Here is a 56222-nt window from a genome sequence, read left to right as displayed (position 1 = left end):
CACCGTTCCTATGGGGAAACGTACTCTTCGTGGTGCACGTTCACCACAGGAGAGCGGCCCCGGACGGCGGCCGCCGGGGGAGGCGACAGTGCTGCTGAAGGAGCTGCGGGCGGACGCGAGGCTGGCCGAGTGGCTGAAGGACCTGGAAGGTGAGGGCCCGCCCCCGGAGGCGGCGCCGCTCCCGGACGCCGACGAGCTGCCCGACGTCCTGCTCGACCTGTCCGTGCCGCACGAACACATCAACGAACTCGTCTCCTTGCGGCGGCAGTTGGCCGCCGACCCGGAGGCGATGACGCTCCTCGCGCGGTGCGTCACGCGGTTCGTCCGCGACATGGGGGAGATCGGCACGGCCTGGGAGCCGCCTGTTCTCCCGGCGTCGACCGGGGCCCTCGGCCGCTGCTTCCCCCTGTTCGTCTTCGTCGCGGCTCTCCCGTACGTCCGCGCCCACCACCGGGAACGCGGTATCCCGGAGGACGTGTCCCGGCGCACCCTCGCCGACCTGGGCCGGCACGTCTCCGTGCACCACAGGCGCGCGGGCGGCCCCGGACTGCTGTTCCCCTGGTGGATAGCCCTGCACTTCCACGGCGAGCTGTTCCAGCTGGGCCGGCTCCAGTTCCAGCGGGCGGTGCTGGGACAGCGCACCGGCCGTGCCGTCGCCGCGGCGGGCCTTCGAGCGGGCTCAGGCGACCCCTGTCTCAGCCTGCACATCACCGACTTCCGCGGCCCGCTCTCCCCGGCCGCCTGTGACCGCTCGCTCACGCTGGCCCGCGCGTTCTTCGCCCGCCACTACCCCGACGAGCGCCACGAGATCGCCATCTGCCACTCCTGGCTGCTCGACCCGCAGCTCAAGAGGTATCTGGCGGCCGACTCCAACATCATCCGCTTCCAGGACCGCTTCGCCGTCGAGTCCGCGGAGACCGGCCCGGACGACGGGGTGCCGGTCGGGTTCGTCTTCGGCGACCCGGATCTGCCCGTCGACCGGCTGCCGCGACGCAACAGCGTCGAGCGCGCGGTGGGAGACCACCTGCGCGCGGGCGGCCACTGGTACGGGGGGAGCGGCTGGTTCGCGCTGTAAGGGGGAGCGCGAGAATGACTCGAACGAGTGATGGGGGAGGGGAACGGCCGTGCGCATGCCGTCCGTTGGACGGACATGAGGATCGAGAAGCGTCAGGGATACGAGGGCACGGGACCCGGGGCCATCACTCCGGACGGCTGCGCGGTCGAGCTCTACGCCCGGCTGCCCGTCGGGAGCGAGCCGGACATCATCACCGCCGCGGTGTCACCGGCCGCGCACATCCTCGAACTGGGCTGTGGCGTCGGGCGGATGACCCACCCGCTGCTGGAGCTCGGGTTCGCGGTCACGGCGGTGGACGAGTCCGCCGAGATGCTGGAGCACGTCCGCGGCGCGCGCACGGTGCGCAACACCATCGAGGACCTCGACCTCGGTGAGACGTTCGACGTGGTCGTGCTGGCGTCGTTCCTCGTCCATGCCGGGGACGTCCGGGTGCGGCGGGCCCTGCTGGACACCTGCGCCCGTCATGTCACCGGCGAAGGCTGCGTGTTGATCCAGCGCGAGGGCCCGGACTGGCACAGTGACGTCCCCCGCGAGCGCGTCGACCCGGCCGGCTTCGTCGCCCGCATCCTGTCCGCCGACCCGGTCGGCGACGGAGTGGACTCGGTGCGCGCGGAGTACACGTTCCCGGACGCCACCTGGACCCAGACCTTCCTGTCCCGGCCGTTGACCCGGGCCGAGTTCGAGGAGGCGCTGGGCGAGGCCGGCCTGAGAGTCGACCGGTACCTGACGGACGACGGGATGTGGGTGAGGGCAGTGAAGGGGTGAGGGCCCCGACGGGGTGTGGCGCGTGAAAGCGGTGGAAAGGTCAGACGCGCGGAGGGGTCGGACGCGCGGTGGGGTGGGAGCGGTGGGGTGGGAGCGGTGCAACAGCGAGAGCGGTGACGGGGTGAGCGGGGCGCGGTGACGCGAGGCCCGGGGCCTGTGTGGTGCCGAAAAAAGGGTGCCGAAACAGACCCCGCTCCGCACCGATGAGTTCCCGGCACCCCCACGGTCTATCTCCTCGAAAGCAGCAACCACCGCTTCCTCACAGGAGACCACCGTGTCCGAGACCACCCTCCCCGCCGCCACCTCCGCCCAGGCCGCCGCCACCCCGCGCTCCCGCCGCGCCCGGATCGGCCTGACCGCCCTGCAGATCGTGCTCGGTCTCTTCTACGCGATCGCCAGCGCCATGCCCAAGCTGATCGCCCACCCCTCGGCGGTCGAGTCGTTCGACAAGCTCGGCTGGGGACACACGGGTATGTACATCATCGGAGCGCTCGAACTCGCCGGTGGCATCGCCCTCATGATCCCGCTCCTGGACTCGGTGGCGGCGGTGGCGCTCATCGCGCTGATGGCCGGCGCCTTCATCGTCAACATCGTCACCCACGGCCCGTACCCGGCGACCCCGCTCATCCTGATGCTGCCGCTCGCGCTGATCGCCTGGGCCCGGCGCGGTCACACGACCGAGCTGCTCCACCAGGTCCGACGCCGGGTGGGACAGCGCGCGTGACGACGGTCCGCAGACGGAGGGCTCCCCTTGACCAGGGGGAGCCCTCGTCGGTGTGCGGTGACAGAGCTGTGTGAACGAGGCGGCGCGGCCCCCGGGCCTACGAGTCGGAGGAGCGGCGGCCGGAGGAGCGGCGGCCGGGGGAGCGGCGGGACGGGTCCGCGGAATCCGTGGGCCCACCTGCTCCCGCCGTACCCGCGGCGGGGCCGGAGGACTTGACCGGGCCGGACGAGCCGGCCTGCATGCCCCGCAGGCGTTCCATGTCCCGGCGGTCCCGCTTGGTCGGGCGGCCCGCTCCCCGGTCCCTGATGCCGGCCGGGGCCACGGCCTCGCGCGGCGGAGGCGGCGGGCTGTTGTCGACGTAGCACTCGACGGCGACGGGCGGTCCGACCCGCTTGCGGATCACACGCTTCACGACCACGACCCGCTCACGGCCCTCGTGCCGCATCCGGACCTCGTCGCCGACGCGCACGCCGTACGCCGGTTTGACGCGTTCACCATTGACCCGCACATGCCCGCCGCGGCAGGCCGTGGCGGCCACCGAGCGCGTCTTGACGAGACGGACGGACCAGATCCAGACGTCGATCCGCACGCTCTGGCCCGCGGCGGGACCGGCACCCGCGGCGGCGATCACGGCGGCGGCCTTCGCGGCGGCAGCGGAATCGGCTGGGGGGCCGGCCGGGGAACCGGCGTCGGAATCCGCCCCGGCGGTGTCCCCGACACGTGCGTCGTCGTAGGTGGGGGGGCGCCCGCCCGCGTCCCCCGCCCTCTCTGCACCGGCGTCGCGCGCGCCCCGCGCACCGGCCGTGCCCGCGTTCCCCGCGCCCCGCGCACCGGCGGCCCGCCCGCCCGTTCTCCGTGCGTCGCCACCGCCGGCGTGGTCGCCCGGGTCACCGCCGTGTGCGCCGCGCGCGGAGCGGGCACCGGCGTCGCGTCCCCCGCTGTCGTCCGCGCCCGAGTCGGCGGCCCCACGTCCTGTTCGCGTGGCGGCTGCGCCGTCCATCTCCCCGTCAGCGTCCTGAGAAGCCATGTTCCGACTCTAACGCCCGTCGTCCGGGGCACCGCACGGCTTTTCCGTCGCACGGGCCACCCCGGATGCGGCGGCCCCGGAGTGCGCCGAGGCTGACGGGTGAGGCCGTCCGGAGAACGACAGAGGGGACCGCGGTGGACACAGCAGCGAAGGTCGACGCGTTGATGGACGGCCTCCGCGCCGATCTGGAACGGCTCGCGGCGATCCCCTCCGTCGCGTTCCCCGGATTCCCCGCCGAGCCGGTGCGGGAGGCCCACGACCTCCTCGTAGGGATGCTGCGCGACGTCGGGGTGGAGCGCGTCGAGCGGATCGACCTCCCCGACACGGCTCCCGTGATCTTCGCGGAGATCCCGCCGCCGAGCCCGGACGCGCCGACGGTCCTCCTCTACTCGCACTACGACGTGCAGCCGCCCGGCGACGAGAAGCTGTGGCTGTCGGCGCCCTTCGAGCCGACGCCCGTCGAGGGCGGTCTGCGGGCGCGCGGTATCGCCGACGACAAGTCGAACGTGATCGCCCACCTGGGCATGCTGCGGGCCTACGAGGGGCGGCCACCGGTCGGAGTGAAGATCGTCTTCGAGGGCCAGGAGGAGTACGGCAGCCCCTTCGACGACTATCCGCCGAGCGACCCCGAACGGTTCGCGTGCGACGCGATGGTCATCGCCGACCTGGGCAATCTCCGCCCCGGCACTCCCACCCTCACCACCGGACTGCGGGGCGCGTCCGAGGTCGTCGTCGAAGTGCGCACCCTCCAGGAGCCTCGGCACAGCGGGGAGTTCGGGGGAGCGGCACCGGACGCCCTGCTCGTGCTGCTGAACGCGCTGTCCACGCTGCACGACGTGCACGGCGACGTGGCCGTGGCGGGGCTGCGGCGCGAGGAGTGGAGCGGGACGACGTACACCGAGGACGAGTTCCGCGACCTCGCGGGGGTGCGCGACGGCGTGCCGCTGATCGGCAGCGGAAGCCTCGGGGAGCGGCTGTGGAGCGGCCCCGCGATCACGGTGATCGGGTTGGACGCGCCGAGCGTCGAACACGCGGCGTCGGCCGTCGTGCCGTACGCCCGCGCCAAGCTCAACCTCCGCTTCCACCCGCGCCAGGACGCGAAGGAGGCACAGGGACTGCTGGTCGATCATCTGCGCGCGCTGCGGCCGTTCGGCGTCCCGCTCACCGTCACACCGGGCGACACCGGGCCGGGCTACGAGGCGTCGAGGGGCGGCCCCGCCTACCGGGCGGCGCTCACCGCGCTGCGCGAGGCCTGGGGCGAGGACGCGTCGTACGTGGCGACCGGCGGGTCCATCCCGCTGGTCAACGGGCTCGCGCGGGCCGCTCCCGACGCCGAGGTGCTGCTGTTCGGTGCCCAGGACAGCATGTGCAACCTGCACGCCCCCAACGAACGCGTCCTCTTCTCGGAGCTGCGCAACACGGTGGTGGCGATGTGCGCGTTCGTACGGGAGTACGCGGCCGGCTTCCGGCCGGGAGCCGCCTCATGACCGCCGGTGCGCCCCGCTCGGTCACGGGCGGCCCCACCGTGACCGCCGCGTCGGGGGAGGTCGCCGCGCGATGAGCACCCCCACCGAGACCAAGCCGTCGGACACCCAAGAGCCGCCGCACAGGCGCAGGTTCACCTTCCCGAGCGCGCTGACCGTCCTCGCGATCGTCACGATCGCCGTGTGGGCGCTGGCGTTCCTGATCCCCGCCGGACAGTACGACCGCACGTCCGAGGGCAGGCCGATCCAGGGCACCTACCACCGCGTCGACTCCGGCCAGAGCTTCGTCGACCGCCTCAACGACCTTTTCCTGTCACCCGTCAACGGCCTCTACGGCATCCTGGACGAGAAGACGGCGCAGGTCGGGCCCGACTTCGCCGGTGAACTGTACGGCAGCGCGGGCGTGTTCCTCTTCGTGCTCGCCATCGGAGCGTTCATCACCGTGGTGTTCGCCACCGGGGCGCTCGACCGGGGCATCGGTCTGCTCGCCCACCGGCTGCGTACGCGAGGGGCGTTGCTCATCGCGGGCATCATGGTGGTGTTCTCGGTGCTCGGCACGGTCGAGGGATTCGCCGAGGAGACCCTCGGGTTCTACGGCCTGATCGTGCCGTTGATGCTGGCGCTCGGCTACGACCGGATGGTGGCGGTCGGCACGATCATCCTCGGCGCGGGCATCGGGGTGCTGTGCTCGACGGTGAACCCCTTCGCGACGGGCGTGGCCTCGTCCGCCGCCGACATCTCGCTCGGTGACGGCATCGTGCTCCGGTTCGTGATGTGGGTCGTGCTGACGGCGGTCACCGTCGCGTACGTGATCCGGTACGCGCGGCGGGTGCAGAAGCGGCCGGAGCGGTCGATCACCGGCTTCCTGCCGGGGGACCGCGAGCACGCGCGGGACGCGGCCGGTGAGGTGCCCGAACTGACCGGCCTGCACAAGGCGGTCCTCGCCACCACGGTGCTGGTCTTCGCCTTCATGATCTTCTCGGTCGTCCCGTGGTCCAGCGCGCTCACCGGCAAGGCGGACGCGCGGCCCTACGGATTCGAGCTCGGCTGGTCCTTCCCCGAGCTGGCCGCGCTGTTCCTGTGCGCGGCCGTGCTGGTCGGGGTGGTGGCGCGGATGGGCGAGCAGAAGCTGAGCGCGACGATCATCCAGGGCGCCGCGGACTTCATCTCGCCCGCGCTGGTGATCGTGCTGGCCCGCGGGGTCACCGTGATCATGAACAACTCGAAGATCACGGACACGGTGCTGCACTCCATCGAGGGTGTCGTGCAGGGCACCTCCTCCAGCCTGTTCGCGATCATCGTCTTCGTCGTGAACCTGCCGCTCGCCTTCCTCATCCCCTCGACCTCCGGCCACGCGACCCTCGCCATGCCGATCCTCGCCCCGCTCGCCGACTTCGCGGGCGTCTCCCGCGCCGTCGTCGTCACCGCCTGGCAGTCCGCCAGCGGCTGGATGAACCTCTGGGTCCCCACCACCGCCGTCACCATCGGCGGCGTCGCCCTCGCCAAGGTCGGCTACGACAAGTACCTGCGCTTCGTCTGGCCCCTTCTCGCCATCCTCTTCCTGCTGATCTGCGGCTTCCTCGCCGTCGGGGCGGCGATGACCTAGGCCGCGAGGAGGCCCGGTGCGGTCGTACGGTGGAGGCATGGTGATCGGTGATCCCGGGCCGGACGGGGCTGTCGGACTGGAGCGGCTGGACGCGCGGATAGCGGGCTGCCGGGCCTGCCCGCGGCTCGTCGCCTGGCGCGAGGAGGTGGCCGCGACCAAGCGGGCCGCCTTCGCCGACGAGACGTACTGGGGGCGCCCGGTGCCCGGCTTCGGCCCGGCCGACGCCTCCCTCCTCGTCATCGGGCTCGCGCCCGCGGCGCACGGCGGGAACCGCACCGGCCGGATGTTCACGGGGGACCGGTCCGGCGATGTGCTCTACGCGGCACTGCACGACATCGGCCTGGCCTCCCAGGGCACCTCGGTCCGCGCGGACGACGGCCTGGAGCTGTACGGCGTCCGCATCACCTCACCCGTGCACTGCGCACCGCCCGCCAACAAGCCCACGCCCGAGGAGCGCGACACCTGCCGCCCCTGGCTCGTCCAGGAGCTGGAGCTGATGCGGCCCACGCTGCGGGCCGTGGTCGTCCTCGGTGCCTTCGGCTGGCAGGCCGCGCTGCCCGCCTTCGCCGCGTCCGGGTGGGAAGTCCCCCGTCCCCGGCCGGTGTTCGGCCACGGGGCACACGTCACGCTGGAGCGGCCGCCGGACCCGGACGGCGCCGGCCCCCTCGAACTCTTCGGGTGCTTCCACGTGAGCCAGCGGAACACCTTCACCGGAAAGCTCACTCCCGCGATGCTCCGGGACGTTCTGCGCACGGCGGCCCGCACCGCGGGGCTGCCGACCCTGCCGGACCCGGGTTAGCCTCGCGCGATGGCCCTGTATCCGGAGATCGAACCGTACGACCACGGCATGCTCGACGTCGGTGACGGCAACCGCGTGTACTGGGAGGTCTGCGGCAACCCCCACGGCAAGCCCGCGCTCATGCTGCACGGCGGCCCGGGGTCGGGCTGCACTCCGTACTTCCGGCGCTTCTGCGATCCGGCGAAGTACCGCATCGTCCTGCTCGACCAGCGTGGCAGCGGTCGTTCCACCCCGCACGCGAGCGATCCCGCCACCGACATGTCCGTCAACACGACCGCGCACCTGATCGGCGACCTGGAGGCGCTCCGTGCCCACCTCGGGGTCGGTCGCTGGCTGGTGTGGGGGGTGTCGTGGGGCTCGGCGCTGGGGCTGCGGTACGCGCAGACGCATCCGCACGCCGTGTCAGAGCTGGTGCTGACCGGGGTGACGACCGGCTCCAACGCCGAAGTGGGCCTGCTGACCCGGGGACTTGGGCGGATCTTTCCCGAGGACTTCGCGAGGTTCCTCGCCGGGCTGCCGGAGCACGAACGCGCCGGGAACCTCGCCGCCGCCTACGGCAGGTTGATCGAGTCGCCCGACCCCGGGGTGCGGGAGCGGGCCGCCCGGGCCTGGACCGACTGGGAGACGGCGATCGTCCCCGCGCCGCCGCGCTCGGTGGAGCGCTACGAGGACCCCGTCTTCCGGATGGCCTTCGCCCGCACCGTCACGCACTACTGGGGCAACGACCACTTCCTCGGGGGCGGCAACGACGAGGGTGTCGTCCTGCGGGACGCGCCCCTGCTCGACGGCGTTCCCGGCACGCTGGTGCAGGGGAGCCTGGACCTCGGGAACCTGCTCGGCATCGTGTGGCGGCTCCATCAGGCGTGGCACGGCAGCGAGTTGGTGGTCGTCGACGACGCCGGGCACAACGCGGGAGCCGCCGGGATCGTGGAGGCGCTGGTCGCGGCCACGGACCGGTACGCGGTGGGATGACGCCGCCGCGGGGCGGACTCATCGACGGCACCTACACGGAGATCCAGACGAGCCCCGCGGGCACGTGCGGGGCGAGGGCAGCCGGGCTCAGGGGCGAGCGCGGCACGCGGCAGGCACAGCCACGACGCGCCGGCCGGCGGCCTCGGCGGCCGCGCCGGGCGTCCGCGTCTGTCGGACGCGCGCCGCGTCTGCGCGGTACACCGGCCGGGCTCCCGAAGGCGGCGCCGCAGACGTCCGTACGTGACCGCGTCAGGTCTCGCCGAACAGATGGCGCACCGTCGAGCGGTAGTTGGCCTGGACGTGGGTGAGGGCTTGGGCGCGGGCCCGCTCGGGGTCGCCGGACGCGACGGCCTTGTACAGCTCGCGGTGTTCGGTGAGGAGTTGGGGCCACTCCTCGTTCTGCCGGGTGAGCCAGCGCAGCCGGCCGTCCACCGGTTCCATGACGGAGATCAGCAGGCTGTTGCCGGCCATCGCGAGAATCCGGTCGTGGAACGCGGTGTTGATGTCGGTGATGGCCTCCGCGTCGTCGGCGTGGGTCGCGACGGCCGCGCGGTCGAGCAGGGCGGCGAGTTCTGCCAGCGCCTCCGGGGTGGCCCGTGACGCCGCGAGACCGGCCGCGTAGACCTCCAACGCCTCGCGCAGTTCGAAGAGTTCGGCGACATCCGTCGGGGTGAGCCGGCGTACGACGGTGCGGCGCGGGGTCTCGAAGAGGACGAAGCCCTCGGCGACCAGGGCGCGGATCGCCTCACGGACCGGGACCCGGGAGACCCCGAACCGCTCGGCCAGTTCGCGCTCGACCAGCCGGTCGCCCGGGCGCAGCCGCCCGGCGATGATCTCCTGCCGCAGGGTCGCCAGGACCCGCTCGCGCACGGCTCCGAGCGGCTCCCGCTCCCCGCCCGCGGGCACCCGCGCCTCGCCGGGACGCCGGGGCGCCTCGCCGGAGCGGTCCGGGTCCGTGCCCAGGGGGTCGATCTTCGTCATGGGCCCATCTTCGCCGACTCCGGGGGTGTTTTACGGAGCCGTAACCGCGAGGACATCGGTCGGAACGGTTGACGGCGGGACCATGTCGGCAGTTTGGTATACCAAACACGCCTCGCTCGGATGCCCGCACACGCAAAGCCACCCTCCGTCCCCTCGTCCATGGAGGCCCCGTGTCCCTCGCCGATCGCGCCGAAGCCACCGGCGCACCAGCGTTCGTCCCCGACCCTCGGCTCACGAACGAAGACCTCGCACCCGCCGAGAAGCGGAACTGGAAGGTCTTCGACCTCTTCGCCATGTGGATGTCCGACGTCCACAACCTCGGCAACTACACGTTCGCGGCGGGCCTGTTGGTCCTTGGCATGAACGTCTGGCAGATCTTCACCTCCCTGCTCGTGGGCTTCGTGATCATCTACGCCGGGATGAACCTGATGGGCCGCGTCGGACAGCGCACCGGCGTCCCCTTCCCGGTCGTCAGCCGCATCAGCTTCGGCGTCTGGGGCGCCAACATCCCCGCGCTGATCAGGGCCGTCATCGCCATCATGTGGTACGGCATCCAGACCTACCTGGCGTCCGTCGCCGTCAACGTCATGCTGCTCGCGGCCTGGCCCGGTCTGGAGTCCTGGACCCACCACTCCTTCCTCGGCCTGGACGCGCTCGGCTGGACGTCCTTCGTCTCCCTGTGGCTGGTCCAGGCGCTGATCATCAGTCAGGGCATGGAGTCGGTCCGCAAGTTCCAGGACTTCTGCGGACCCGCGATCTGGCTCGTGATGATCGCGCTCGCGATCTGGGTTCTGGCGAAGGCCGGCTGGAGCATCTCGCTCACCGCGACCCCGCACCCGGTGCCGGTCGGCGAGCAGTGGCGGCAGTGGTTCGGCGCGGTCGGGCTGATCCTCGCCACCTACGGCACGCTGATGCTCAACTTCTGCGACTTCTCCCGCTTCGCGCCCAGCTACAAGACCGTGCGGCGCGGCAACTTCTGGGGCCTGCCCATCAACTCCACGGCCTTCGTGATCGTGTCCGTCATCGTCACGGCGGGCTCCATCGAGGCGTTCGGCGAGGCCATCACCGACCCGGCGCTCCTCGTCGCCAAGGTCGGCAACACCTGGGTCCTCGTCCTCGGCGCCCTGACCTTCGCCATCGCCACCATGGGCGTCAACATCGTCGCCAACTTCGTCTCCCCGGCGTACGACCTCGCCAACGTCTGGCCGCAGAAGATCACCTTCAAGGTCGGCGGCATGATCAGCACCGTCGCCGCCCTGGTCGTCACCCCCTGGAACCTCTTCTCCAACCCCACCGTCGTCAACTACTTCCTCGGCGGCCTCGGCGCCTTCCTGGGACCGCTGTTCGGGGTGATCATGCTCGACTACTACTGGGTCAAGCGCGGCAACGTCGACGTGGAGCAGCTCTTCAACGCCCGGCCCGGCAGCCGTTATTACTACCGCCGGGGCGTCAACCCCAAGGCCCTGTGGGCGTTCCTGCCCTCGGCGGCGGTGGCCGCGGTCCTCGCCCTGGTGAAGGACTTCAGCGACGTGGCCCCGTACTCCTGGTTCATCGGCACGGCGATGGCGGCCGGGCTGTACGCGCTGCTGTGCCGCGCCGAGCGGGCCGCCACCGAACCGGCTCCCGCCTCCGACACCGTTCCCGTGGAGGGCTGAGCGTGCGGATCGTCGTCACCAACTGCAACACGACGCAGGAGATGACCGAGGAGATCGTACGAGGTGCCCAGGCCGCCGCAGGCCCGGGCACCACCGTGCTCGGCCTCACCCCCGCCTGGGGGCCCGAGTCCGCGGAGGGCTGGCTCGACAGCTACCTCTCGGCGGCGGCCGTCCTCGACACCCTGCGCACCTACGAGGGCCCGTACGACGCCGTCGTGCTGGCCGGTTTCGGAGAGCACGGCCGGGAGGGGGCCCGCGAACTCCTCGACGTCCCGGTCGTGGACATCACGGAGGCGGCGGCCCACCTCGCCTGTCTCCTCGGCCGCCGCTACGGCGTCGTCACCACCCTGGAACGCTCCCGCGGCCAGATCGAGGACAGCCTGCACGCGGCCGGAGTCGCCCAGAACTGCGCCGCCGTCGTCGGCACCGGACTCGGCGTCCTCGACCTGGGCGACACCCAGCGCACCCAGGACGCCTTCGTGACCGCGGCGGAACGGGCCCGGGAGGCCGGTGCCGAAGTCCTCGTCCTGGGCTGCGCAGGGATGACCGGGCTGCAACAGGCGGTCGGCGAGAAACTCGGGATCCCCGTGGTCGACGGCGTCGCGGCGGCGGTCAAGCTCGCCGAGTCGCTGGTGTCCCTCGGGCTGACCACGAGCCGGACGGGCGGCTACGCGCGACCGCTGTCCAAACGCCGCACCTGGGGCCGACCGGCGCCCGGAGACCCCCCTCCGACGGGGTGATCCCGCGGCGACCCGGACGGCGCCGGGCCACCGGCGGAGGACGCCGGCCGCAGACTCGCCGGAGGACCGGCCACCGGTCCGACGGCCGGACCGGTGGCCCGCACCGGCGCCACCGAACGGAGCCGCTCGTGCCGCTGGTCAGAGCGTTGGTCGCCGCCGCCGTGCTGGCGGCGGTGTGCGGCACGGGGGCGGCCTGCGCGACCGGCGCCGGCCACGACACCGCCGGGCCGACGGGTACCGGGACCGGCCACGACGCTGCCGGACCCACCGGCCGGAGCGGCGCCCCCGACGACGAACCCTTCTTCGTCGAACCGGGATCGCCCGCGGCACGGCAGGCCGTCGCATGGCGCGCCGCCGGTCTCACGGCCGACGCCCACCTGATGGACCGCATCGCCGCCCGCCCCCAGGCGGAGTGGCTCACCGGTCCGGACCCCGCGGCGGCCGTCCGGGACCGCACGACGGCCGCCGCGCGCCAGAAGCGCACGGCCGTCCTCGTCGCGTACTACATCCCGCACCGCGACTGCGGCGCCCACTCCGCCGGGGGAGCCCCGAGCGCGGCTGCCTACCGCTCCTGGATCGACGCCTTCGCCGCGGGCCTCGGCGACCGGGGCGCGTACGTCGTCGTCGAACCGGACGCCGTACCCCACACCGTGGCCGGCTGCGCCCAGGTCGTCCCGGCGGAGCGGTACGCGCTGCTGGCGTACGCCGTCGACCGCCTGGGGCGGCAGCCCGGCACCCACGTCTACCTCGACGCGGGCAACCCCGGCTGGATCCCGGACCCCGCCGAACTCGTCGGCCCGCTGCGGTCCTCGGGCGTCGCGCGCGCGGACGGCGTCGCCCTGAACGTCTCCAACTTCCATACGGATCAAGCCACGTCGGCCTACGGGAGACGACTCTCGGGCCTGCTCGGTGGCACCCGCCTCGTCATCGACACCAGCCGCAACGGCAACGGCCCGCACCCCGGGCCCGGGACCGACCTCTGGTGCAACCCACCGGGCCGTGCCCTCGGCCGGCCACCGACCCGGCGCACCGGAGACGCGCTGATCGACGCCTACCTGTGGATCAAGCGGCCGGGCGAGTCCGACGGCACCTGCCGCGGCGGCCCGGCCGCGGGCCGGTGGTGGCCGTCCTACGCGCTGGAACTGGCCGCCAACTCGCGCGGCTGACGGCGCTACAGGGTGTCCGGTACGACCGCGGTCGCCGTGATCTCCACCAGCTGTCCGGCGTACCCGAGGCAGGCGACGCCCAGCAGGGTCGAGGAGTGCGGGCCGACACTGAGCCCGGACTCCTGGACGACCTCCCAGACGGCGGACAGCGCCGCCGCCTCGCCGCTCACGACGTAGACGTCGGTCGACACGACGTGCGCCATGTCGCTCCCGACGGCGCGCAGTTGCTCGTCCAGGTTGGCCAGCACCTGCACGGCCTGCCGCACGGGATCGCCCGGCCCGACCAGCTTCCCGTCGACGTCGAGCGGCACGGACCCGGCGAGAAAGGCCAGCCGTGTCCCGGCCTCGACGACGGAGGCGTGCGCGTAGACGGGCGGCGCGAAGAGGGTGGGGACGGTGACGCGCTGGATCATGGAGGCTCCGGTCGAGGAGATGAGGGCGACGGACGGATGCGGGAGCGGCGGGCAACCCGCCGATGATGCGCCACGGACCGGGGATCCCGCAGCCGGTTTCCCGGGGAAATCCACTCGACGCCCGAGGCCGGCGGTGCGCATCCTCTCTGCCATGCACACCGAGAACGGGAGGCCGGATCGGCCGACCACGGATGACGACGCGTTCCTCGACCGGGTCGCCGACCGGCTCCTCGCCCTCCCCGGCGTCCGGTCCGTCGCGCTCGGGGGGTCGCGCGCGCAGGGCACGCATCGGCCGGACAGCGACTGGGACCTCGCGGTCTACTACCGGGAGGCGTTCGACCCCGAGGACCTCAGGGCCGTCGGCTGGCCGGGGGAGGTCTCCGAGATCGGCGGCTGGGGCGGCGGCGTGTTCAACGGCGGTGCCTGGCTCACCGTCGACGGGCGCCGGATCGACGTCCACTACCGTGATCTCGACGTCGTGGAGCGCGCGTCGGCCGAAGCGGAGGCGGGCCGGTTCGAGATCGAACCGCTCCTCTTCCACCTCGCGGGCATCCCCACGTACCTGATCGTCGCCGAACTCGCCGTCAACCGTGTCCTGCGCGGTGACGACATCCCGCGCCCCCGCGGCTACCCGCCCGCACTCCGCGCGCACGCCTCGGCGCGCTGGTTCGGCAGTGCGCGCGCCAATCTCTCCTACGCGCTGGCCAACCACGCCCCCGCCGGCCGCCTCACGGAGGCGCTGGGCGCCCTGGCGACGGCCGCCGCGCAGACCGGTCACGGAGTGCTCGCGGCGCGCGGCGAGTGGGTGACGAACGAGAAGCGACTGCTGGAGCGGGCCGGGCTCAGAGGGGTCGACGACCTGGCCGAGCGCGCGCGGCGGGACCCCGAGGTGCTCGCCGCCACCCTCGCCGCCGCCGAGAGACTGTTCGCCGCCGCCGAACAGGCCGCGCCGCACCCTCCGTACGAATAATGCGTCGAACAAGCCCCGTTGGCGCTGCTACGGTCACCGACGTGGCGAAACTCAATCAGATCATCGCAGTCGAGAAGGGCATCAAGTCCAAGTCCCACCAGGACCTGACGGCTGCTCATCACGGGCTCCAGAAGCCGGCGTTGCTCGCCGGCATCTCGCGGACCTACCAGCCGAAGGACGAGGAGGGCGAGCAGCTCCCGCCCGAGTCCACCCGGGTGCAGGTGCAGGCCGAGGACGTACTGCGGGACACCGCGGCGACCCTGACCCGGCTGTTCGACGTGACCGCCACCAAGGACTGGGCCAACTGCACCGCGCGGGCCGACGTGAAGGTCGACGGACGCGTGCTCGTCCCCGGCGTACCGGTGTCGTACCTCCTCTTCCTGGAGAAGCAGCTCACCGACCTCAACACGTTCGTACGCAAGCTGCCCGTCCTCGACGCCTCCGAGTCCTGGGTGCGCGACCCGTCCACCGACGCCTGGAAGACGGAGCCGGTGCGGACCCTGCGCACGAAGAAGGTCCCCCGCAACCACGTCAAGGCCGAGGCCACCGAGAAGCACCCGGCCCAGGTCGAGGTGTACTACGAGGACATCCCCGTCGGCTACTGGACCACCGTCAAGTTCTCCGGCGCCCTGCCCGCCCGCCGGGTGAACCAACTCCTCGACCGGGTCGAGAAGTTGCAGCAGGCCGTCAAGTTCGCCCGCGAGGAGGCCAACGGCGAGGACGTCGTCGACCAGCGGGTGGGAGATGCGGTGTTCGGCTACCTGTTCGCACAGGAGTAGCCTCTGAAACTCCCCGGCCAAAGCATCACGGCCGGGGTGCGCGAGGAGCGCAAGCTGAACCTGAAGCTTGTCGTGAATGCACGGTTCCAGTGGAGGTTCGAGCCCTCCCCGCGGCACCAGCGGCACTCCACCGAGTGCCCACGAGCCGCGGTAGCCCAATCCGGCAGAGGCAGACCGTGATCAATCTCAGACTCTTGCTCCAGACTCAGCATTCGCCGCCGATCGCCGGATCGACCGGGCCCGGGCCCCAGACGTCGAAATGCTGGTTCAAGTCCAGCCCGCGCAGCTCGATGCGTGGTGGTCCAAAGGCAGGACGCGGCGACATAACGACTGACCTGGGTCCTCAAGCGTGCCGGCGTGCGACATGGTGGCACTTCCAGGGTCCGGGGGCCGGCTACGCCCTCGGACCCGCTCCTCCTCCGTCTTCTTCTCCGGCCCTCCCGTGAACTGTCACACCGCGGACATGTACGCGATCACTTTCCACCGGCAACGCGCAGTACCGTAGGAAGCGCACCAGCCCGGCCGACGTCGCCCGAAGGCACCCGCCTCGTCCGACAGGAGCCCCGTGCGCCCTACCCGCGTCGCCGTACCGCCCTGGCTCGCCCACACCCTGCGCGCACAGCGCGGACCCGTGCCCTGGAGCGCGGTCGTGCGCGGTGCGCTCACCGCCGGACCGCTGCTGCTCGCGGCCGTCCTGAGCGGCCGTACCTCCCTCGGAGTCGTCGCCGCCCTCGGCGCCATGTTCGCCGGGATCAACGACCGGCCGGGAAGCCGGCGCGTCGCCGTCGAACGGCTCGGCGTGCCCGCCCTCGCCGGAGCCGCGGGGCTGCTCGTCGGCTCGTACACCGGTCAGCACACCGGCGCCGTCACCCTCACCCTCGTCCTCACCGCGCTCGGGCTGCTGGCCGGAGCCGTCAGCGCGATCGGACCCGTCGCCTCCGGTGCCGGGACCCAGCTGCTCGTCGCCTCGGCCATCGGCGCAGGCATGCCGCTGCCCGAACCGGGATGGCAGCGCGCGCTCCTCTATCTCGGGGGCGCGGCCTGGCTCCTCGGCCTGCGCCTCGCCCTGCCGACGACGGCCGTGAGCGCCGGCGACTACCGCTTCGACGGCGAGCGGCACGCCGTCGCGGGCGTGTACGACGCCGTCGCCCGGCTGCTGCTCACGGCCGGCGGCCCGGACGCGCCCCGGGCCCGCATGGCGCTCACCGCCGCCCTCGACCAGGCCCAGGACGCCCTCACCGGACCCCGGCTGCGGCGGTACGCGAGTTCCGCCGCCGAACGGCGACTGCACGCGCAGTACGCCGCAGCACTGCCCCTCGCCGAGGCCGCCACCGCCCTCGCCTGGGCGGGCGAACCCCTGCCCGAACGGGCCGCGGAAGGATCCCGGCGGCTCGCCGACGCCGTCCGCACCGGTGCCCCCACCGGGCCGCTGCCCGCCCCCGCCGTCCCCGGCAGCCGCTCCCGCCCGCGGTACGACACCTCCGTCGCCCCCGCGCTGCGCGCCCTCCACGACGCGCTGCTGCACGCCGCCGACACCTTCGACCGGGGCTCCGGGGACGCCCTGCACGCCCGGCGCCGCACGGCCGTCTCCCATCTGCGCACCGCCCTCGGCTCCGGCGGACGCGAGTACGGGATCCGGGTCGCCCTCAGCTTCGGGGCCGCCGTCGCCGTCGCCCAGGCGCTCCACCACGCCCGCTGGTACGGCAACCACCCGCACTGGTACTGGCTCCCCGCGACCGCCGTCTTCCTCGTCAAGCCGGACCTCGGACCGCTCGCCTCCCGCGTGCTGTGCCGGGCGGCGGGCACCGTGCTCGGCGCGGTCGCGTTCGCGGGCCTCGCGGTCGTGCTGCCCCGGCCCGGGGGGCTCGTCGCCCTCGTCGCGCTCAGCGGCGCCCTCATCCCCGTCGCCACCCGGCACTTCGCCGCCCAGACCGCCGTCGTCACCGTCCTGGTCCTCGCCCTCGTGATGGTCGGCGGGGAACCGCAGGCCTCCTGGAACCGCCTCGGCGAGACACTGCTGGCCTGCGCGATCGTGCTGGTCGTCGGGCACCTGCCGACCCTCGGGCAGCGCGGCGGCACCGTACGGGCCCGGCTCACCCGGGCCACCCAGGCAGCCGACGACTACCTCGCCCACGTCCTCGACCAGGGAACGGCCGACGACCGCACCGGCCGCTGGGTGCTGCGCCGGGAGGCCTATCGCGCCCTGGCCGAGGCCCGGACCGCCATCGAGCTGGCCGCAGCCGAACTCCCCTCCCTGGCTCGGCACTCCGCGGGCACGGACGACGTAGCCGTCACCCTGGAACGCCTCGTCGACACCGCCACCGCGTGCGCCGTACAGCTCGACGACACCGGCCGGCTCGCTCCCCACCACACCGAGCGCGTCACCCAGCTCCTCGGTGAACTGGCCGAGCACCGCGAGCGCGTGGGCCTGCGCCCGGCCCCCGCACGGCCGGCCCCGGTGACCGCCGGAGGCTGACCTCTTCGGAGAACGGCCTCGCAGAACCGCGAAAAAAGAAATCCACGGAACGCCGATGAGTTCCGGTCCTCCCGCCGGTCACCACGGAGCAGGCACCGTTCCGTTGGAGGGGCACATGACGCTTCCGGAGATCGTCTCGCGCGAGGAGTGGCGCGCCGCACGCGAGGAACTGCTGGTCAGAGAGAAGGCGGCCACACGCGCCCGGGACGCGCTGAACGCGGCGCGGCGCGGCCTGCCGATGGTCGAGATCGACAAGGAGTACGTCTTCGAGACGGGCGACGGCAAGGCGACCCTGATCGACCTCTTCCGCGGACGGGAGCAACTCGTCGTCCAGCACTTCATGTTCGCCCCCGACTGGGACGCCGGCTGCCGCAGCTGCTCGGGCTTCCTCGACCAGATCGGTCACCTCGCCCATCTGCGGGCCCGCGGCACCGAGTTCGCCGTCGTGTCCCGGGCGCCGTACACGAAGATCCTGCCGTTCAAGGCGCGCATGGGCTGGACGGTGCCCTGGTACTCGTCGTACGAGAGCGACTTCAACCACGACTTCCAGGTCTCGTTCGGCGGCGACGAGCCTTCCGAGCGGCCGGGGGTGAGCTGCTTCCTGCGGGACCGGGACCGGGTCTTCCACACGTACTCCACGTACGAGCGCGGTCTCGACGGGCTCGGGTCCACGACCTCCCTCCTCGACCTCACCGCGCTGGGGCGTCGGGAGGAGTGGGAGGAGCCCAGGGGGCGCGCGTCCGCACTGGGGGCGCCCGCAGGGAGTGAACGCATCCGGTACCACGACGAGTACGACGACTGAAGTCACCGGCTCCGCCCTGCGGACGAGGCTGCTCCACCCAGCTGACCTGCTGGTTTCGCCCTTTCGGTGCTGTGTCGCAGGCCACATCGGGCTCCGTGACCCGGTGTCGGCTTCGTCTCAGTACTGTCACTTCCCGAGTCGTTCACCCTCTGGCAGGCGTTTAACTCTTGAAGAGCAGCGCGACATGGAGGTACAGGGTGAACGGGCGAATGGTGCTTGAGCGCTTTCCGGCCGGCGGACCGCGCGGGTCGTGGCCCGCGGAGGAGTTCGCGCAGGCGCGCCGCAAGGAGGGCCAGACCGTCGAGGTCGTCATGGACCTCACCTCCGACACGTTTCTCGTCGTCGTCGGCGGCGGGAGCGACCTGGGCGAGTGAGGCGGACCGACGTGAGCGAGGCGAGCGGGGCGCGGAACGCGCGCGGGACCGGCCGGGACCGTGACGCTCAGCCGCGTTTGAGGGCGGGCAGCCTCACCGTGAACTGGTCGGCCTGCAACGCGTACAGCTCCGCGTAGACCCCGCCCGTGGCCGGCAGCTCGTCCGGGGTCCCGGACTCCACGAGCCGGCCCTGGTCCAGGACGTGCACGAGATCGGCACGGCGTACGGACGCCAGCCGGTGCGTGATGAGGACGACCGTCTGTCCCGTTCCCGCCAGAGCCCTGATCTTCTCGAAGACCTCCAGCTCGGCCTTCGGCTCCAGCCGGCCCGTGGCGTACGTCGAGGCAGCGCGCAGCAGCGTGCCGACCAGCATCACGGCGGCCATCGTGATCAGGGCCGGAACCGCTCCCCGCAGCCGGTCGTCGACCGGGCCGCTCGCCATCCGCCGCCCCAGCACGCTGTTGACGGCGAGCAGACCGACGGCCTGGGTGCCGCCCCGCGCCACCTCGGCCGTCACCACCGCCCGTGCCGCGCGCGGATCCGCCGTCCAGGCGAGGCGAAAGCTGGACGCGAGCAGCGACGGAAGCCGCGCCACCATCGCCCGGAGGTTCAACTCCAGGAAGGCGTCGGCGTGTTGGGGCCAGCCCATGTCGTAGCGGAGCGGTCCGCCGAACAGCAGGCGCTCGGAGTCCGACGACGGAGGTCCCTCGTCACTGCGCTTCCGCTTCCGCGGTGACCTCTTCCTCCGCCTGCTGCGCTGGGGTGCGGGATTCTCCACCAGTGGCCTCCCCCGGGGGGGGCTGCGGGCAAGGCCCCTCCCGGGCAGGCCCGCACGGGCCCTTCCCCGGGAACGCGCCGCTCCATCCGCGTGGCCGGTGGCGTTCGGCGGCGGTCGGCGCACTCCGGGCGCACCCGTGACGCCGGCGGGTGGTCCCCGCGAGCCCCCGGACCGTCGGCGGACAGCCGGTCGAGTGGCCTACGGGGTGGCTCAGGCGCTGATCGGACGCGACCAGACGGGTGTCGTCCCCGTCACCCGACACACGGCCAGATACAGGGGAATCGGCGGGGTGTACGGAAGCGTGCCATCCGGTTTGTGGATGAGCCCGGGAATCTGCGGCGCGTCGGGCACGACGGCCCCCGTGGCGTAGTGAGCGGGCGCCGGCCATTCCAGGGCGACGTCGGAGTCGGAGGGAACGATCCACCACCAGTGGGCCGGGTCCGCGTAGACGCAACCCACACGCGGCAGCCGCGGCAGCAGCAGCGGTCCGAGGCGGGCGGGCACCGACACCGCGTCACAGCCCAGTGGCACCGTCATGCCCTCGGGGACGGGAAGACGTCTCGACGGCCCGGGCACGCGTTGCCCGCGCTTCATCCGGACCAGCGTGTCCAGGCTCATGGCCTGCGTCGCGAGTCCCGCCGTCGACGTACGCCTCACAGACTCCTCCGATCCCGATCCCGATCCCGATCCTGATTCCGGCTGGGGGCGGAGGGGTCCCGGGGAACCCCCACGGTTCCTGTCCTCCAGGACCCCTCCGCTCCCTCCGCCCCGGTCCCCCGACCGTCGTTCGGCGGCTTCTTCGCGCTCCAGCCCAGATCGGCCCGCGGGCGGGTGTCCTCGTCGGGCGAGCCGTCGACCCGGCCGGCGTGGTCCGGCCGCGTCCGATCCGGAAACGCGTGGTCCGGCTGGGCGGCACGGTCCGGTGCCGTGCCGTCGTGCCGCGTGTCGCGCGGTACGACGGGCGGTGCTGCCGGTGCGGAACCGGCCTCGAAAGCGGCTTCGAGCCGGTCCAGGTCGTCCAGACCGACGTGGTGGGCCGCGTCCGGCACGGCCTCCACGTCGCCTTCGGCGTTTTCGTGGGCCCGGCCTGCCGAGCGCGCGAGCTCCGCCCACACCAGCAGGCCGGGCCCGGTGTCCTGGGCCCCCCAGGCCCTGGACACCGCCGCGACGAGAAGCAATCCCCTCCCGTGCTCCTCGTCCGGCTGTTCCGACGAGGGGCGCGGTTCACCCGGCGCGCATCCCTCGTCACACACGGCTATGCGCACCAGGTCGTCGGCGTCGTGCAGTTCGCACACGACGCGTTGCCCGGCGGCGTGCACGATCGCGTTGGTGACCAGCTCGGAGACCACGAGGGCCGCCGTGTCGCAGGTGTCCTCGCACACCGACCAGCCGGACAAGCGGGACCTGGTCAGACGTCTCGCCTGGGCCACGGAGCCGGGGTGTGCGGCCAGCTCGAAGCGGAACCGCCGTTCGGCGGCCGCGCCGGGGCGATGCCCTCGGGCGGCGCGGAGACCGAACCGGTCTTCGGCGGTGTCTGTTCCTAACGGCGCGGACGGAATCACGCTTGCCACTATCGCCCCGCCGTGAACACTTGGCAAGTGTCACTCTGAAAAATGCAGAGTGCTGTATGACGCCGTGGAGGCGCGTGGCACACTGCTCGCAACAGCATCCCGAGCGGCGCCAGTTGGGATCGTCGAGGAAGACGAGGAAGAACCCGAACGGCGCCGCCCGGGCTGTCCGGATTCAGTGGAGGTGGACGTGAGCGAACCGCGGTCCGCGCCGACGGTCGGCCAGGTCGTCCTCGGTCGGCGACTGCTGGACCTGCGGGAACGCGCGGGTCTCAAGCGTGAGGAGGCCGCACGCATCCTGCGTGTCGCCCCGGCCACGGTCCGCCGGATGGAGATGGCGGAGGTCTCCCTCAAAATTCCGTACCTCCAGCTGCTGCTGAAGTCGTACGGCGTCAGCGACGAGGAGGCGGAGGCCTTCGTCCAACTGGCGGAGGACGCCAACAAGCCCGGCTGGTGGCAGCGGTTCCACGACATCCTGCCGGACTGGTTCTCCATGCACGTCAGCCTGGAGGGCGCGGCGGCCCTTCTGCGCTCCTACGAACCCCACTTCGTGCCGGGCCTGATGCAGACCGAGGACTACGCCCGCGGCGTCATGAAGGCGGGTGCCATCGGGCAGACCCGCCCCGAGGACATCGAGCGCCACGTGGCCCTGCGCATGCAGCGCCAGGACCTCCTCACCCGGGACGACGCGCCCCGGATCTGGGCCGTGATGGACGAGACGGCCCTGCGCCGCGCCATCGGCGGCCCCGAGGTCATGCGCGCGCAGATCGACAAGCTGCTGGAGGTCACGGAGCTGCCCAACGTGACGTTGCAGGTGATGCCGTTCTCCAACGGCCCGCACCCCGGCACGTACGGGCCGTTCGTGCTGTTCCGGTTCGCCATGCCGGAACTCCCGGACATGGTCTACAGCGAGTACCTGACCGGCGCCGTCTACCTGGACGCGCGTTCCGAGGTGGCGACCCACCTGGAGGTCATGGACCGCATGGCGGCGCAGGCCGCCACGGCACATCGCACGAAGGAGATCCTCCGGGATCTCCGCAAGGAGCTGTGAATGGAACGCATCAAGCCGGAACGCATGCACACGCGGGCAGGCCAGTTGCGCATCTACAACGGAATGCCCGCCCGTGAACTGGGCAGCGAGGGCTGGCACAAGCCGTGGAGCGGCGGCAACGGCGGGAACTGCCTGGAGGCGATGAAGCTCGCCGACGGCCGGATCGCCGTGCGCCAGTCGGCGGACCCGGACGGTCCCGCCCTCATCTACACGCCGGGTGAGATGACGGCGTTCATCCAGGGCGCGAAAGCGGGAGAGGCGGACTTCCTTCTCTCCTGAACGACTTGGGTTCTCTTTTCTCCGAACGTCCTGAATGTGATGCCGACATGATCCGACACCGAGACGCGGGCCCCCGGAGACTCCGCGACGAACGCACCGAGTAGCAGCAGGAGTTGCGCGCCCGCCCCGTGCGCGGCGCGCTCACCCCGGTGGCAGCGCGCCGCACAGTGCTTCCAAGGCCGCCCCGTACGCGTGTTCCGCGGGTGTCGCGTACCCCACCACCAGCCCGTCCGGCGCGGACGTCACCGCCTCCGGGTGCCGGAAGCCGGCGAGCCCGTCGAGCGGGACTCCCCGGAGGGCCGCCGCCTCCACCGTAGGCCCCTCCGTTCCCGGCGGCAGCCGCAGCACCGCGTGCAGTCCCGCCGCGATCCCCGTGACCTCGACGTGCGGAGCCCGCTCGGCGAGCGCGGCGACGAGCCGGTCGCGTCGCCCCCGGTACCGCTGCCGCATCCGCCGCACATGCCGGTCGTAGGACCCCGAGTCGACGAAGTCGGCGAGGGCCAGCTGCTCCAACACGCTCGCCCACGCCTCCCGTTCCCCCTTGACCTCCAGGACGGCGTCCACAAACCGCTCCGGCAGGACCATCCAGCCGAGCCGCAGCGCCGGTGACAGGCTCTTGCTGACCGAGCCGATGTGCACCACACGCTCCGGGTCCAGCCCCTGCAACGCCCCCACCGGCCGGCGGTCGTAGCGGAACTCCCCGTCGTAGTCGTCCTCCAGGATCACCCCGTCCCGCGCGCGGGCCCAGTCGATCACCGCCGCGCGCCGCTCGGCGTGCAGTGGTCCTCCGGTCGGGAACTGGTGCGCGGGCGTGAGCAGCACGGCCCGCTCCCGCCCCAACGCGCCGACCTGGGCGCCGTCCCCGTCCAGCGGCAGGGGCACGGTCCGTACGGAGGCGGCGGCCAGCAGCTCGCGGTGAAAGCCGAGGCCGTACGACTCGACGGCCAGCGGGCCCCGCAGGACCTGGGGGAAGAGCAGCCGCAGGGCGTGCGCGAACCCCGAGCAGATCACGATCCGTCCGGGTTCCGCGCGCACCCCGCGCGCGCGTGCCAGGTACTCGGCGAGCGCCTCCCGCAGTTCGATCCGTCCGGCCGGATCGCCGGGCCCGAAGGACTCGTTGGGCGCCTGCTGCAGCGCGCGGCGGTAGGACGCCAGCCAGGCCGCGCGCGGGAACGACGACACGTCCGGTGTGCCCTGCCGCAGATCGTGCCGGGGGCCCCGCGCACGGGACGCGGCCTTCTCCGGTACGGGCACGGGAGCGTCCCGGCGCCGTCTGCCGGGCGGGGGAGCGACACCGGCCGCGACCCGGGTGCCCGAGCCCTGCCGTGCGGTCAGCCAGCCCTCGGCGACGAGTTCGGCGTACGCGTCGGCGACCGTGTTGCGCGCGACCCCGAGGTCCGCGGCGAGCGAGCGGTACGGCGGCAGCCGGGTGTCCGGCGCGAGCCGCCCGCCGCGTACGGCCTCGCGCAGCGCGCGGGTCAGCGCGGCCCTGCGCCCGCCCGGACCCGACAGGTCGAGGTGCAGGTCGGCTCCGATCCGTTCCGCGGAATTGACCCATGAATCCGTCATGGAAATGCACCCTACCGCCGGTCTTTCCGCCGCGTAGATTCATGGTCATGACGACGAACACGAACACCGCGGCGACGACCGACACGACCACCGCGGGAGCCACCGCCACGGCCGGGACCGGCAACGGCGGGACCGGGCGGATCGACTTCGCGAAGGCCGCGCCGAAGGTCTTCCGCGCGCTCGTCGGCTTCGACGCGGCGGCCCGGGAGGGGCTCGACCCGGCCCTCGTCGAACTGATCCAGATCCGTGCCTCGCACCTCAACCACTGCGCGTACTGCCTCCACATGCACACCAACGACGCCCGCAAGGCCGGGGAGAGCGAGGACCGGCTGCACATGGTCGCGGTGTGGCGCGAGGCCCGTCACTTCTTCACGCCGAAGGAGCAGGCCGCCCTCGCCCTGACGGAGGCCGTGACGCGTGTCGCCGACGCGGGCGTGCCCGACGACGTCTACGCCGAGGCCGCCGCCCACTTCGACGACGCCGAACTGGGGCACGTCCTCGCCCTGATCCTCACGATCAACACCTGGAACCGGGTCGCCCTGTCGACGGCCAAGGTGGCCGGAACCGACGAGCGCCGCTGAGGCGCGGCGTCGTCGTCGCGACCGCCGTGGCCGTGGAGCGCGGTCGGGCGTCGGCCGCTCACGCGGTCATCGGACGGTCGTACGGGCCGATCGGGGCCGGCAGGCGCAGCCGGTCCGCCCCGCTGAGCGCGCGGTCCACGGCCGCGGCGACCGCCCTGCCCTCGGCAATGGCCCACACGATGAGCGACTGGCCGCGTGCCGCGTCACCGGCGGCGTACACACCGGGGACGTTCGTGGCGAAGTCCGGGCCCCGCGCGATCGTGCCGCGCGGCTCAAGTGCCAGGCCCAGCTGGTCGATCAGGCCGTCGTGCCGGTCGGGTCCGGAGAAGCCGAGCGCGAGCAGAACGAGGTCGGCGGGCAGCATCCGTTCGGAACCGGCGACCGGCCGGCGCCCCGCGTCGACCTCGACGAGGTGCAGCGACCGCACCCGGCCCTGCTCGTCGCCGGTGAAGCGCAGCGTGGACGCCGCGAAAAGCCGCGCGTCCGCGTGCGCGGCGGGCGCCGTCCCCAGCGCCCCGGCCTCCTCGTGCGCGCCGGAGAGCCGGTAGATCTTCGGATACGTCGGCCACGGCTCGACGTCCTCGTCGCGCGCGACCTCCGGCTGCGCGTAGATGTCGAGCTGCGTGACCGACGCGGCACCCTCGCGCACCGCCGTCCCCAGACAGTCCGCCCCGGTGTCGCCGCCCCCCACGATCACCACGTGCCGGCCCGCCGCCGACAGCGGGGAGACCTCCAGGTCCCCCTCGCACACCCGGTCGGCCAGCGGCAGGTACTCCATGGCCTGATGGATGCCGGACAACTCCCGCCCCGGCACCTCCAGATCACGCCAGGCGGTGGCGCCCGTCGCGAGAATCACGGCGTCGTAGCGGGACGTGAGATCCCGCGCCCCGAGATCGGTGCCGATGACCGTCGACGTACGGAACTTGGTCCCCTCCGCCCGCATCTGGGCCAACCTCCGGTTCAACTGCCGCTTCTCCATCTTGAACGCGGGGATCCCGTACCGCAGCAGGCCGCCGATCCGGTCCGAGCGCTCGTACACGGCGACGGTGTGCCCGGCCCGCGTCAGCTGCTGCGCCGCGGCGAGGCCGGTGGGCCCCGATCCCACGATCGCCACGGTGCGGCCCGACAGCCGGTCCGGCGGCCGCGGCGGGGTGAGCCCGTCCTCCCAGGCGCGGTCGGCGATGGCGACCTCGACGTTCTTGATGGTCACCGCGGGCTGGTTGATCGCCAGGACACAGCCCGCCTCGCAGGGCGCGGGGCACAACCGCCCGGTGAACTCGGGGAAGTTGTTCGTGGCGTGCAGGCGGTCGCTCGCCGCCCGCCAGTCGTCACGGGAGACGAGGTCGTTCCACTCGGGGATCAGATTGCCCAACGGGCACGCCTCGTGGCAGAAGGGGACACCGCAGTCCATGCACCGGTCGGCCTGCCGGCTGACGATCGGCAGCAGGGCCCCGGGGACGTACACCTCGTTCCAGTCCCGCACACGCTCTTCGACGGGCCGGCGCGGATACTCCTCGCGCGGCGTGGTCATGAACCCCTTGGGATCGGCCATGGCCGTCTCCCTCACGTACGCGGACCGGGTGCGGGACCGCACGACCGCAGGGCGTCATCGGCCACGGAAACCGGGCGGCACTCCTTTCTCCCCACGGTACGTCTCCTCCGCACACCTCGCCGCCCCACCCGGGTGCGGCAGCGGGACGGCGACAGGCCGGTTCAGGTGAGAGCCAGGGTGTAGGACACCGCCGCGGCCGCCGAGGCGATCGTGCGCACGTGGTTCCACATCGTCCACTCGCGCACATAGGTGGGCCACAGCGCTGTGGCCTCGGGCGTCCCGGGGTCCAGCCCCATCAGCACCTCGTTGCGCGGGACGTTCGCCGCGATCGTCACCCCGAACGAGCCGAACAGGTACAGCGCGCTGCCGAGCAACAACTCCACCGTCGCCTCGGCCGGCCACACCACGAACGTCACCACGGAGAGCACCGCGCACAGCACCGCGGTCCCGACGAACACGAGCATGAACGGCGGTCGCAACGCCGCGACGTTGATCGCTTTCATCGCGGCGACCCCCTGCGCCGGGGGCAGCTGGGCGAGCGCCCGCATCACGAACGTGGAGAACCCGCAGAAGACCCCCGCCACGAGTCCGCAGCCGAGCACCCCCAGCAGCGTCAGCACGAAATACGGTCCGTCGATCATGTCCACTCCCAGCCACCCGTCGATACCCCGTCACCCGTCACCCGTCACCCGTCACCCGGCGCCCGTCGACATCGCCACGTCCACGTCGGCGCCGCGTCACAGGTCCGGCACGGCCTGCCACGCCGCCGAACAGTCGCCGAGACGGCTGAGGCCGAGCCAGTGATCCTGCACAGCGTGAGCCGACACCACAAGTGAAATCCGCCCGGACGACCGCGACCATGGCCGAGTGCCGCGCACCCATGCGCGAGCCTCCAGCGCCTCCGCCCCGCGCTCTCGGGGACGCCGTTCGCGCCCCCTCCGCTGTTTCTCACACCCCTTCAGTCCTCTCGGCGCGCCACTCCTGGAGCCTCGCGTCCACCACCGACGCGATCCGGAGACGCGCCTCGTACCGCGGCACCCCGGTCATCAGCAGCTCGTCGTACGCGGTCTCCGTGTGCCGGACGGTCGCCCGGACCGCCGCGGTCACCGCCGCCTCGGACAACGCCCGGCCGGCCGAGCTGCGCCCGACCCGCCCACTGCCGCGCACCGAGGCGTGCGCGGCGATCGCGTACGCGCGGTCGGCGGGACAGCACGGGAACAACCTGCCTATCTCCCGTGCGAACGCCTCGGTGAACCGCACGTCCTCCGCCTCCCGGCGCCGCGCGTCCCTGGCCTGGCGACGCCGTCGCGCCTCGGCGTCCGCCAGACACCGCTCCTCGGCCCGGGCGAGCGCGGCCTCCTCGACCAGCAGGCCCTGCCGCTCGTACCGGCCGCGCCGCCGGTGGAACCGCACCACCACGGCACACAGACCGCTGTCCTCCCGCGACCTGCGCGTCAGCGCGCTGTCGCCCCGCGGCAGGAACACGAGGTGACCGAGATCCGCACAGTCCAGACAGCGTGGCGCACCCTCATCGAGAACCAGCAGCGCGAGGGGGCCGCGCCGGCAGTCGGCACAGTGCCGCTTCCTGAGCGGCTGGACGACGACAAGCGCACCGCCGGTCCGGCGCGGGGGAGCGGCGACCGTGCCATGGGGGGTTCCTTCCCCGTCCCTGGCCGTCGTCCACGTGGTGGGCCCGGGCGGCTCCTCCCGCCCGCCCTCCCCGGTGGTCGATGCATCATGGGCCCTGTGCGACTCGAAGCGATCACCTGGGAACGGCTCGGCGACCTCCTCGCCGACCGGCTGCTCGACCTGAAACCGGCCGACGGCGGCTCCTGGCCCCGCATCGCGTTCGACGGAGCCCCGGCCGCCCTCCCCGGCGACCTCGCCCAACGCGTCTCCGAGGCGCTGCGCGTCCGTGGTCGTCCGTCTCTCGTCGTCGGCACGGAGGGCTTCCTGCGGCCCGGCTCGCTCCGGTTCGAGTACGGGCACCAGGACGTCGACGCCTACTACGACGGCTGGTTCGACACCGGCGCGCTGTGGCGCGAGGTCTTCGGCCCCCTCGAAACCGGCGGCGACGGGCGGGTCCTGCCCGACCTCTGGGACCCTGTCACCGACCGCGCGACCCGCAGTGCGTACGTCCAACTCCCGCCCGGTGGAATCCTGTTGCTGCACGGCCCCCTCCTCCTGCGCCACTGGTTCCCGTTCGACCTCAGCGTCCACGTCCTCCTCTCGCCGGGCGCCCTCCGCCGCCGTACCCCCGAGGCGGAGCACTGGACCCTGCCCGCCTTCGCCCGGTACGAGGACGACGTGGATCCGGCCGGCACGGCCGATGTCCTGGTGCGTGCCGACGACCCCCGTCATCCGGCGTGGAACGGCTGACCCGAGCGCGGCCCGACCCGCTCGGTGGAGCCCGCCGTACCGGCCCCGTCCCGTGGCTCACGCACCCGGGGCGTACCGACCTCCAGGTGCGTAGCCCCTGAAGCGCGGCGAGAATATAGGGCGCCGGGACTAGCGGTGTGTTCGGCGCCGCGCCGGCCGTCCGGCACCGGGAGGTACTCCATGACCACCGCCGGAGACATCATGCACCGTGGTGCCCAGTGGATCCCCGCTCACGAGACCCTGGACCGCGCCGCCCAGCTCATGCGCGAGCTGAACGTGGGCGCGCTGCCCATCAGCGACGAGAACGAACGCCTCTGCGGCATCCTCACCGACCGCGACATCGTCGTCGGCTGTGTGGCCATGGGCCACGACCCCGCTCGGGTGACCGCGGGCGACATGGCCCACGGGACACCCCGCTGGATCGAGTCCGAGGCCGACGTCGGCGAAGTACTCACGGAGATGAAGGGCAATCAGATCCGACGGCTTCCCGTGATCGAGAACAAGCGGCTCGTCGGCATGATCAGCGAGGCCGACCTCGCCCAGCATCTCAGCGACGAACAGCTGGCCGGCTGGGTGGAGAGCGTCTACGCGAGGAGTGCGACGGGCTGAGCCGCCGCCGCGTACGCCCGTCCTCCACGGCGCGCACTCTCGTCCGGTCGGCCGTGCCGGGCGAGAGGTGTGTCAGAGCCAGCCGTTGCGCCGGAACCCCCGGTAGAGGACGAGACAGGCGACGGATATGACGCCGATGACGATGGGGTAGCCGAACCTCCAGTGCAGCTCGGGCATGTTGTCGAAGTTCATGCCGTAGACGCCGCAGACCATCGTCGGCACGGCGATGACCGCCGCCCACGCCGTGATCTTCCGCATGTCCTCGTTCTGTGCGACCGTCACCTGTGCCAGGTGGGCCTGCAGGATCGAGTTGAGCAACTCGTCGAAGGCGGCTATCTGCTCGGTGGCCCGCAGCAGATGGTCCGAGACGTCCCGGAAGTACGCCTGTATCTCCGGGTCGACCACGCGGATCGGCCGGGTCGCCAGCTCCTGGACCGGGCGGGCGAGCGGCACCGCGGCCCGCTTCAGTTCGAGGAGTTCCCGCTTGAGCTGGTAGATACGGCCCGCGTCGGTGCGGGCGCCGTTCTCGGCGAACACGTCGGCCTCGACCTGGTCGATGTCCGCCTGGACCGAGTCCGTGACGCTCACGTAGTCGTCGACGACGTGGTCCGCGATCGCGTGCAGGACGGCGGCCGGCCCCTTCGACAACTGCGCCGGATCCGACTCCAGTTCCTCCCGCAGCGGACCCAGCGAACCGTGCCGTCCGTGGCGCACGGTGATGACGAAGTCCGATCCGACGAACACCATGATCTCGCCGGTGTCCACCACCTCACTGGTCGCCGTCAGCTCGGTGTGCTCCACGTAGCAGACCGTCTTGAACACGGCGAACAACGTGTCGCCGTACCACTCCAGTTTCGGACGCTGATGGGCCTCCACCGCGTCCTCGACGGCCAGCGGGTGCAGGTCGAAGAGCTCGGCGATGCCCGCGAACTCCTGCTCCGTCGGCTCGTGCAGCCCGAGCCAGACGAACCCCTCGTCCCGCTTGCGGATCCGCTCCACGGTGTCGACCAGGTCCCGTCCCTCCGGGACCCGGGTGCCTTCCTGGTAGGCCACGCAGTTCACCACCGCGGAGCCCAGCGGTGACCGGGCGTGGTGACTGAGGTCGACACGGGGCCGCCGCCGCGTCAGCCGCGCCACCTTGCGGAGGCCGCCGACGGCACTCAGCGCCGTCACCCTCCGCAAATTCCCTGCCATGGACATGGGATCTCCTCGTGGATCTCCTCGGGTCGCTATCTGCGCCTGGCGAGCCAGTCTGCCAGTCCTGCTCCGACACCGGAAAAGGCTGTGGGAATGGAGGATTCCGTTCCGCCGTGCGGGGTGGCCGACTCCTCCGCCCCGCGGGATGGGCGGCCCGACAAGCCGGTCAACTGGGATGATCCACCCATGACGCGAACCGACGGTTATCTCCTCGACAACCAGCAGGACGAGGCGGGACAGCGCTTCCAGGCCTTCGCCACCCTCTTCGACCCCACGACGTTCCGGCACATGGAACGCTTCGGCATCGGATCCGGCTGGCGCTGCTGGGAGGTCGGGGCGGGCGGCACGTCCGTGGTGTCCTGGCTCGCCAAGAAGGTCGGCCCCACAGGCAAGGTCGTCGCGACCGACATCGACACCTCGTGGGCGGCCTCGGCGGCCCGCCCTCCGGTTCAGGTCCGGGTCCACGACGTGGGCACCGAGGAGCCGCCCGGTGAGGGCTTCGACCTCGTGCACGCCCGGCTCGTACTGGTCCATGTGCCGGACCGGGAGCGGGCGTTGCGTTCGATGATCAAGGCCCTGCGGCCCGGTGGCCGGCTCCTCGTCGAGGACGCCGACCCTGCCCTCCAGCCCCTCCTCTGCCCCGACGAGCACGGCCCCGAGCAGCAGCTCGCGAACCGGCTGCGCCAGGGCTTCCGCAAGCTCCTCGCCGACCGGGGCGCCGACCTCGCCTACGGCCGCAAGCTCCCACGCCTGCTGCGTGAGGCGGGACTGCGCGGCGTCGAGGCCGACGCGTACTTCCCCGTCACCTCTCCCGCCTGCACCGTCCTGGAAACGGCGACGGTCCGTCAGGTCCGCGACCAGCTCGTCACCGCGGGCCTCGCGACCCAGGACGAGATCGACCAGCACCTGGCGAACGTCGCCGCCGGTTCCATGGACCTGGCGACGGCACCGATGATCTCGGCCTGGGGGCGCAAGGGCTGAACGGTCGGCGTCGCCGGGCAGCGCCGGCCGTGGCGCTTCATCCCGGCCGGGGAGGCGATCCGTGGGGCCGGGGCATCGTCCGAAGCGCCGACTGCCCGCCGTCAACCGTCCGCCGGTGGCCTCCCTCCGACCCGTTCCACCGCCTTCGCCCCCGCCGCGCAGCCCGCGACCGCTGCGACCTCCGGCGCGGTTCCCGCGAGCAGCGCGGCGAGGAACGCGCCGGTGAAGGCGTCACCGGCGCCCGTCGTGTCCCGGGGCTTCGCCGTCCGTGCCGGGACACGGGCCCGGACGGTCCCGGCACGGGCCACCAGGGCACCGGCACCGCCCTGCTTGACGACGACCAGAGAGAACTGACGGCTCAACTTGGCCGCCGCGTCCGCCGGATCGGGCAGCCCCGTCAGCAGACAGGCCTCGTCCCGGCTGGGCAGCAACACGTCCACCCCCGCCGACAGTTCAAGGAACCGGTCCACACCCAACGCGGTGAGGAAGCCGGCCGACGCGGGGTCGACGCTCACCGGCACGCCGGCCGCGCGGGCCGAGTCCAGCGCCACCGACACCAGCGCCCTGCTCGGCTCGGAGAAGAACAGATACCCGGACAGATGCAGCCACCCGACCCCGGCGAGCAGTCCCGGTGACCAGTCCTCCGGAGCGAGCCGCAGGGACGCCCCGCTGTCCGTGAGGAACGTACGCTCCGCCGACGCGCCGGAATCCACGAGACAGATGACCGTCCCGGTGGGCGCCTCCGGATCGGTGACCAGGAGCGGCCGCACGCCGCTCGCCAACAGCTCACGCTCGTGCCACTCCGCCGCGTCGGAACCGACCCGGCCGAGCAGCCGTACGTCCGCACAGCCCGCGAACGCGGCCCAGCACGCGACGTTGGCGCCCGCGCCGCCCGGCACGGTACGGATGGCGGCGGCCGTGTCCGTGCCGGACGCGAGCGGCCCTCGATGCCGCGCCACGACATCCGTGACGACGTCCCCGACGACGAGCAGGGCGCCGCGAGCGGGACGCGATCCCTCGCCGGGGGCCGCGCTCTCCGCGCCGGACGGGGCGCGTTCCGGGGCGTCCCTGCCCGCGCCGCTCACGCGCTCGCCCAGGCCGCCGCGATCCGTCCCGCGAGCCGAACATTGCCCCGTACCGCCGCCAGATTGGCGCTGAGCGAAGCGCCGTCGGTGTGCCGGACCAGATAGCCGAGCAGGAACGGCGTCACCGCCTGCCCGGTGATCCCCTCCGCCTCGCACGCCTGCAACGCGTCGGCGAGCACACGCGCGTGCAGGGACGGATCGAGCTGCTCCTCCCGCGGAACGGGGTTCGCCACGATCAGCGACGACTCGGGGGAGTCCAACGCGTCCTGGGCGCGCATCACCTCCGCCACCTGCTCCGGGGACTCGAGCGTCCAGTCGACGGGGTGTCCCGAGTCGGAGAGGTAGAAGCCGGGGAACCGGTCCGTGCCGTACCCGGCCACCGCCACTCCCAGCGTCTCCAGACGCTGCAGCGTCGCCGGCACGTCCAGGATCGACTTGACGCCCGCGCACACCACCGTGATCCGGGTGCGGGCCAGCAGGCCCAGATCGGCGGACTCGTCCTGGGTCACCGTCCATTCACGGTGCACACCGCCGAGGCCGCCCGTCGCGAACACCCGTACCCCGGCGCGTGCCGCGAGCAGGGCCGTCGCGGACACCGTCGTCGCCCCGCTCGCCCCCGAGGCCACGGCGAGCGGCAGATCACGGTGGCCCAGTTTCCGGATGCCGTCCTCGTTCGCGACCCGCTCCACCTGCTCCTTGTCCAGGCCGACGTGGGGCCGGCCGTCGAGCACGGCGATCGTCGCGGGTACGGCGCCCTCCTCCCGGACGACCCCCTCCAGTTCGAGCGCGACCTGCAGATTGCGCGGACGGGGCAGCCCGTGCGCGATGATCGTCGACTCCAGGGCCACCACCGGCCGGCGCGCGTCGAGCGCCTCCCGTACCTCTTCGGACACCACGATCACGCGTCTGTCTCCTGTCGGTCGAGGTTCCCCGTCCCTGGATCTCTGGCGGGCGACGCGCCCTCCCAAACCACCAGGGCGCCCGTGCACGACACCCGGGGCGGGCGCCGAGGGCAGGGCAGGCACCGGATCCGCCGACGAGAGCAGGGCAGGGAGAAGGGGTGCTCCCAGGCGTGCGGGAGCACCCCTTCCCCTGACGAGGTCAGACGGGCCGTACGCCCGCGAGTGCCCCATGGGGATCGATGACGTACTTGCGACTGGCGCCCTGGTCGAACTCGGCGTAACCGCGCGGTGCGTCGTCCAGGCTGATCACGGTCGCGTTGACCGCCTTGGCGATGTGCACGCGCTCGTGCAGGATCGCCTTCATCAGCCCCCGGTGGTACCGCATGACCGGGCACTGACCCGTCGTGAAGCGGTGGCTCTTGGCCCAGCCCAGGCCGAGGCGCACCTTCAGCGTCCCGGTCCGCGCGTCCTGGTCGATCCCTCCCGGGTCGTCCGTCACGTAGAGGCCGGGAATGCCCAGGGAGCCGCCCGCGCGCGTGACGCCCATCAGAGAGTTGAGGACGGTCGCGGGCGCCTCCTCGGCGTCCCTGCCGTGTCCCCGGGCCTCGAAGCCCACGGCGTCGACCGCCGCGTCGACCTCGGGTTCACCCAGGATCTGCGCGATCTGGTCCTCCACGCCGCCCTGCGACACGTCGACGGTCTCACAGCCGAAGCTCCGCGCCTGGGCGAGGCGTTCGGTGTTGAGGTCCCCGACGATGACGACCGCGGCGCCCAGCAACTGCGCCGACGCCGCCGCGGCCAGTCCCACCGGGCCCGCGCCGGCGACGTACACCGTCGAACCCACTCCGGCGCCCGCGGTGACCGCACCGTGGAATCCGGTCGGGAAGATGTCCGACAGCATCGTCAGGTCCAGGAGCTTCTCGCGCGCCTGGTCGCGATCGGGGAACTTCAGCAGGTTGAAGTCCGCGTAGGGGATCATGGCGTACTCGGCCTGGCCACCGACCCAGCCGCCCATGTCGACATAGCCGTAGGCCGCCCCGGGCCGCGCCGGGTTGACGTTCAGACAGATGCCGGTGTTGCGCTCCTTGCAGTTGCGACACCGTCCGCAGGCGATGTTGAACGGCACCGAGACGATGTCCCCGACCTCGATGAACTCGACGTCCGGGCCGCGTTCCACTACCTCTCCGGTGATCTCGTGTCCGAGGACCAGCCCCTCCGGCGCGGTCGTACGGCCCCGCACCATGTGCTGGTCACTGCCGCAGATGTTGCTGGCGAGCACCTTGAGAACGACTCCATGCCGGCACATGCGACCGACGTTGTCGGTAGCCACCCCCGGCCCGTCCTGCAGTTCAAGCGTCGGGTGGTCGATGGTCCTGACCTCGACCGCACCCGGCTTGAGATACGCGACTGCCCTGTTTCCGCTTCCGCTCATGCCTGTTCGCCGTCCCTTCGGCTCCGTGACGTCGGACGCCAGCGGCTGTGCGCAGGGCGGAGTCTGCTACCGGCCGGGCCTCCCGGCCACCCCGCGCGTCGGGACTTTCTCGAACGGCGGCGCGACCACCCGCGCGAGGCGGGAGACCCTCTTGGCCCCGGTGAGGAGACCCTCCTCGCTCTGGCGCACGGGCATGCCCTTAGGGTGTGCGCTCATGACCACGAACTCCCAGGCCACCCCGTCCTTCGCCGTACACATCCCCGACGCCGAACTCGAGCTCGAGCCGCTGGACCCGGCCCAGATCGTCTCCGGCGACCCCGTCGTGACGGGCAAGGTGCTGTGGGAGTCCGCCGACGGTAAGCAGCTGCGCGGCATCTGGCAGATCACGCCCGGCGTGGTGACCGACACCGAGGCGAACGAGCTCTTCGTCGTCGTCAGCGGGCGCGCCACCATCGAGGTCGAGGGCGGTGACGTCATCGAGGTGGGACCCGGTGACGCGGCGGTCCTGCGCGAGGGCGACCGCACGACGTGGACCGTCCACGAGACGCTCCGCAAGGCGTACCACATCAGCCTCTGAGGACGACCGGACCGGGAACGGCGGGCCCGCTCGCAGGGCTGCGACCGCGGGGACGGCACGGCCCGTCGTCCCGCCGAGGTGACGCCGACCTCCGCACAGCGGGGACGGACGCCGACCTCAGAACAGCGGCTCGGGCAGGACGCCCTCCAGCGCCAGCAGCTTCCGCTTGGTCTCCAGGCCGCCCCCGAACCCGCCGATCCCGCCGTCGCGCTCGACGACCCGGTGACAGGGCACCACGACCGGCAGCGGGTTCGAGCCCATCGCCACCCCGACGGCCTGCGCGGCGCCGGGCTGGCCGACCCGGCCGGCCAGGTCGCCGTAGCCCACGACGGAACCGAACGGAACGCCCGAGTTCAGCTCTCGCAGCACCTGGCGGTTGAACCCGGAGATCAGTGACCAGTCGAGCGGCAGGTCGAAGGCGCGGCGTGCTCCGGCGAAGTACGCCTCGACCTGGCGTATCGCCTCGGTGAGCAGGGGGGAGTCCGGTGCCTCGACGGGCGTGCTGCCCAGCCGGGACGCGAGCCGGTCGAGCGCCTTGTCCCGCACGGCGTCCGAGGCGTGGAAGACGACGTTCACCAGGCCGTCGCGGGTCGCCGCGAGGAGCAGCGGACCGATGTCCGTGGCGACGACCGCCCACACGACCTGCTGCCCGTCGGGCCCATGGCTGTTCATGCGCTCCACGGTACGGCCCGCCACTGACAACGCCCGGGGCGTGGCCGGAGGTACCGGTCCACGCCCGGGCGTTGTGCCCTGGGCCCGTCGCTCGGATCAGCCCCGGCCGCGCGGCCGGCGCGGCACGTCCAGGGTCCTGCTGACCACGTCGGGCACGTTCGTGATGACGCCGTCCACCCCGAAGCCCGCCACGCGGCGTGCGGCGGCCGCGTCGTCCACGGTCCAGGCGAACACCTTCATCCGCCCGTGCGGCCCGTGCAGCGCGTGGACCGCGGACACGTAGTCGGCCGAGAGCGAGGTGTGGTCCGGGTTGATCTGGTCGGCGAACCGCGCGTACCGGGGCAGTTTCCCGACCGCCGGCGTGCCCAGGAGCGCCGTCGTGATGCCCGGTCGCAGGTCGTGCACGATCCGCACGCTGTCGGCGCTGAAGCTCTGCACGATCAGACGGTCCCTCAGGTGCACCGGGTCGAGCCAGCCCTCGTTGCTCAGGAGCTTGAGGGTCTGCCGCTCGATGCCCGGATACAGCTCCGGGTTCTTGATCTCCAGGACGAGCTTCTGGTGGTTGTGCGAGACACGCTCCATGTACTCCTTCAGGGTCGGCACCCGCACGCCCGCGTACCGCGCGCCGAACCAGCTCCCGGCGTCGAGGTGGGCGATCTCCGCCGCGGTGAAGTCCTTGACCTTCCAGGGGGCGCGGTCGGGGTAGACCTCCTCCACGTCGGTCGTGCGTGCCAGCGAGTCGTCGTGCAGGACGACCAGTTGCCCGTCCTTGGTGCGCTGGACGTCGTTCTCGACCCAGTCGAATCCCAGCTCGGCCGCGTGGTCGATGGCGGCCAGGGTGTTCTCGGGCGCGTAGGCGGAGGCACCCCGGTGGGCGATGACCAACGGGGCCGTGGGCCGGTCGCCCGCCTTGGCGTGCGGGCTGGGCAGTATCAGAACGGCTCCCCCAAGAAGCGCGGCGGTCGTGGCGGCGGCAACGCGCGCAAGCATGCGTACTCCTTGCGTCGAGAGATAACGGACAGCAACAGAGTGACAGCAGAGAGTCAACGAATGCGGTTAGCGAGATGGCCATGAATTGAATGGAGTTGCCCAAGTCCGCTCACTTGCGCCGCACAGGTGGGGGGAGGTCGTGTTTCTTTGCCGGAAAATCGTTCGACCATTCCGGTGGGGGTCATACTCTCTGCCTCAGCCCGGTCCGCTCCCGCGGTCCCGAGGGTGGGGGCATTTCGGAGCGTTCACAGAGCGACAGCGGAAGGGCAGCCGCGCATGCAGGGCACGGTCGACGGCTTCAGTTACGGACTCGTCACACCGTTGGTGGCGTACTTCATGGCCTGCTTGGGCGGGGCACTGGGACTCCGCTGCACCACCCGGTCGATGCTCGTCGCCGGCCCGTGGCGCGCCGGCTGGCTCGCGCTCGGCTCGGTCGCGATCGCATCCGGCATATGGACGATGCACTTCATCGCGATGATGGGTTTCTCGGTCGACGAGACCCCCGTCCACTACGACCGGCCGACGACCTTCGCGAGTCTGGGCGTCGCCGTCGTGATGGTCGGCATCGGGATCTTCATCGTCGGCTACCAGGGCGCCACCGGGACGGCCCTGTTCACCGGAGGGACCATCACCGGTCTCGGCGTCGCCTCCATGCACTACCTGGGCATGGCCGGGATGCGGCTCAACGGGAACCTCGCCTACAACACGTTCACCGTGTCCGCCTCGGTCGTCATCGCCGTGGTGGCCGCCACCGCGGCCCTATGGGCGGCCGGGCAGGTGCGGGGATTCCTCTGGAGCGTGGGGGCGAGCCTCGTCATGGGACTCGCCGTCAGCGGGATGCACTACACGGGGATGGCCGCCCTCAGCGTCCATCTGCACGGCGCGGCAGGCGCCAGCCCGGCCGGGGACTCGGCGGCCTCCCTGCTCGCGCCCATGATGATCGGCCCCCTGGCCTTCCTCTGCCTGGCCGGCGTCGTCGTCCTGTTCGACCCGCTCATGGTCATGGGCAGGGCCGACTGGATTCCCGCGGAGAGCCGGCGGCCCGGCATCCCGGCCCATCCGGTCACCACGCGCCCCGCCCGCCGGACGGCCGTCCGCTCCGGACCGGACCGCGGACGCCGCTCCGGAGCACCGCAGAGCCGCTGATCAGGCCCGGTTGTCAGTGCGGGGTCGTACGGTGGATTCCATGCGGCCCGTATCCAAGATCGAACGTTCGGTGGCGCCCTTCGAGGTCGTCAGCTCCTTCCAGCCCGGCGGTGACCAGCCCACGGCCATCGCCGACCTGGAAAAGCGCATCCGCGCAGGTGAGAAGGACGTCGTGCTGCTGGGCGCGACCGGCACCGGCAAGTCCGCCACCACCGCGTGGATGATCGAGAAGCTCCAGCGCCCCACGCTCGTCATGGCCCCGAACAAAACCCTGGCCGCCCAGCTGGCCAACGAATTCCGCGAGCTGCTGCCGAACAACGCCGTCGAGTACTTCGTCTCGTACTACGACTACTACCAGCCCGAGGCCTACGTCCCGCAGTCGGACACCTACATCGAGAAGGACTCCTCGATCAACGAGGAGGTGGAGCGGCTGCGCCACTCCGCGACGAACTCGCTGCTGACCCGCCGCGACGTCGTCGTGGTCGCCTCGGTCTCGTGCATCTACGGCCTCGGCACGCCGCAGGAGTACGTGGACCGCATGGTCAACCTCAAGGTGGGCGACGAGATCGACCGCGACGACCTGCTGCGCCGCTTCGTCGACATCCAGTACACGCGCAACGACGTGGCCTTCGCCCGCGGCACCTTCCGCGTCCGCGGCGACACCATCGAGATCTTCCCGGTCTACGAGGAGCTCGCCGTCCGCATCGAGATGTTCGGCGACGAGATCGAGGCACTCTCCACGCTCCACCCGCTCACCGGCGAGGTCATCAGCGACGACGAGCAGGTCTACGTCTTCCCCGCCTCGCACTACGTGGCCGGTCCCGAGCGCATGGAGCGCGCGGTGAACGACATCGAGAAGGAGCTCGAGCAGCGCCTCGCCGAGCTGGACAAGCAGGGCAAGCTCCTGGAGGCCCAGCGCCTGCGCATGCGGACGACGTACGACATCGAGATGCTCCGCCAGATCGGCTCCTGCTCCGGCGTGGAGAACTACTCGATGCACTTCGACGGCCGTGAGCCCGGCTCCCCGCCGAACACCCTCATCGACTACTTCCCGGACGACTTCCTGCTCGTCATCGACGAGTCGCACGTCACGGTCCCGCAGATCGGCGCGATGTACGAGGGGGACGCCTCCCGCAAGCGCACCCTCGTCGACCACGGCTTCCGCCTGCCCTCCGCCCTGGACAACCGCCCGCTGAAGTGGGAGGAGTTCCAGAAGCGCATCGGCCAGACCGTCTACCTCTCGGCGACCCCCGGACAGTACGAGCTGTCGCGCTCGGACGGCCATGTCGAGCAGATCATCCGCCCCACCGGCCTCATCGACCCCGAGGTCGTCGTGAAGTCCACCGAGGGCCAGATCGACGACCTGGTGCACGAGATCCGCAAGCGCACCGAGAAGGACGAGCGCGTCCTGGTCACGACGCTCACCAAGAAGATGGCCGAGGACCTCACCGACTACTTCCTGGAGCTGGGCATCCAGGTCCGCTATCTGCACAGCGACGTCGACACCCTGCGCCGCGTCGAGCTGCTGCGGGAGCTGCGCGCGGGCGAGTTCGACGTCCTGGTCGGCATCAACCTCCTGCGTGAGGGCCTCGACCTTCCCGAGGTCTCCCTGGTGGCGATCCTCGACGCCGACAAGGAGGGCTTCCTGCGCTCCGGCACCTCCCTCATCCAGACCATCGGCCGCGCGGCGCGCAATGTCTCCGGCCAGGTCCACATGTACGCGGACAAGATCACCCCGGCGATGGCGAAGGCCATCGACGAGACCAACCGGCGCCGCGAGAAGCAGACCGCGTACAACAAGGAGAGGGGCATCGACCCGCAGCCCCTCCGCAAGAAGATCAACGACATCGTGGCGCAGATCGCCCGCGAGGACGTCGACACCGAGCAGCTGCTCGGCTCCGGGTACCGCAAGTCGAAGGACGGCAAGGGTGCCAAGGCCCCCGTGCCCGCGCTCGGCGGCAAGGCCGCGAAGTCCGGCAAGACCGCCAAGTCCGCGAAGAACGCGGACGCCGTGCCGACCGACCGCCCGGCGGCCGAACTGGCAGGGCAGATCGAGGAGCTGACGGAGCGCATGCGCGCGGCCGCCGCCGACCTGCACTTCGAGATCGCGGCCCGTCTGCGCGACGAGGTCTCCGAGATGAAGAAGGAGCTGCGACAGATGAGGGAGGCGGGCATGGCCTGACGGCCACGCCGACGGCGCCGGACCTCGGCGGATGCGCTCTGTGTTGCAAGACCGACACAAAGTACGTCCCGGGCTTCGGCGCCGTCACCGCCGCTGCGTAGGGTTCTGCTCATCCGCGGAGTCCGCGGCAACAGGGGACAGTTCGAGAGGGGAACAGCGCGTGACGGTCAACATGACCAAGGGTCAGGCCATCAGTCTGCAGAAGAACGACGGGGGCACGCTGACCGCGGTCCGCATGGGTCTCGGCTGGCAGGCGGCTCCCCGGCGCGGCCTGTTCGGCTCGCGCACCCGGGAGATCGACCTGGACGCCTCCGCCGTGCTGTTCGCGGACAAGCAGCCCGTCGACGTGGTGTTCTTCCGGCACCTCGTCAGCGACGACGGCTCGGTGCGGCACACCGGTGACAACCTGGTCGGCGGCGTCGGCCAGGGCGGCGACGACGAGGCGATCCTCGTCGACCTGCAGCGCATCCCGGTCCACATCGACCAGATCATCTTCACCGTGAACTCCTTCACGGGCCAGACCTTCCAGGAAGTGCAGAACGCGTTCTGCCGTCTCGTCGACGAGACCAACGGCCAGGAGCTCGCCCGCTACACCCTCGCGGGCGGCGGCCAGTACACGGCGCAGATCATGGCGAAGGTGCACCGCGCGGGCACCGGCTGGCAGATGACGGCCCTCGGCACGCCGGCCAACGGCCGCACGTTCCAGGACCTGATGCCCGCGATACTGCCGCACCTGTAGGCCGGTCGGCGCGCCACGCACGAAGCGACATAGGGGGACAGGCGATGACGGCCGAGCTGGTCCGGGGGCAGAACCATCCGCTCTCCCAGGTCCGACTCGAGGTCCGGGTCTCGGCCGGGAAACCGGTCGTGGCGGGGGCCACGCTCAGCGACGAGCAGGGCAGGGTCCGCGGCGTCGAGTGGGTGGCCCACCCGGGCGCGCCCACCCTGCCCGGGCTCGAGGTCTCCCAACAGGCGGCGGCCGACCACCGTCTCGCCTTCGACCTGGACGCCCTGCCGCCCGCCGTGCACCGGGTCAGCGTGCTGCTCGCGCTGCCCACCGGGACCGGCGGCCCTGTCCGGTTCGGGGCCGTCGCCGCCCCCTTCGTCGCGGTCACCGGTCTCGAGGGTGCCGAGATCGCCACCTACACCCTCACAGGCCTCGACGCCGAATCCGCCGTCGTGGCCCTGGAGCTCTATCGCAGGCAGGACGCCTGGAAGGTCCGGGCGGTCGGCCAGGGCTACGCGGGCGGCCTCGCCGAACTCCTCGGCGACCAGGGCCTTCCCGAGGCCCGACAGCTCGCCGGGACCATCAACGAAGCGGTGGTCCAGGGCCTCGCCCGTTCGGTCGCGGCACCCCCGCCGCGGACACCGGACGGCGACCGTTCCCGGCAGGCCGCCACCTCCGCGCAGGGCCCCGACCAGCCCCGCACGGGGTCGGGACCGCAGGGCGCCCCGGGCGGCACGACACCGCCCCAGTCCCCGTACGACCTGCCCGGACCGGGGAGTGTCACCCCCGCCCCGACCGGCCGTCCGGGCGGCTCCGCGCAGCCCGACCCCTCAGCCGTCGCCCAGCCGTCCTCATCGGCCGGGGGGCCCATCGACTACAGCCACCCCGGCCGCCAGACCACCGCGCCGCCACCGCCCCCGCCGACCGCGCCACCGGCCGAGCCGGGTCAGCCGGCCCGGCCCGTCGCGGGGGACGCGACCGGCTGGTCCATGGACGAGCGGCTGTACAACCAGGTGTGGGGCATGTTCGAGGACCTGGCCCGGAGCGTCGCCGCGTACCGCAGCGCCGTCGACTTCGCCGACTCCCGCATGGAGAAGGAGCTCGACCACGCCCTCTCCGACCCGCGCAGCCGGATCGGCGGCCAGGGCGACGCAGCCCGCGAGGCCGCCCGCGCCAAGCACGCGGATCTCGTCGACCAGGCCAGAGCGGCCCTGGACCGGGATCTCGCCCAGCTGACCGCGGAGGCGGAGGTGGTGGAGCCCGCGTTGCCCACGGCCTACGCGAGCTGGGACAACCCTGTCTGGCACGGCTACCGGCCGCCCATGGAGATCCCGATGGCGGTCCGCCTCGGTGACCTCTCCCTCCCCGAGAGCGGCACGCTGAGCATTCCGATGCTGATGCGGCTGCCGCTGGAGCGGGGCCTGTGGATCGACAGCGGTCGCGCCGCGCTCGACGGTACGCTCGCCGACTCCGACCAACTGCGCCGCCTCGCCATGGACACGGCCGTGGCGCATGCCGCCCGGCTGCTCGCGGTCTATCCCGCGGGCGAGTTCACCGTCCATGTCATCGACGCGGCCGGCGCCGGAGCCCCCTCGCTCGCCCCGCTCGTACGGTCCGGGGTGCTCGCGGGTCCACCGGCGGTCGGTGCCGCCGGCGTCACGGACGTGCTGGCCCGGCTCACCCAGCGCGTCGACCTGGTGCAGATGGCGTTGCGCGGGGGAGCGGCCGACTCTCTGCCGCCCGGCCTCGACACCGCCGAGCAACTGCTGATCGTCAACGACTTCCCACACGGTTTCGACGACCGCGCCGTGACCCAGCTCCGCTACCTGGCGGACGAGGGCCCGTCCGTCGGCGTCCATCTGATGATGGTGGCCGACCGGGAGGACGCGGCCGCCTACGGGCCGCTGCTCGACCCGCTGTGGCGGGCTCTGCTGCGAGTCACACCGGTGCCGGACGATCATCTCGCCGACCCCTGGGTCGGGCACGCGTGGACCTTCGAGCCCTCCCTGATGCCCGCCGGCAGCCAGGTGCTGGAGCGCGTCCTCGCGCAGGTGGCGGCGGCCCGCCGCCCCTGGGACCGCTGACCCGCAATCACGGTTCAGGAAGCTTTACCAAGCATCAGTAAAGGTCTCTGACCTGCACACTTGGTCTTTATTTTACTTAGCCCTTTACCTTTCCTTGGTGATTCGGGTACTGTCTTTCCATACGGAGGGGAGTACTCCCTACCTGCTGCGGCGTACCCGTCAATACGGATCAGGCCAGATCCCGGGGCGTCGGCCCGCAGGCTCCGGGCGCACCCAGCGCCCCGGCGGCCTCGGGTGGAAGAGACCTCCGGTAGCGACGACGCTGAAATCTGCCGTTACGTACTGCCGGAGGCGCAGTGAATGTTTCCCTGACCCTGTGGGTCCTGACCATCGTCGGGCTTGCCGCACTCATCGCGGTCGACTTCTTCATCGGTCGAAAGCCCCACGACGTATCGATCAAGGAAGCCGGAATCTGGACGGTCGTCTGGATCGCCCTCGCCGGGCTGTTCGGACTCGGCCTGCTCCTCTTCTCCGGCGGCCAGCCAGCCGGAGAGTTCTTCGCCGGCTTCATCACCGAGAAGTCGCTGAGCGTCGACAACCTCTTCGTCTTCGTCCTGATCATGGCCAAGTTCGCCGTGCCCTCGAAGTACCAGCAGCGAGTGCTCCTCGTCGGCGTCCTCATAGCCCTGGTCCTGCGCACGATCTTCATCGCCGCGGGCGCCGCGATCATCGCCAACTTCGCGTGGGTCTTCTACATCTTCGGCGCGTTCCTCATCTACACCGCCTGGAAGCTGATCCAGGAGGCGAGGGCGGACGAGGATGACGAGGAGTTCGAGGAGAACAAGCTGCTCAAGGCGGCCGAGCGCCGCTTCGGCGTCGCCGACCGCTACCACGGCACCAAGCTGTGGATCCGGGAGAACGGCAAGCGCGTCATGACGCCGATGCTGGTCGTCATGCTGGCGATCGGCACCACCGACGTCCTCTTCGCACTCGACTCGATCCCCGCGATCTTCGGCCTGACCCAGGACCCGTACATCGTCTTCACGGCCAACGCGTTCGCGCTGATGGGTCTGCGACAGCTGTACTTCCTGATCGGCGGCCTGCTCAAGAAGCTGGTCCACCTGAGCTACGGCCTGTCGGTCATCCTCGGATTCATCGGCATCAAGCTGGTCCTGCACGCGCTGCACGAGTCCGGCGTCCATGTCCCCGAGATCTCCATCCCGGTCTCCCTCGGCGTGATCTGCGCGGTCCTCGTGGTCACCACGATCACCAGCCTGATCGCCACCAAGAAGCAGGCGCGCGTGGAGGCCGAGCAGACGAAGAAGGACAGCATCGACGTCTGACCTGGCCCGACCGACCGCAGGAACCACCAGATCGGGAGCGGTACACCGTGAACTGCCGTCCATCGTCCCCGGCGTCCGCCGCCCGGATACCGAGCGCCTCCTTCCCGGAGGTGCCGGGCCCGGGCGGTGGGTCCCGCCGGACCGGGCCTGAGCGGCACACCGTCGGAGTGCGGGGCACGCTCCCGACTGGGACGATCACGGCATGATCGTTCGGCTCCGGTCACTTCTCACGCAGTGGACCGCCGCGGTGCCCGTCGTCGCGGTGGTGCTGCTGGCCCTCACCTGGGGGCGCGACCTGCCCGCCGCGGTCGTGGCGCTGGTGACGCTCGTCCTCGCCGGCGCCGTGCTCGCCGCGGTGCACCACGCCGAGGTGGTCGCGCACCGGGTGGGTGAACCCTTCGGATCGCTCGTCCTCGCCGTCGCGGTCACGATCATCGAAGTCGCCCTCATCGTGACCCTGATGGCGGACGGCGGCGACAAGAGCTCGACACTGGCCCGCGACACGGTGTTCGCCGCCGTGATGATCACCTGCAACGGCATCGTCGGCGTGTGCCTGCTCGTCGCCTCACTCCGGCACGGACTGGCCGTGTTCAACGCCGAAGGCACCGGAGCCGCCCTCGCGACCGTCGCCACGCTGGCCACGCTCAGCCTGGTCTTCCCGACCTTCACCACCAGCAAGCCCGGGCCCGAGTTCTCCACCGCACAACTCACCTTCGCCGCGGTCGCGTCCCTGGTCCTCTACGGCCTCTTCGTGGCGACCCAGACCGTCCGGCACCGCGACTACTTCCTGCCGATCACCCGGCAGGGCCAGGTCATCGACGCGGACGACCACGCCGACGCCCCGTCCCTCCGTATGACCCGCATCAGCCTGGGGCTGCTCGGACTCGCCCTCGTCGGCGTGGTCGGACTCGCCAAGGGCGTGTCGCCCACCATCGAGTCCGGAGTCGAGGCGGCCGGCATGCCGCACTCCGTGGTCGGTGTGATCATCGCGCTGCTCGTGCTGCTCCCCGAGACGATCGCCGCCCTGAGAGCCGCCCGTCGGGACCGGGTGCAGACGAGTCTGAACCTCGCCCTCGGCTCGGCCATGGCCAGCATCGGCCTGACCATCCCTGCCGTCGCCCTCGCGTCGGTCTGGCTCTCGGGGCCGCTCGTCCTCGGACTGGGCCCCACGGAGATGGTGTTGCTGACGCTGACCGTGGTGGTGAGTTCCCTGACCGTCGTTCCCGGACGGGCCACCCCCCTCCAGGGAGGGGTCCATCTGGTGATCTTCGCCGCCTATCTGGAACTCGCCATCAACCCCTGACACCCCTGACCGGTTCTCACTCGGTCGCGCGCACGATTCTCAGGCGAGGCACCGGCCGGGTCTCCGGCAGCAGGGCGAAACAGCCGAAACTCAGCAGCGCGACCGCCGTCAGATAGCCGGCCACCCCCCACGGCACGCGCTCCCCGCTCGCCACCGCCGTCGCCACGACCGGGGTGAGCGCGCCCCCGAGGACGCCGCCCAGGTTGTAGCCGACGGCCGCGCCCGTGCACCGCACCCGGGGCTCGTACAGTTCCGGCAGGTACGCGGCGATCACCGCGAACACCGCGACGAACGCCATGAGCGCCACCAGGAATCCGACGAACATCAGCAGGGGCTCGCCGGTCGACAGCAGCCCGATCATCGGGAACATCCACAGTGCGGCACCCGCGCAGCCCGCCAGACACAGCGGCCGTCGCCCGTAGCGGTCGCTCAGCAGGGCCACCAGCGGTGTCAGGGATCCCTGCACCACCACGGCGGCCATGACGCAGGTCAGCATCACCGTCCGGCTCACCCCGAGCCGGTCGACGCCGTACGCGAGCGCCCAGGTCGTCACGGTGTAGAACACGGCGTACCCGACGGCGAGCCCACCGGCCGTCAGCAGGACGAGCCGCCAGTGGTCGCGCACCACCTCGACGAGCGGCACGCGCGCGTGGTCCCCCACCTCCAGGAACCGCGGGCTCTCCGTGAGCGAGGAGCGCAGCCACAGTCCCGCCAGGGCGAGGAGCCCGGCGGCCCAGAACGGCACCCGCCAGCCCCAGGCCGCGAACTGCGCGTCGGACAGCGTCGCGGACAACAGCAGCATCACGCCGTTGGCGAGCAGGAACCCGACGGACGGACCGATCTGCGGGAAGCTCGACCACAGTCCGCGCCGCTCCGCGGACGCGTGCTCGGCCGTCAGCAGCACGGCCCCGCCCCACTCACCACCGAGCCCGAGTCCCTGGACGAACCGCAGCACCAGGAGCAGAACCGGGGCCGCGACCCCGATCCGGTCGTACGCCGGGACACAACCGACCGCCACGGTCGCGGCACCGGTCAGCAGCAAGGAGGCGACCAGTACGGGCCGTCGCCCGCGCCGGTCCCCGATGTGCCCGAAGATCATCGAGCCCAGCGGCCGGGAGACGAACCCGACGGCGAACGTCCCGAAGGCCGCCAGCGTCCCCGCCAGGGGCGAGAAGGTCGGGAAGAACAGCGGCCCGAGCACCAGGGCTGCGGCGGTCCCGTAGACGAAGAAGTCGTAGAACTCGATGGCCGTCCCGGCGAGCGAGGCGGCCGCGAGGCGCAGCATGGAGGGGGCCCTTACGGAGCGTACGTCGTGCATGCCGCGTCAACTACCCACAGTGACGGCGGGTTACGGGGGCGTGCGGGAGTGCGGCGCGGGTCAGTAGGTGACGGTGATGCGCCGGGCCGGGCCGTCGACCCGGACCGTCCCGCCGTACGGGACGACGACCTGCGGATCGGTGTGTCCGAGGTCCACGTCGAACACGACCATCGTGTCCGGGGCGTAGCGGTCGACCGCGCGGCGGACCGCTTCCCGCTGGTCGCGCACGTACCGGGCCCGGTCCGCGGGGGCGAGTGGCCGGTCGAACGACCAGGCCTTCGGGCGGCCCATGAGGAGCGCAGGGAAGCGTCCCAGCAGGCCTCGCTCGCCCATGCCGCGCAGGATCCAGTACACGTCGTCGGCGCGGGGCATGTCCTCCGAGGTCTCCAGGAACAGCACGCGTCCGTCGTACTCGGAGAGGTCGCGGGAGATCTCGCGGTCGGCCATCAGCAGCCACGACAGGATCTCCAGGTTGCCGCCCCAGGAGCGGCCCTCGACCACCCGGTCCGGGCGCACCCACGTCCAGCCCGCCCCCGGCTCCGTCCGCGGCTCGCGGGCGAAACCCTCCGGGTCGTCCCAGGGCAGGTCGACCTCGCGGAACCGCTCCGCGGGCCGCAGTTCGTAGGGCCCGGACGTGAACAGGGCGGCCCGCACGGACTCGGCGGTCAACGGGTCCATAGTGCCGGGGCGGCCGAACTCGCACATCACCGTGGCCCCGTGGTAGCCGACGATCCCCGCGTTCCACAGGTAGGCGAGGAAGTTGGTGTTGTCGCTGTAGCCGAAGAACGGCTTCGGGTTCGCCCGGATCAACTCCCGGTCCAGCAGCGGCAGCACGGTGATCTGGTCGTCACCGCCGATCGACGCGACGACCGCCCGGATCGTCGGGTCGGCGAACGCCGCGTGCAGGTCGTCGGCCCGTTCCCGCGCCGATGAGCCCATCTTCCGGGTCGTCGGGTACTCGACCGGTTCCAGGCCGAACGTATTGCGCAGCCGCTCCAGGCCCCGTTCGTACGGCAGGGGGAGCAACCCCGGCAGCCCGCTGGACGGGGAGAGTACGGCGATCCGGTCGCCGTGCACGGGCTTGGGCGGGTACACGGGCGTGATCATGGCGAGAGGATACGAGCGGTCACCCGTCCGGTGCACCGTGATAAACCGGGTGCGAGCAGCGGTCCTCGACGGGCCGGCCGACCCGAAGGACCGGAGGAACCGTGCCCCGCACCCTCGCCAACGCCCCGATCATGATTCTCAACGGGCCCAACCTGAACCTGCTCGGACAGCGTCAGCCGGAGATCTACGGCCGTGACACGCTCGCGGACGTCGAGGCGCTGTGTGCCAAGGCGGCGTCGGCGCACGGGGGCACGGTGGACTTCCGGCAGTCCAACCACGAGGGCGAGCTGGTGGACTGGATCCACGAGGCCCGTCTGAACCACGCGGGGATCGTGATCAACCCGGCCGCCTACTCGCACACCTCCGTCGCCATCCTCGACGCGCTCAACACCTGCGACGGGCTGCCCGTCGTCGAGGTCCACATCTCCAACATCCACCAGCGCGAGGAGTTCCGGCACCACTCGTACGTGTCGCTGCGGGCCGACGGGGTCATCGCGGGCTGCGGCGTGCAGGGGTACGCGTTCGCCGTGGAGCGGGTGGCGGCACTGGCCGGTGCCGGGCTGGCCGCCACCTGAGCGTCACAGCCGCCCGGCGTCCACGATCCGCTTGAGGAAGCGCCGGGTGCGCTCCTCACGAGGGTCGCCGAAGACCTCCTCGGGCGTGCCGCGTTCGAGGATCACCCCGCCGTCCAGGAAGCACACCTGGTCCGCGACCTCACGGGCGAAGCCCATCTCGTGCGTGGCGAGGACCATGGTCATGCCGTCCTCCCTGACGTCGCGGACGACGCCCAGGACCTCGCCGACGAGTTCGGGGTCGAGGGCGGCGGTGATCTCGTCGAGGAGCAACAGCTTGGGGCGTACGGCCAACGCGCGGACGATCGCGGCCCGTTGCTGCTGGCCGCCGCTCAGCCGGTCCGGGTACTCGCCCGCCTTGGCGCCGAGGCCGAGCCGTTCGAGCAGCTCACGCGCGTGTGCCTCGGCCTCCGCGCGCCCGGTGCCGTGCACCCGGCGCGGGGCGAGGGTGATGTTCTCCAGGACGGTCATGTGCGGAAAGAGGTTGTACGCCTGGAAGACCACGCCGATCCGCCGGCGCACGGCGTCCTGGTCGGCGCGCGGGTCGGTGATCTCCTCGCCGTCCAGCCAGATCGCCCCGTCGTCGACCTCCTCCAGGAGGTTGGCGCAGCGCAGCAGCGTGGACTTGCCGGACCCGGACGCGCCGATCAGCGTGGTCACGGTGTGCGGGGCGACCTCCAGGTCGACGTCCCGCAGGACGACCGCGTCGCCGAACGTCTTGCGGACGGACTCCATGCGCAGCATCGGGCCGCCGGGGGCGGGTGCCGTGCTCATACGATGCCTCCCTGGCTGCGGCGCCGGTCCATACGGGCGGTGACCCAGTCGGTGAAGCGCGTCATGGGGATGGTCAGGGCCACGAAGAGGAGCGCGGCGACGATGTACGCCGTGTAGTTGAGGCTCCGGCCCACGATGATGTCCGCCGAGCGCATCGCCTCGACCGCGCCGCCGATGGAGACGAGGCTGGTGTCCTTCTGCAGGGACACCATGTCGTTGAGGAGCGGCGGGACCTGGCGGCGTACGGCCTGCGGCAGCACCACATGGCGCAGGGTCTGCCGGTTCGTCAGACCCAGGGAGCGTGCCGCGGCCCGCTGGGAGGGGTGCACGGACTCGATGCCGGCGCGGACGACCTCGGCGACGTACGCCGCGTAGGTGAGTACGAGGCCCGCGCCGCCGAGCAGGACCGGGTCGTCGGTGACGCCCTGCAACTGCAGGGCGGGGACGCCGAACACGACGATCGACAGACAGATGATCAGCGGCAGGCCGCGGAAGAAGTCGGTGTAGGCCGTGGCGAGGGCGCGCAGCGGCCAGTACATCGGGCCCCGCAGGGTGCGTGCCACGGCTATGAGGGTGCCCAGCACCAGCACCAGGGCGCCGCACACGACGAACAGCCGCAGGTTCAGCCACAGGCCTTCGAGGACCTTCGGGAAGGCCTCCCGCGCGAACGACGGGTCGAAGAACGTCTCCTTGGTGCGCGGCCAGCCGGGCGCGCCGACGACGACCACGTACAGCACCACGGCGACGACCAGCGTGGACAGCGCGGCGACGGCGGCCGAACGGCGGGCCCGGGTGCGCCGGTGCCGCTCGCGCTCGATCCGCCGCGGCGACGGGACGTACGGGTCGGCGCCGCCTGGCATGTCACCCTCGGCGGCATCCCCTCCCGACTCCTCCTTCACTGCCGTCACTTGAGCACCGGGGCGTCGACGGCCTCGGACAGCCACTGCTTCTCGATCTTCGCGAGCGTGCCGTCGGCACGCAGGGCGTCCACGGCCTTCGTCACGCAGGAGGTCAGCGCGCTGCCCTTGTCGAGGACGAGCCCGAACTGCTCGGGCGTCCCTCCCTGGTTCTCGAACTGACCGACGATCTTCGCGTCGGTCACCTCTGCTGCCGTGATGTAGAAGGCGGTCGGCAGGTCGGTGACGATGGCGTCGACCTGGCCGTTCTTCAGCGCGGACTTGGCCTGGTCGTTCTTCGCGTACGCCGCGGGAGACCTGGTGGGCTTCACCACGTCGTCGATGTAGTCCAGGCTCGTGGTGCCGACCTGCGCGCCGAGCTTGAGGCCCTTGAGGTCCGCGAGCCCCGTCGCCTTCGCGGCCTTGGAGCCCTTCAGCGCGATGACGGCCTGCCGCACGTCGTAGTAGCCGGACGAGAAGTCCACGGCCTTCTTGCGCTCGTCGCTGATCGACACCTGGTTGATGTCGAAGTCGAAGGTCTTCCGGCCGGGCGCGAACGCCTTGTTGAAGGGCACGCTCTGCCAGACGACATCGCCGTCCGCGTAGCCGAGCTGCTGGGCCACGGCGTACGCCACCGCCGACTCGAAACCCTTGCCGTTCGCGGGCTTGTCGTCCTTGAACCACGGTTCGTACGCGGGTTCGTCGGTCGCGATGGTGAGCTTGCCGGCCGTCCGCGTCCCCAACGAGCCCTTGGCGCAGGCCTCGGCGCTGCTTCCGGAGGCCTTGCCGGACGCCTTCTCCTCCGGCTGCGGGGCGCAGCCCACGGCGAGGGCGAGCAGGACGACGGTGCCGGCGGACGCGGCGCGGGCCAGGGCGCGTTGAGCGAGATGCATGGCGGGAGAGTGACAGCGAACCGTGCCGTCTGTCGAGGTCACGGCGGTAAATGTCCGCATGGTGGGAACGGGTGTTGCAATCCTGTGAACACTTCGGGCGTGGCCGCCCCCGCACCAGGGCGGGGACGGGGTACGCGCCCGGGTTCACCAGCCCCGCGCGCGCCACTCCGACAGGTGGGGGCGCTCGGCGCCCAGCGTGGTGTCGTTGCCGTGGCCCGGGTAGACCCAGGTCTCGTCCGGCAGCACGTCGAAGATCCTGGTCTCGACGTCGTGCAGGAGACTCGCGAACGCCTTCGGGTCCTTGTGGGTGTTGCCCACCCCGCCGGGGAAGAGGCAGTCGCCCGTGAAGACATGGGGGTGACCGTGCGGGTCGTCGTAGACGAGGGCGACCGAGCCCGGCGTGTGGCCGACCAGGTGGCGCGCGGTGAGGCGCACGTTCCCCACGAGGACGGTGTCGCCGTCCTCCAGGAGGACGTCGGTCGGGACGGGGATGCCGTCGGCGTCCTCACGGCCGGCGTACGTACGCGCGCGTGTGGCCGCGACGACGTCCGCGAGGGCCTGCCAGTGGTCGCCGTGCTGATGGGTGGTCACGACGGAGGTGATGCCGTCGTCGCCGATCAGGGTGAGCAGGGTCGAGGCGTCGTTCGCCGCGTCGATCAGGAGCTGTTCGTCGGTGGCCCGGCAGCGCAGCAGATAGGCGTTGTTGTTCATCGGGCCGACCGCGACCTTGGAGATCATCAGGTTCTGCAGCTCGTGCACGTCGGCAGGGCCGCCGACCTTCACCGCTCCGCTGTACGTCATGGCGGCCAGCCTATAGCGGGGGCAGGGCCGGCAGGGGACCGCCGTCGACGGTCAGCGCCGAGCCGTCGCGGCGTCCGCAGAGCCAGCCGAGCAGGTCGGCCGCCGTGCCCCGCACCGTGACGGGCCCGCCCGTGGCGCCGCCGCCGGTGGTCCAGGCGCGGCCGGTGTCGGAGGCCAGCTCCGTCGAGGGCACGTCCGGGTGGCCGGCGAACCGCTCCACGAGGAAGTCGATCTCCCGGTCCGTGAACTCCTCCGGCAGGTCCTCCAGCTCGTACCCGACCCCGAGGTCCACGTGGTGGAGCTCGGCCTCGGCCCACCTCCGGAACGGCACCCGGGCCGCGGCGTCGGTGACGCCGTTGCGCAGTTCGACCGTGCGCGACCAGTCGGCGGGCGCGGCCCCCGCGTCCTGGAAGCGGGCCGCGCTCTCGCGGACGTCGGCGAGCTGTGCGTCGAGGGTCCGCGGAGCGTCCCGCTCGATGTCGGCGTCCCGTGCGGTCGCGGAGGCGTACATGGGGCGGCCCTCCAGGACGTTCACGAGGGCGTCCGCGTTGCGGGCGACGTGGGCGAGCACGTGCCCACGGCTCCAGCCGGGAAGCCGTGACGGTTCCGTCACAGCGGCGTTGTCCAGTCCGGCGGCTGCGCTGAGCAGCCGATCCGTCGCGGCACGTACAGATGCCAGGTCGCGCACATGATCCATCATGGGGCCGACCCTAGCCCCGCCACACGTTCGGGTGAAGGTGGTCGGCCGCCCCCGTAAATCGAATGCACGTGCTATACGCTCGTGGGCGGCGTCGGGCATGCTGGACGGTCCGGGATTGTTGTGAACCAGGGAAAGCAACCGGCGCTGTCAGTGGCTCCCCCTAGTCTGGGAAAGACGGGGGCCTGCGGCCCCTGTCACCACTCTCAAGAAAGGTGCGGACCGGCGTGGCCGACCGTCTCATCGTCCGTGGAGCGCGCGAGCACAATCTGAAGAATGTCTCGCTCGACCTCCCGCGCGACTCGCTCATCGTCTTCACGGGCCTGTCGGGGTCGGGCAAGTCCTCCCTCGCCTTCGACACGATCTTCGCCGAGGGCCAGCGGCGCTACGTGGAGTCCCTCTCCTCGTACGCACGGCAGTTCCTCGGCCAGATGGACAAGCCGGACGTGGACTTCATCGAAGGCCTCTCCCCGGCGGTCTCCATCGACCAGAAGTCGACCTCGCGCAACCCGCGCTCGACGGTCGGCACCATCACCGAGGTCTACGACTACCTGCGGCTGCTCTTCGCCCGCATCGGCAAGCCGCACTGTCCCGAGTGCGGCCGCCCCATCTCCCGGCAGTCCCCGCAGGCCATCGTCGACAAGGTGCTGGAGCTGCCCGAGGGCAGCCGCTTCCAGGTGCTGTCACCGCTGGTCCGCGAGCGCAAGGGCGAGTTCGTCGACCTCTTCGCCGATCTCCAGACCAAGGGGTACAGCCGTGCCCGGGTCGACGGCGAGACCATCCAGCTGACCGAGCCGCCCACGCTGAAGAAGCAGGAGAAGCACACCATCGAGGTGGTCATCGACCGCCTCACGGTGAAGGACTCCGCCAAGCGCCGGCTCACCGACTCCGTGGAGACCGCCCTCGGCCTGTCCGGCGGCATGGTCGTGCTCGACTTCGTCGACCTCCCCGAGGACGACCCCGAGCGCGAGCGCATGTACTCGGAGCACCTGTACTGCCCGTACGACGACCTGTCCTTCGAGGAGCTGGAGCCCCGCTCCTTCTCCTTCAACTCGCCCTTCGGCGCCTGCCCGGACTGCACCGGCATCGGCACGCGGATGGAGGTCGACCCCGAGCTGATCGTCCCGGACGAGGAGAAGTCCCTCGACGAGGGCGCCATCCACGCCTGGTCGCACGGGCACACCAAGGACTACTTCGGCCGGCTGATCGGCGCCCTCGCGGACGCGCTGGGATTCCGCACCGACATCCCCTTCGCGGGCCTGCCGCAGCGCGCGAAGAAGGCCCTGCTCTACGGCCACAAGACGCAGATCGAGGTCCGCTACCGCAACCGGTACGGCCGCGAGCGCGTGTACACCACGCCCTTCGAAGGGGCCGTGCCCTTCGTCAAGCGGCGCCACAGCGAGTCCGAGAGCGACGCCAGCCGCGAGCGCTTCGAGGGCTACATGCGCGAGGTGCCCTGCCCCACCTGCCAGGGCACGCGCCTGAAGCCGCTCGTCCTCGCGGTGACCGTCATGGAGAAGTCGATCGCCGAGGTCGCCGCCATGTCGATCAGCGACTGCGCGGACTTCCTGGGCCGGATGAAGCTCAACGCCCGCGACAAGAGGATCGCCGAGCGTGTCCTGAAGGAGGTCAACGAAAGACTGCGCTTCCTGGTCGACGTCGGCCTCGACTACCTGTCGCTGAACCGCGCGGCGGGCACCCTCTCCGGCGGTGAGGCCCAGCGCATCCGGCTGGCCACCCAGATCGGCTCCGGACTCGTCGGTGTGCTCTACGTCCTCGACGAGCCGTCCATCGGTCTGCACCAGCGGGACAACCACCGGCTGATCGAGACCCTCGTCCGCCTCCGCGACATGGGCAACACGCTCATCGTCGTCGAGCACGACGAGGACACCATCAAGGTCGCCGACTGGGTCGTCGACATCGGCCCCGGCGCGGGTGAGCACGGCGGCAAGGTCGTGCACAGCGGTCCCTTGAAGGAGCTGCTCGCCAACCCCGAGTCGATCACCGGGCAGTACCTGTCGCGGAAGCGGGAGATCCCGACCCCGGACGTGCGCCGCCCCACCGACCCGAGCCGCAGGCTCACGGTGCACGGCGCCCGGGAGAACAACCTCCGGGACATCGACGTGTCGTTCCCGCTGGGCGTCCTCACGGCCGTCACCGGCGTGTCGGGCTCCGGCAAGTCGACCCTGGTCAACGACATCCTGTACACGCACCTGGCCCGCGAGCTGAACGGCGCGAGGAACGTGCCGGGCCGCCACACGCGCGTGGCGGGCGACGACCTCGTCGACAAGGTCGTGCACGTCGACCAGTCGCCGATCGGTCGCACCCCGCGCTCGAACCCGGCGACGTACACCGGAGTCTTCGACCACGTCCGCAGGCTGTTCGCAGAGACGACCGAGGCGAAGGTGCGGGGCTACCTGCCCGGCCGCTTCTCCTTCAACGTCAAGGGCGGCCGCTGCGAGAACTGCTCCGGCGACGGCACCATCAAGATCGAGATGAACTTCCTGCCGGACGTGTACGTCCCCTGCGAGGTCTGCCACGGGGCGCGCTACAACCGGGAGACCCTGGACGTCCACTACAAGGGCAAGTCCATCGCCGAGGTGCTGGACATGCCGATCGAGGAGGGGCTCGACTTCTTCGAGGCGGTCCCGGCGATCGCCCGCCACCTGAGGACGCTGAACGACGTCGGCCTCGGGTACGTCAGGCTCGGCCAGTCCGCGCCGACCCTGTCCGGCGGCGAGGCACAGCGCGTCAAGCTCGCCAGCGAGCTCCAGAAGCGCTCCACCGGCCGCACCGTGTACGTGCTCGACGAGCCGACCACCGGTCTGCACTTCGAGGACATCAGCAAGCTCATCACGGTGCTGTCCGGCCTGGTCGACAAGGGCAACACGGTCATCGTCATCGAGCACAACCTGGACGTCATCAAGACCGCGGACTGGGTCGTCGACATGGGCCCCGAAGGGGGCAACGGCGGTGGACTGGTGATCGCCGAGGGCACGCCCGAGGAGGTCGCCGGCGTCCCGGCCAGCCACACCGGCAAGTTCCTGCGCGAGGTCCTCGACGCCGACCGGATCAGCGACGCCGCTCCGGTGAAGGCGCCGCGCAAGGCGGCCGCCAAGAGGGCGGTCGCGGCCAAGACGCCGGCCAAGAAGGCAGCCACGAAGGCCGTCACCGGCACGGCCACCAAGGCCACCGCCAAGAAGACCGCCGCCACGTCGACGGCGGCCAAGAAGGCGGCACCCGCGAAGAAGACCACGCGGGCACGCAAGGCCTGACCGGACGCCCGGCCGGGCGGACGAGCGCATCACCGACGGCGGCGCCCCGCGGATCTCTCCGCGGTCTTCGAGATGATCGAGCGGCACGGCTCGATGGGCTTCGGCAAGGGCAACTTCAAGGCCCTCTTCGAGGCGATCGAGCGCGAGCAGGAGA

The 56222-nt window shown here is 71.7% G+C and carries 52 protein-coding genes, 1 tRNA gene and 2 pseudogenes; 31 read left to right on the top strand and 24 right to left on the bottom strand.

Annotated elements, in window-relative coordinates; all coding sequences use genetic code 11:
- The first annotated feature begins 88 nt into the window (after positions 1 to 88).
- The 3 genes from AB0C62_RS35585 to AB0C62_RS35575 all read left to right on the top strand — a co-directional run bounded on the left by AB0C62_RS35585 (position 89) and on the right by AB0C62_RS35575 (position 2564).
- Positions 89 to 1075 carry an acyltransferase domain-containing protein gene (locus AB0C62_RS35585; protein ID WP_362980400.1) on the top strand — a complete coding sequence of 329 codons (987 nt, stop codon included), beginning with the start codon at positions 89 to 91 and terminating at the stop codon, positions 1073 to 1075.
- A gap of 75 nt (positions 1076 to 1150) precedes the next feature.
- Positions 1151 to 1840 carry a class I SAM-dependent methyltransferase gene (locus AB0C62_RS35580; protein WP_362980398.1) on the top strand — a complete coding sequence of 230 codons (690 nt, stop codon included), beginning with the start codon at positions 1151 to 1153 and terminating at the stop codon, positions 1838 to 1840.
- 274 nt (positions 1841 to 2114) lie between these two features.
- On the top strand, positions 2115 to 2564 hold the full coding sequence (locus AB0C62_RS35575) for a DoxX family protein (RefSeq protein WP_362980396.1): 450 nt from the start codon (positions 2115 to 2117) through the stop codon (positions 2562 to 2564).
- 97 nt (positions 2565 to 2661) lie between these two features.
- Here the strand turns inward: AB0C62_RS35575 and AB0C62_RS35570 are convergent, their stop codons facing one another.
- Entirely contained in the window at positions 2662 to 3195 is a 534-nt protein-coding gene (locus AB0C62_RS35570) for an RNA-binding S4 domain-containing protein (RefSeq protein ID WP_362980414.1), read from the bottom strand.
- 530 nt (positions 3196 to 3725) lie between these two features.
- Between AB0C62_RS35570 and AB0C62_RS35565 the strand changes: the two genes are divergently transcribed.
- The 4 genes from AB0C62_RS35565 (at position 3726) to pip (ending at position 8452) form a co-directional block, all read left to right on the top strand.
- Complete coding sequence (locus tag AB0C62_RS35565) at positions 3726 to 5078, top strand: M20/M25/M40 family metallo-hydrolase (protein ID WP_362980394.1); 1353 nt, start codon at positions 3726 to 3728, stop codon at positions 5076 to 5078.
- Positions 5079 to 5148: 70 nt separating this feature from the next.
- Positions 5149 to 6681 carry a YfcC family protein gene (locus tag AB0C62_RS35560; RefSeq protein WP_362980392.1) on the top strand — a complete coding sequence of 511 codons (1533 nt, stop codon included), beginning with the start codon at positions 5149 to 5151 and terminating at the stop codon, positions 6679 to 6681.
- Between the two features lie 37 nt (positions 6682 to 6718).
- A complete protein-coding gene (locus AB0C62_RS35555; RefSeq protein ID WP_362980390.1) occupies positions 6719 to 7480 on the top strand; it encodes a uracil-DNA glycosylase in 762 nt (253 codons plus the stop codon).
- A gap of 9 nt (positions 7481 to 7489) precedes the next feature.
- Complete coding sequence (pip, locus tag AB0C62_RS35550) at positions 7490 to 8452, top strand: prolyl aminopeptidase (protein WP_362980388.1); 963 nt, start codon at positions 7490 to 7492, stop codon at positions 8450 to 8452.
- A 249-nt stretch (positions 8453 to 8701) separates the two neighbouring features.
- Here pip and AB0C62_RS35545 read toward each other — a convergent pair whose 3' ends face one another.
- Positions 8702 to 9433, bottom strand: a complete 732-nt coding sequence (locus AB0C62_RS35545) for a GntR family transcriptional regulator (protein WP_362980387.1) — start codon at positions 9431 to 9433, stop codon at positions 8702 to 8704.
- Between the two features lie 170 nt (positions 9434 to 9603).
- On the opposite strand from AB0C62_RS35545, the gene AB0C62_RS35540 reads away from it, so the two are divergent.
- The 3 genes from AB0C62_RS35540 (at position 9604) to AB0C62_RS35530 (ending at position 12994) form a co-directional block, all read left to right on the top strand.
- Entirely contained in the window at positions 9604 to 11088 is a 1485-nt protein-coding gene (locus tag AB0C62_RS35540; protein WP_362980385.1) for an NCS1 family nucleobase:cation symporter-1, read from the top strand.
- Between the two features lie 2 nt (positions 11089 to 11090).
- Positions 11091 to 11828, top strand: a complete 738-nt coding sequence (locus tag AB0C62_RS35535; RefSeq protein WP_362980383.1) for an aspartate/glutamate racemase family protein — start codon at positions 11091 to 11093, stop codon at positions 11826 to 11828.
- A 128-nt stretch (positions 11829 to 11956) separates the two neighbouring features.
- Entirely contained in the window at positions 11957 to 12994 is a 1038-nt protein-coding gene (locus AB0C62_RS35530; RefSeq protein ID WP_362980381.1) for a glycoside hydrolase family 6 protein, read from the top strand.
- A 5-nt stretch (positions 12995 to 12999) separates the two neighbouring features.
- On the opposite strand, the gene AB0C62_RS35525 is transcribed toward AB0C62_RS35530, so the two are convergent.
- On the bottom strand, positions 13000 to 13407 hold the full coding sequence (locus AB0C62_RS35525) for a RidA family protein (RefSeq protein WP_362980379.1): 408 nt from the start codon (positions 13405 to 13407) through the stop codon (positions 13000 to 13002).
- Positions 13408 to 13558: 151 nt separating this feature from the next.
- On the opposite strand from AB0C62_RS35525, the gene AB0C62_RS35520 reads away from it, so the two are divergent.
- The 6 genes from AB0C62_RS35520 to AB0C62_RS35495 all read left to right on the top strand — a co-directional run bounded on the left by AB0C62_RS35520 (position 13559) and on the right by AB0C62_RS35495 (position 18808).
- The gene (locus tag AB0C62_RS35520) at positions 13559 to 14377 is read left to right on the top strand and encodes a nucleotidyltransferase domain-containing protein (RefSeq protein WP_362980377.1); all 819 of its coding nucleotides are present in this window, start codon (positions 13559 to 13561) and stop codon (positions 14375 to 14377) included.
- Positions 14378 to 14418: 41 nt separating this feature from the next.
- A complete protein-coding gene (locus AB0C62_RS35515) occupies positions 14419 to 15156 on the top strand; it encodes a hypothetical protein (protein ID WP_164375455.1) in 738 nt (245 codons plus the stop codon).
- A gap of 144 nt (positions 15157 to 15300) precedes the next feature.
- Positions 15301 to 15441: transfer RNA gene (locus AB0C62_RS35510), tRNA-Leu, on the top strand.
- 280 nt (positions 15442 to 15721) lie between these two features.
- Complete coding sequence (locus tag AB0C62_RS35505) at positions 15722 to 17632, top strand: FUSC family protein (protein WP_362980375.1); 1911 nt, start codon at positions 15722 to 15724, stop codon at positions 17630 to 17632.
- A gap of 115 nt (positions 17633 to 17747) precedes the next feature.
- The gene (locus AB0C62_RS35500; protein ID WP_362980373.1) at positions 17748 to 18434 is read left to right on the top strand and encodes a DUF899 domain-containing protein; all 687 of its coding nucleotides are present in this window, start codon (positions 17748 to 17750) and stop codon (positions 18432 to 18434) included.
- A gap of 197 nt (positions 18435 to 18631) precedes the next feature.
- A complete protein-coding gene (locus tag AB0C62_RS35495; protein ID WP_362980371.1) occupies positions 18632 to 18808 on the top strand; it encodes a hypothetical protein in 177 nt (58 codons plus the stop codon).
- Between the two features lie 304 nt (positions 18809 to 19112).
- Here AB0C62_RS35495 and AB0C62_RS35490 read toward each other — a convergent pair.
- The 3 genes and pseudogenes from AB0C62_RS35490 to AB0C62_RS35480 all read right to left on the bottom strand — a co-directional run.
- Positions 19113 to 19457 (bottom strand): annotated as a pseudogene (locus AB0C62_RS35490) (ABC transporter ATP-binding protein); the annotation flags it as partial.
- A 339-nt stretch (positions 19458 to 19796) separates the two neighbouring features.
- Complete coding sequence (locus AB0C62_RS35485; RefSeq protein ID WP_081224085.1) at positions 19797 to 20204, bottom strand: hypothetical protein; 408 nt, start codon at positions 20202 to 20204, stop codon at positions 19797 to 19799.
- A 470-nt stretch (positions 20205 to 20674) separates the two neighbouring features.
- Positions 20675 to 21157: pseudogene (locus tag AB0C62_RS35480) on the bottom strand (ATP-binding protein); the annotation flags it as partial.
- 187 nt (positions 21158 to 21344) lie between these two features.
- On the opposite strand from AB0C62_RS35480, the gene AB0C62_RS35475 reads away from it, so the two are divergent.
- Entirely contained in the window at positions 21345 to 22205 is an 861-nt protein-coding gene (locus AB0C62_RS35475; protein WP_362980369.1) for a helix-turn-helix transcriptional regulator, read from the top strand.
- Entirely contained in the window at positions 22206 to 22484 is a 279-nt protein-coding gene (locus AB0C62_RS35470; protein WP_362980367.1) for a DUF397 domain-containing protein, read from the top strand.
- 141 nt (positions 22485 to 22625) lie between these two features.
- Here the strand turns inward: AB0C62_RS35470 and AB0C62_RS35465 are convergent, their stop codons facing one another.
- Positions 22626 to 24053, bottom strand: a complete 1428-nt coding sequence (locus AB0C62_RS35465) for a PLP-dependent aminotransferase family protein (protein ID WP_362980365.1) — start codon at positions 24051 to 24053, stop codon at positions 22626 to 22628.
- A 47-nt stretch (positions 24054 to 24100) separates the two neighbouring features.
- On the opposite strand from AB0C62_RS35465, the gene AB0C62_RS35460 reads away from it, so the two are divergent.
- Entirely contained in the window at positions 24101 to 24634 is a 534-nt protein-coding gene (locus AB0C62_RS35460) for a carboxymuconolactone decarboxylase family protein (RefSeq protein ID WP_362980363.1), read from the top strand.
- 58 nt (positions 24635 to 24692) lie between these two features.
- On the opposite strand, the gene AB0C62_RS35455 is transcribed toward AB0C62_RS35460, so the two are convergent.
- The 3 genes from AB0C62_RS35455 to AB0C62_RS35445 form a co-directional block, all read right to left on the bottom strand.
- Positions 24693 to 26186: a glutamate synthase subunit beta gene (locus tag AB0C62_RS35455; RefSeq protein ID WP_362980361.1), complete on the bottom strand. Its 1494-nt coding sequence runs from the start codon at positions 26184 to 26186 to the stop codon at positions 24693 to 24695.
- 161 nt (positions 26187 to 26347) lie between these two features.
- Positions 26348 to 26827 carry an anthrone oxygenase family protein gene (locus tag AB0C62_RS35450; RefSeq protein ID WP_362980359.1) on the bottom strand — a complete coding sequence of 160 codons (480 nt, stop codon included), beginning with the start codon at positions 26825 to 26827 and terminating at the stop codon, positions 26348 to 26350.
- Between the two features lie 307 nt (positions 26828 to 27134).
- Complete coding sequence (locus AB0C62_RS35445; RefSeq protein WP_362980412.1) at positions 27135 to 27731, bottom strand: DUF2293 domain-containing protein; 597 nt, start codon at positions 27729 to 27731, stop codon at positions 27135 to 27137.
- 192 nt (positions 27732 to 27923) lie between these two features.
- On the opposite strand from AB0C62_RS35445, the gene AB0C62_RS35440 reads away from it, so the two are divergent.
- Both AB0C62_RS35440 and AB0C62_RS35435 read left to right on the top strand, forming a co-directional pair.
- Positions 27924 to 28565, top strand: a complete 642-nt coding sequence (locus AB0C62_RS35440) for a uridine kinase (RefSeq protein ID WP_362980357.1) — start codon at positions 27924 to 27926, stop codon at positions 28563 to 28565.
- 180 nt (positions 28566 to 28745) lie between these two features.
- Positions 28746 to 29174: a CBS domain-containing protein gene (locus AB0C62_RS35435; RefSeq protein ID WP_362980355.1), complete on the top strand. Its 429-nt coding sequence runs from the start codon at positions 28746 to 28748 to the stop codon at positions 29172 to 29174.
- Between the two features lie 72 nt (positions 29175 to 29246).
- On the opposite strand, the gene AB0C62_RS35430 is transcribed toward AB0C62_RS35435, so the two are convergent.
- Positions 29247 to 30374: a magnesium and cobalt transport protein CorA gene (locus AB0C62_RS35430; RefSeq protein ID WP_362980353.1), complete on the bottom strand. Its 1128-nt coding sequence runs from the start codon at positions 30372 to 30374 to the stop codon at positions 29247 to 29249.
- A gap of 183 nt (positions 30375 to 30557) precedes the next feature.
- On the opposite strand from AB0C62_RS35430, the gene AB0C62_RS35425 reads away from it, so the two are divergent.
- Positions 30558 to 31352, top strand: coding sequence for a methyltransferase domain-containing protein (locus AB0C62_RS35425; RefSeq protein WP_362980351.1), 795 nt, complete (start codon positions 30558 to 30560; stop codon positions 31350 to 31352).
- Positions 31353 to 31453: 101 nt separating this feature from the next.
- Here the strand turns inward: AB0C62_RS35425 and AB0C62_RS35420 are convergent, their stop codons facing one another.
- The 4 genes from AB0C62_RS35420 to AB0C62_RS35405 form a co-directional block, all read right to left on the bottom strand.
- Positions 31454 to 32344, bottom strand: a complete 891-nt coding sequence (locus tag AB0C62_RS35420; protein ID WP_362980411.1) for a sugar kinase — start codon at positions 32342 to 32344, stop codon at positions 31454 to 31456.
- A gap of 89 nt (positions 32345 to 32433) precedes the next feature.
- Entirely contained in the window at positions 32434 to 33339 is a 906-nt protein-coding gene (locus AB0C62_RS35415; RefSeq protein ID WP_362980349.1) for a pseudouridine-5'-phosphate glycosidase, read from the bottom strand.
- A 199-nt stretch (positions 33340 to 33538) separates the two neighbouring features.
- Positions 33539 to 34771, bottom strand: coding sequence for a formaldehyde dehydrogenase, glutathione-independent (gene fdhA, locus AB0C62_RS35410; RefSeq protein WP_362980347.1), 1233 nt, complete (start codon positions 34769 to 34771; stop codon positions 33539 to 33541).
- A 66-nt stretch (positions 34772 to 34837) separates the two neighbouring features.
- Positions 34838 to 34987, bottom strand: coding sequence for a hypothetical protein (locus tag AB0C62_RS35405; RefSeq protein ID WP_362980345.1), 150 nt, complete (start codon positions 34985 to 34987; stop codon positions 34838 to 34840).
- Between AB0C62_RS35405 and AB0C62_RS35400 the strand changes: the two genes are divergently transcribed.
- Complete coding sequence (locus tag AB0C62_RS35400) at positions 34986 to 35348, top strand: cupin domain-containing protein (protein ID WP_362980343.1); 363 nt, start codon at positions 34986 to 34988, stop codon at positions 35346 to 35348. The two genes, AB0C62_RS35405 and AB0C62_RS35400, sit on opposite strands and share 2 nt — an antisense overlap.
- A 117-nt stretch (positions 35349 to 35465) precedes the next feature.
- On the opposite strand, the gene AB0C62_RS35395 is transcribed toward AB0C62_RS35400, so the two are convergent.
- Both AB0C62_RS35395 and AB0C62_RS35390 read right to left on the bottom strand, forming a co-directional pair.
- Entirely contained in the window at positions 35466 to 36020 is a 555-nt protein-coding gene (locus AB0C62_RS35395) for a methylated-DNA--[protein]-cysteine S-methyltransferase (RefSeq protein ID WP_362980341.1), read from the bottom strand.
- Between the two features lie 96 nt (positions 36021 to 36116).
- A complete protein-coding gene (locus tag AB0C62_RS35390) occupies positions 36117 to 37010 on the bottom strand; it encodes a glycerophosphodiester phosphodiesterase family protein (protein WP_362980339.1) in 894 nt (297 codons plus the stop codon).
- Between the two features lie 276 nt (positions 37011 to 37286).
- On the opposite strand from AB0C62_RS35390, the gene AB0C62_RS35385 reads away from it, so the two are divergent.
- The 6 genes from AB0C62_RS35385 to AB0C62_RS35360 all read left to right on the top strand — a co-directional run bounded on the left by AB0C62_RS35385 (position 37287) and on the right by AB0C62_RS35360 (position 45735).
- Complete coding sequence (locus tag AB0C62_RS35385) at positions 37287 to 38156, top strand: MHYT domain-containing protein (RefSeq protein ID WP_362980337.1); 870 nt, start codon at positions 37287 to 37289, stop codon at positions 38154 to 38156.
- A 40-nt stretch (positions 38157 to 38196) separates the two neighbouring features.
- Entirely contained in the window at positions 38197 to 40338 is a 2142-nt protein-coding gene (gene uvrB, locus AB0C62_RS35380) for an excinuclease ABC subunit UvrB (RefSeq protein ID WP_362980335.1), read from the top strand.
- A gap of 160 nt (positions 40339 to 40498) precedes the next feature.
- Positions 40499 to 41077: a TerD family protein gene (locus tag AB0C62_RS35375; RefSeq protein WP_351548001.1), complete on the top strand. Its 579-nt coding sequence runs from the start codon at positions 40499 to 40501 to the stop codon at positions 41075 to 41077.
- Positions 41078 to 41121: 44 nt separating this feature from the next.
- Positions 41122 to 43149 carry a TerD family protein gene (locus AB0C62_RS35370; RefSeq protein ID WP_362980333.1) on the top strand — a complete coding sequence of 676 codons (2028 nt, stop codon included), beginning with the start codon at positions 41122 to 41124 and terminating at the stop codon, positions 43147 to 43149.
- Between the two features lie 296 nt (positions 43150 to 43445).
- Positions 43446 to 44432, top strand: a complete 987-nt coding sequence (locus AB0C62_RS35365) for a TerC/Alx family metal homeostasis membrane protein (protein ID WP_362980331.1) — start codon at positions 43446 to 43448, stop codon at positions 44430 to 44432.
- A gap of 202 nt (positions 44433 to 44634) precedes the next feature.
- On the top strand, positions 44635 to 45735 hold the full coding sequence (locus tag AB0C62_RS35360; RefSeq protein ID WP_362980329.1) for an ionic transporter y4hA: 1101 nt from the start codon (positions 44635 to 44637) through the stop codon (positions 45733 to 45735).
- A 16-nt stretch (positions 45736 to 45751) separates the two neighbouring features.
- Here AB0C62_RS35360 and AB0C62_RS35355 read toward each other — a convergent pair whose 3' ends face one another.
- Together AB0C62_RS35355 and AB0C62_RS35350 are read right to left on the bottom strand one after the other, a co-directional pair.
- On the bottom strand, positions 45752 to 47053 hold the full coding sequence (locus AB0C62_RS35355) for an MFS transporter (protein WP_362980327.1): 1302 nt from the start codon (positions 47051 to 47053) through the stop codon (positions 45752 to 45754).
- Positions 47054 to 47113: 60 nt separating this feature from the next.
- A complete protein-coding gene (locus AB0C62_RS35350) occupies positions 47114 to 48160 on the bottom strand; it encodes a S66 peptidase family protein (protein WP_362980325.1) in 1047 nt (348 codons plus the stop codon).
- Positions 48161 to 48261: 101 nt separating this feature from the next.
- Here AB0C62_RS35350 and aroQ point away from each other — a divergent pair, with 101 nt between their 5' ends.
- On the top strand, positions 48262 to 48735 hold the full coding sequence (gene aroQ / locus AB0C62_RS35345; protein WP_358817083.1) for a type II 3-dehydroquinate dehydratase: 474 nt from the start codon (positions 48262 to 48264) through the stop codon (positions 48733 to 48735).
- Positions 48736 to 48738: 3 nt separating this feature from the next.
- Here aroQ and AB0C62_RS35340 read toward each other — a convergent pair whose 3' ends face one another.
- The 5 genes from AB0C62_RS35340 to AB0C62_RS35320 all read right to left on the bottom strand — a co-directional run bounded on the left by AB0C62_RS35340 (position 48739) and on the right by AB0C62_RS35320 (position 52796).
- The gene (locus AB0C62_RS35340) at positions 48739 to 49506 is read right to left on the bottom strand and encodes an amino acid ABC transporter ATP-binding protein (protein WP_362980323.1); all 768 of its coding nucleotides are present in this window, start codon (positions 49504 to 49506) and stop codon (positions 48739 to 48741) included.
- The gene (locus AB0C62_RS35335; protein ID WP_362980321.1) at positions 49503 to 50414 is read right to left on the bottom strand and encodes an amino acid ABC transporter permease; all 912 of its coding nucleotides are present in this window, start codon (positions 50412 to 50414) and stop codon (positions 49503 to 49505) included. The genes AB0C62_RS35340 and AB0C62_RS35335 overlap by 4 nt, the downstream gene beginning before the upstream one ends.
- Entirely contained in the window at positions 50411 to 51295 is an 885-nt protein-coding gene (locus AB0C62_RS35330; RefSeq protein ID WP_362980319.1) for an ABC transporter substrate-binding protein, read from the bottom strand. The genes AB0C62_RS35335 and AB0C62_RS35330 overlap by 4 nt, the downstream gene beginning before the upstream one ends.
- Before the next feature lie 144 nt (positions 51296 to 51439).
- On the bottom strand, positions 51440 to 52096 hold the full coding sequence (locus tag AB0C62_RS35325; protein ID WP_362980317.1) for an MBL fold metallo-hydrolase: 657 nt from the start codon (positions 52094 to 52096) through the stop codon (positions 51440 to 51442).
- Between the two features lie 10 nt (positions 52097 to 52106).
- Entirely contained in the window at positions 52107 to 52796 is a 690-nt protein-coding gene (locus tag AB0C62_RS35320; RefSeq protein WP_362980315.1) for a maleylpyruvate isomerase family mycothiol-dependent enzyme, read from the bottom strand.
- A gap of 224 nt (positions 52797 to 53020) precedes the next feature.
- Between AB0C62_RS35320 and uvrA the strand changes: the two genes are divergently transcribed.
- On the top strand, positions 53021 to 56068 hold the full coding sequence (gene uvrA, locus AB0C62_RS35315) for an excinuclease ABC subunit UvrA (protein ID WP_362980313.1): 3048 nt from the start codon (positions 53021 to 53023) through the stop codon (positions 56066 to 56068).
- Positions 56069 to 56222 lie beyond the last annotated feature (154 nt).

Origin of the sequence: Streptomyces sp. NPDC048643, from assembly GCF_040650615.1 — a bacterium.
Classification (GTDB): Bacteria; Actinomycetota; Actinomycetes; order Streptomycetales; family Streptomycetaceae; genus Streptomyces.
This window is presented reverse-complemented; position numbering and strand designations above follow the sequence as displayed.

Bases quoted from the DNA above. Each gene is read 5' to 3' on its own strand.
- AB0C62_RS35560 (WP_362980392.1), top strand. From the start codon at position 5,149: ATGAGCACCCCCACCGAGACCAAGCCGTCGGACACCCAAGAGCCGCCG.
- AB0C62_RS35350 (WP_362980325.1), bottom strand. From the start codon at position 48,160: ATGATCACGCCCGTGTACCCGCCCAAGCCCGTGCACGGCGACCGGATC.
- AB0C62_RS35465 (WP_362980365.1), bottom strand. From the start codon at position 24,053: ATGACGGATTCATGGGTCAATTCCGCGGAACGGATCGGAGCCGACCTG.
- AB0C62_RS35500 (WP_362980373.1), top strand. From the start codon at position 17,748: ATGACGCTTCCGGAGATCGTCTCGCGCGAGGAGTGGCGCGCCGCACGC.
- AB0C62_RS35325 (WP_362980317.1), bottom strand. From the start codon at position 52,096: ATGACGTACAGCGGAGCGGTGAAGGTCGGCGGCCCTGCCGACGTGCAC.
- AB0C62_RS35580 (WP_362980398.1), top strand. From the start codon at position 1,151: ATGAGGATCGAGAAGCGTCAGGGATACGAGGGCACGGGACCCGGGGCC.
- AB0C62_RS35405 (WP_362980345.1), bottom strand. From the start codon at position 34,987: ATGAGCGCACACCCTAAGGGCATGCCCGTGCGCCAGAGCGAGGAGGGT.
- AB0C62_RS35360 (WP_362980329.1), top strand. From the start codon at position 44,635: ATGATCGTTCGGCTCCGGTCACTTCTCACGCAGTGGACCGCCGCGGTG.
- AB0C62_RS35555 (WP_362980390.1), top strand. From the start codon at position 6,719: ATGGTGATCGGTGATCCCGGGCCGGACGGGGCTGTCGGACTGGAGCGG.
- AB0C62_RS35455 (WP_362980361.1), bottom strand. From the start codon at position 26,186: ATGGCCGATCCCAAGGGGTTCATGACCACGCCGCGCGAGGAGTATCCG.
- AB0C62_RS35450 (WP_362980359.1), bottom strand. From the start codon at position 26,827: ATGATCGACGGACCGTATTTCGTGCTGACGCTGCTGGGGGTGCTCGGC.
- uvrB (WP_362980335.1), top strand. From the start codon at position 38,197: ATGCGGCCCGTATCCAAGATCGAACGTTCGGTGGCGCCCTTCGAGGTC.
- AB0C62_RS35320 (WP_362980315.1), bottom strand. From the start codon at position 52,796: ATGATGGATCATGTGCGCGACCTGGCATCTGTACGTGCCGCGACGGAT.
- AB0C62_RS35355 (WP_362980327.1), bottom strand. From the start codon at position 47,053: ATGCACGACGTACGCTCCGTAAGGGCCCCCTCCATGCTGCGCCTCGCG.
- AB0C62_RS35545 (WP_362980387.1), bottom strand. From the start codon at position 9,433: ATGACGAAGATCGACCCCCTGGGCACGGACCCGGACCGCTCCGGCGAG.
- AB0C62_RS35425 (WP_362980351.1), top strand. From the start codon at position 30,558: ATGACGCGAACCGACGGTTATCTCCTCGACAACCAGCAGGACGAGGCG.
- AB0C62_RS35400 (WP_362980343.1), top strand. From the start codon at position 34,986: ATGACCACGAACTCCCAGGCCACCCCGTCCTTCGCCGTACACATCCCC.
- AB0C62_RS35435 (WP_362980355.1), top strand. From the start codon at position 28,746: ATGACCACCGCCGGAGACATCATGCACCGTGGTGCCCAGTGGATCCCC.
- AB0C62_RS35395 (WP_362980341.1), bottom strand. From the start codon at position 36,020: ATGAACAGCCATGGGCCCGACGGGCAGCAGGTCGTGTGGGCGGTCGTC.
- AB0C62_RS35385 (WP_362980337.1), top strand. From the start codon at position 37,287: ATGCAGGGCACGGTCGACGGCTTCAGTTACGGACTCGTCACACCGTTG.
- AB0C62_RS35460 (WP_362980363.1), top strand. From the start codon at position 24,101: ATGACGACGAACACGAACACCGCGGCGACGACCGACACGACCACCGCG.
- AB0C62_RS35525 (WP_362980379.1), bottom strand. From the start codon at position 13,407: ATGATCCAGCGCGTCACCGTCCCCACCCTCTTCGCGCCGCCCGTCTAC.
- pip (WP_362980388.1), top strand. From the start codon at position 7,490: ATGGCCCTGTATCCGGAGATCGAACCGTACGACCACGGCATGCTCGAC.
- AB0C62_RS35390 (WP_362980339.1), bottom strand. From the start codon at position 37,010: ATGCTTGCGCGCGTTGCCGCCGCCACGACCGCCGCGCTTCTTGGGGGA.
- AB0C62_RS35485 (WP_081224085.1), bottom strand. From the start codon at position 20,204: ATGAGCCTGGACACGCTGGTCCGGATGAAGCGCGGGCAACGCGTGCCC.
- AB0C62_RS35470 (WP_362980367.1), top strand. From the start codon at position 22,206: ATGGAACGCATCAAGCCGGAACGCATGCACACGCGGGCAGGCCAGTTG.
- AB0C62_RS35330 (WP_362980319.1), bottom strand. From the start codon at position 51,295: ATGCATCTCGCTCAACGCGCCCTGGCCCGCGCCGCGTCCGCCGGCACC.
- AB0C62_RS35340 (WP_362980323.1), bottom strand. From the start codon at position 49,506: ATGAGCACGGCACCCGCCCCCGGCGGCCCGATGCTGCGCATGGAGTCC.
- AB0C62_RS35440 (WP_362980357.1), top strand. From the start codon at position 27,924: ATGGGCCCTGTGCGACTCGAAGCGATCACCTGGGAACGGCTCGGCGAC.
- fdhA (WP_362980347.1), bottom strand. From the start codon at position 34,771: ATGAGCGGAAGCGGAAACAGGGCAGTCGCGTATCTCAAGCCGGGTGCG.
- AB0C62_RS35370 (WP_362980333.1), top strand. From the start codon at position 41,122: ATGACGGCCGAGCTGGTCCGGGGGCAGAACCATCCGCTCTCCCAGGTC.
- AB0C62_RS35520 (WP_362980377.1), top strand. From the start codon at position 13,559: ATGCACACCGAGAACGGGAGGCCGGATCGGCCGACCACGGATGACGAC.
- AB0C62_RS35430 (WP_362980353.1), bottom strand. From the start codon at position 30,374: ATGTCCATGGCAGGGAATTTGCGGAGGGTGACGGCGCTGAGTGCCGTC.